39 protein-coding genes and 1 pseudogene (2 of these 40 running past the window's edge) are annotated in these 57671 nt (G+C 70.1%); 25 read left to right on the forward strand and 15 right to left on the reverse strand.

What is annotated here, in order from left to right:
• From NQO67_RS12330 to NQO67_RS12340, 3 genes are all read left to right on the forward strand, one after another.
• Positions 1-462: the final stretch of an alpha-mannosidase gene (locus NQO67_RS12330; protein ID WP_255950030.1), read on the forward strand. The gene continues 2508 nt to the left of window position 1, outside the view; the window shows 462 of its 2970 coding nt (coding positions 2509-2970); its start codon lies off the left edge, out of view; it ends in the stop codon at positions 460-462.
• A gap of 72 nt (positions 463-534) precedes the next feature.
• Complete coding sequence (locus NQO67_RS12335) at positions 535-2496, forward strand: glycoside hydrolase family 2 protein (protein ID WP_255949910.1); 1962 nt, start codon at positions 535-537, stop codon at positions 2494-2496.
• Complete coding sequence (locus tag NQO67_RS12340; protein WP_255949911.1) at positions 2493-4298, forward strand: sulfatase; 1806 nt, start codon at positions 2493-2495, stop codon at positions 4296-4298. Before NQO67_RS12335 ends, NQO67_RS12340 begins: the two co-directional genes overlap by 4 nt.
• Positions 4299-4365: 67 nt before the next feature.
• On the opposite strand, the gene NQO67_RS12345 is transcribed toward NQO67_RS12340, so the two are convergent.
• Together NQO67_RS12345 and NQO67_RS12350 are read right to left on the reverse strand one after the other, a co-directional pair.
• The gene (locus tag NQO67_RS12345) at positions 4366-5853 is read right to left on the reverse strand and encodes a glycoside hydrolase family 28 protein (protein ID WP_255949912.1); all 1488 of its coding nucleotides are present in this window, start codon (positions 5851-5853) and stop codon (positions 4366-4368) included.
• Between the two features lie 69 nt (positions 5854-5922).
• Positions 5923-7497, reverse strand: coding sequence for a glycoside hydrolase family 43 protein (locus tag NQO67_RS12350; RefSeq protein WP_255949913.1), 1575 nt, complete (start codon positions 7495-7497; stop codon positions 5923-5925).
• Between the two features lie 795 nt (positions 7498-8292).
• On the opposite strand from NQO67_RS12350, the gene NQO67_RS12355 reads away from it, so the two are divergent.
• The 14 genes from NQO67_RS12355 to NQO67_RS12420 all read left to right on the forward strand — a co-directional run bounded on the left by NQO67_RS12355 (position 8293) and on the right by NQO67_RS12420 (position 27820).
• Complete coding sequence (locus NQO67_RS12355) at positions 8293-11979, forward strand: glycoside hydrolase family 3 C-terminal domain-containing protein (protein ID WP_255949914.1); 3687 nt, start codon at positions 8293-8295, stop codon at positions 11977-11979.
• 300 nt (positions 11980-12279) lie between these two features.
• Positions 12280-13053: a cyclase family protein gene (locus NQO67_RS12360; RefSeq protein WP_255949915.1), complete on the forward strand. Its 774-nt coding sequence runs from the start codon at positions 12280-12282 to the stop codon at positions 13051-13053.
• Between the two features lie 56 nt (positions 13054-13109).
• Positions 13110-14789, forward strand: coding sequence for a thiamine pyrophosphate-binding protein (locus NQO67_RS12365; RefSeq protein ID WP_255950031.1), 1680 nt, complete (start codon positions 13110-13112; stop codon positions 14787-14789).
• Positions 14790-14987: 198 nt separating this feature from the next.
• Entirely contained in the window at positions 14988-15722 is a 735-nt protein-coding gene (locus tag NQO67_RS12370) for a hypothetical protein (protein WP_255949916.1), read from the forward strand.
• A 34-nt stretch (positions 15723-15756) separates the two neighbouring features.
• Positions 15757-16314 carry a SigE family RNA polymerase sigma factor gene (locus NQO67_RS12375; RefSeq protein ID WP_255949917.1) on the forward strand — a complete coding sequence of 186 codons (558 nt, stop codon included), beginning with the start codon at positions 15757-15759 and terminating at the stop codon, positions 16312-16314.
• A complete protein-coding gene (locus NQO67_RS12380; protein ID WP_255949918.1) occupies positions 16311-17120 on the forward strand; it encodes a hypothetical protein in 810 nt (269 codons plus the stop codon). Before NQO67_RS12375 ends, NQO67_RS12380 begins: the two co-directional genes overlap by 4 nt.
• A gap of 33 nt (positions 17121-17153) precedes the next feature.
• The gene (locus tag NQO67_RS12385) at positions 17154-17504 is read left to right on the forward strand and encodes a hypothetical protein (RefSeq protein ID WP_255949919.1); all 351 of its coding nucleotides are present in this window, start codon (positions 17154-17156) and stop codon (positions 17502-17504) included.
• 265 nt (positions 17505-17769) lie between these two features.
• On the forward strand, positions 17770-19086 hold the full coding sequence (locus NQO67_RS12390; protein WP_255950032.1) for an ROK family transcriptional regulator: 1317 nt from the start codon (positions 17770-17772) through the stop codon (positions 19084-19086).
• 16 nt (positions 19087-19102) lie between these two features.
• Positions 19103-19912 (forward strand): ABC transporter permease, encoded by an 810-nt coding sequence (locus NQO67_RS12395; protein WP_255949920.1) that lies wholly within the window; start codon positions 19103-19105, stop codon positions 19910-19912.
• Positions 19909-20757, forward strand: coding sequence for an ABC transporter ATP-binding protein (locus NQO67_RS12400; protein WP_255949921.1), 849 nt, complete (start codon positions 19909-19911; stop codon positions 20755-20757). The genes NQO67_RS12395 and NQO67_RS12400 overlap by 4 nt, the downstream gene beginning before the upstream one ends.
• An 84-nt stretch (positions 20758-20841) precedes the next feature.
• Complete coding sequence (locus NQO67_RS12405) at positions 20842-21822, forward strand: aliphatic sulfonate ABC transporter substrate-binding protein (protein WP_255949922.1); 981 nt, start codon at positions 20842-20844, stop codon at positions 21820-21822.
• Positions 21819-23288 (forward strand): sulfatase family protein, encoded by a 1470-nt coding sequence (locus NQO67_RS12410; RefSeq protein ID WP_255949923.1) that lies wholly within the window; start codon positions 21819-21821, stop codon positions 23286-23288. Before NQO67_RS12405 ends, NQO67_RS12410 begins: the two co-directional genes overlap by 4 nt.
• 20 nt (positions 23289-23308) lie before the next feature.
• Positions 23309-25723, forward strand: coding sequence for a glycoside hydrolase family 43 protein (locus NQO67_RS12415; RefSeq protein WP_255950033.1), 2415 nt, complete (start codon positions 23309-23311; stop codon positions 25721-25723).
• Positions 25724-25864: 141 nt separating this feature from the next.
• Complete coding sequence (locus NQO67_RS12420; RefSeq protein WP_255949924.1) at positions 25865-27820, forward strand: ABC transporter ATP-binding protein; 1956 nt, start codon at positions 25865-25867, stop codon at positions 27818-27820.
• Positions 27821-27992: 172 nt separating this feature from the next.
• Here NQO67_RS12420 and NQO67_RS12425 read toward each other — a convergent pair whose 3' ends face one another.
• The 3 genes from NQO67_RS12425 to drmA form a co-directional block, all read right to left on the reverse strand.
• Entirely contained in the window at positions 27993-29120 is a 1128-nt protein-coding gene (locus NQO67_RS12425; RefSeq protein WP_255949925.1) for a cellulase family glycosylhydrolase, read from the reverse strand.
• A gap of 339 nt (positions 29121-29459) precedes the next feature.
• Positions 29460-31325, reverse strand: a complete 1866-nt coding sequence (gene drmB / locus NQO67_RS12430) for an MrfA Zn-binding domain-containing protein (protein ID WP_255949926.1) — start codon at positions 31323-31325, stop codon at positions 29460-29462.
• The gene (drmA, locus tag NQO67_RS12435; RefSeq protein WP_255949927.1) at positions 31322-34927 is read right to left on the reverse strand and encodes a DISARM system helicase DrmA; all 3606 of its coding nucleotides are present in this window, start codon (positions 34925-34927) and stop codon (positions 31322-31324) included. Before drmA ends, drmB begins: the two co-directional genes overlap by 4 nt.
• A gap of 226 nt (positions 34928-35153) precedes the next feature.
• Between drmA and NQO67_RS12440 the strand changes: the two genes are divergently transcribed.
• Both NQO67_RS12440 and NQO67_RS12445 read left to right on the forward strand, forming a co-directional pair.
• On the forward strand, positions 35154-35768 hold the full coding sequence (locus tag NQO67_RS12440; protein ID WP_255949928.1) for a DUF4365 domain-containing protein: 615 nt from the start codon (positions 35154-35156) through the stop codon (positions 35766-35768).
• The gene (locus tag NQO67_RS12445; protein WP_255949929.1) at positions 35765-36961 is read left to right on the forward strand and encodes a hypothetical protein; all 1197 of its coding nucleotides are present in this window, start codon (positions 35765-35767) and stop codon (positions 36959-36961) included. The genes NQO67_RS12440 and NQO67_RS12445 overlap by 4 nt, the downstream gene beginning before the upstream one ends.
• A 10-nt stretch (positions 36962-36971) precedes the next feature.
• Here NQO67_RS12445 and NQO67_RS12450 read toward each other — a convergent pair whose 3' ends face one another.
• The 5 genes and pseudogenes from NQO67_RS12450 to NQO67_RS12470 all read right to left on the reverse strand — a co-directional run bounded on the left by NQO67_RS12450 (position 36972) and on the right by NQO67_RS12470 (position 40127).
• Positions 36972-37313 (reverse strand): hypothetical protein, encoded by a 342-nt coding sequence (locus NQO67_RS12450; protein ID WP_255949930.1) that lies wholly within the window; start codon positions 37311-37313, stop codon positions 36972-36974.
• Positions 37314-37360: 47 nt separating this feature from the next.
• A pseudogene (locus NQO67_RS12455) lies at positions 37361-37660 on the reverse strand (hypothetical protein); the annotation flags it as partial.
• A gap of 199 nt (positions 37661-37859) precedes the next feature.
• Positions 37860-39320, reverse strand: coding sequence for an IS607 family element RNA-guided endonuclease TnpB (tnpB, locus tag NQO67_RS12460; RefSeq protein WP_255949932.1), 1461 nt, complete (start codon positions 39318-39320; stop codon positions 37860-37862).
• Positions 39321-39338: 18 nt separating this feature from the next.
• Positions 39339-39470 carry a hypothetical protein gene (locus tag NQO67_RS12465; protein ID WP_255949933.1) on the reverse strand — a complete coding sequence of 44 codons (132 nt, stop codon included), beginning with the start codon at positions 39468-39470 and terminating at the stop codon, positions 39339-39341.
• A 231-nt stretch (positions 39471-39701) separates the two neighbouring features.
• Positions 39702-40127, reverse strand: coding sequence for an ATP-binding protein (locus tag NQO67_RS12470; protein WP_255950034.1), 426 nt, complete (start codon positions 40125-40127; stop codon positions 39702-39704).
• 254 nt (positions 40128-40381) lie between these two features.
• Between NQO67_RS12470 and NQO67_RS12475 the strand changes: the two genes are divergently transcribed.
• Together NQO67_RS12475 and NQO67_RS12480 are read left to right on the forward strand one after the other, a co-directional pair.
• On the forward strand, positions 40382-41257 hold the full coding sequence (locus NQO67_RS12475; protein ID WP_255949934.1) for a helix-turn-helix domain-containing protein: 876 nt from the start codon (positions 40382-40384) through the stop codon (positions 41255-41257).
• Positions 41254-41463 (forward strand): DUF397 domain-containing protein, encoded by a 210-nt coding sequence (locus tag NQO67_RS12480; protein ID WP_255949935.1) that lies wholly within the window; start codon positions 41254-41256, stop codon positions 41461-41463. Before NQO67_RS12475 ends, NQO67_RS12480 begins: the two co-directional genes overlap by 4 nt.
• Positions 41464-41526: 63 nt before the next feature.
• Here NQO67_RS12480 and NQO67_RS12485 read toward each other — a convergent pair whose 3' ends face one another.
• On the reverse strand, positions 41527-45732 hold the full coding sequence (locus tag NQO67_RS12485) for an Eco57I restriction-modification methylase domain-containing protein (RefSeq protein WP_255949936.1): 4206 nt from the start codon (positions 45730-45732) through the stop codon (positions 41527-41529).
• Positions 45732-48953, reverse strand: a complete 3222-nt coding sequence (drmD, locus tag NQO67_RS12490) for a DISARM system SNF2-like helicase DrmD (RefSeq protein ID WP_255949937.1) — start codon at positions 48951-48953, stop codon at positions 45732-45734. Before drmD ends, NQO67_RS12485 begins: the two co-directional genes overlap by 1 nt.
• Positions 48954-49358: 405 nt before the next feature.
• Here drmD and NQO67_RS12495 point away from each other — a divergent pair, with 405 nt between their 5' ends.
• The 3 genes from NQO67_RS12495 to NQO67_RS12505 all read left to right on the forward strand — a co-directional run bounded on the left by NQO67_RS12495 (position 49359) and on the right by NQO67_RS12505 (position 51685).
• On the forward strand, positions 49359-49946 hold the full coding sequence (locus tag NQO67_RS12495; protein WP_374118973.1) for a FluC/FEX family fluoride channel: 588 nt from the start codon (positions 49359-49361) through the stop codon (positions 49944-49946).
• Entirely contained in the window at positions 49943-50317 is a 375-nt protein-coding gene (crcB, locus tag NQO67_RS12500) for a fluoride efflux transporter CrcB (protein ID WP_255949938.1), read from the forward strand. Before NQO67_RS12495 ends, crcB begins: the two co-directional genes overlap by 4 nt.
• A 135-nt stretch (positions 50318-50452) precedes the next feature.
• Positions 50453-51685 (forward strand): acyltransferase family protein, encoded by a 1233-nt coding sequence (locus NQO67_RS12505; protein ID WP_255949939.1) that lies wholly within the window; start codon positions 50453-50455, stop codon positions 51683-51685.
• Positions 51686-51697: 12 nt separating this feature from the next.
• On the opposite strand, the gene phsA is transcribed toward NQO67_RS12505, so the two are convergent.
• Positions 51698-53605 (reverse strand): O-aminophenol oxidase PhsA, encoded by a 1908-nt coding sequence (phsA, locus tag NQO67_RS12510; protein ID WP_305125704.1) that lies wholly within the window; start codon positions 53603-53605, stop codon positions 51698-51700.
• Between the two features lie 491 nt (positions 53606-54096).
• On the opposite strand from phsA, the gene NQO67_RS12515 reads away from it, so the two are divergent.
• On the forward strand, positions 54097-54750 hold the full coding sequence (locus NQO67_RS12515) for a cysteine hydrolase family protein (protein ID WP_255949940.1): 654 nt from the start codon (positions 54097-54099) through the stop codon (positions 54748-54750).
• Positions 54751-54772: 22 nt separating this feature from the next.
• Here NQO67_RS12515 and NQO67_RS12520 read toward each other — a convergent pair whose 3' ends face one another.
• A complete protein-coding gene (locus NQO67_RS12520) occupies positions 54773-56422 on the reverse strand; it encodes a class I adenylate-forming enzyme family protein (protein WP_255949941.1) in 1650 nt (549 codons plus the stop codon).
• Positions 56419-57671, reverse strand: the 3' portion of a protein-coding gene (locus tag NQO67_RS12525) for a CoA transferase (protein WP_255949942.1). The gene runs 493 nt beyond the window's last position; 1253 of the gene's 1746 nt are visible here — the last part of the coding sequence; the start codon falls outside the window, past its right edge — the gene reads right to left on this strand; it ends in the stop codon at positions 56419-56421. Before NQO67_RS12525 ends, NQO67_RS12520 begins: the two co-directional genes overlap by 4 nt.

The raw sequence follows: 57671 nt of genomic DNA on the forward strand, positions 1-57671 counted from the left end.
CGGCCGATGACGACCGCGCGACTGTCCCTGCTGCGCGCGCCGCGCTATCCGGACCCCTCCGCCGACCAGGGACGACACACCTTCTCCGTGAGCCTTCGACCCGGTGGGATCCCGGACGCCGTCGCCGACGGGTACGCCCTGCACCTTCCGCTGCGCACCGTGCCGGGCGCTGCCGCGGAGCCGTTGTTCGAGGTCAGCGATCGCGCGGTCGTCGTGGAGAGCGTCAAACTCGCCGAGGACCGCTCCGGAGACCTCGTCGTGCGGCTGTACGAGGCACACGGCAACCGCTCGCGCGCGAGCGTGCGGACCCGGTTCTCCTGGCGCGAGGCCGTCGCCACCGACCTGCTGGAGCGCGCCGTGGACGGCGCGGCGGTCCGCGGGACGACACCCGGGAGCGCGGTCGAGCTCGAACTGCGCCCGTTCGAGCTGCTCACCCTCCGCTTCCGCGACCCGGTGGCCTGAGCCCTGTCGACCAGCACAGACGAGCACAAGAGCACAGAGCACAGAGCACAGAGCACGACGGAAAGGCTGTCCATGTCGGTTGAACGGTTGCCGGTTGAACGGTCCGATCTGCCGCGGCCGGAGTATCCGCGGCCGCAGTTCCGGCGCGAGCGTTGGCTGAACCTCAACGGCAGATGGGGGTTCGAGATCGACCGGTCCGACACCGGTCGGGAGCGCGGGCTGGTCGAGCGGGAGCTGGCCGGCGAGATCGTGGTGCCCTTCGCGCCCGAGGCCCGTCTTTCGGGGGTCGAGGAGCAGGACTTCATGCGGGCGGTCTGGTACCGCCGGCTGCTCACCGTCCCGGCGCAGTGGGCCGGTGACCGGGTGCTGCTGCACTTCGGTGCGGTCGATCACGACACCACCGTGTGGGTGAACGGGGTCGAGGTCGGGCGGCACCGGGGCGGGTTCTCCGGCTTCAGCTTCGACATCACCGATGCCGCCCCCGCCGGTGTGCCGGTGCCCGTGGTGGTGCGGGCGCGCGACGATCCGCAGGCACCGCAGGCCAGGGGGAAGCAGTCGGTGCCGTACGCGCCGCGCGCGGCGAAGTACCGGCGCACCACCGGCATCTGGCAGACCGTGTGGATGGAACCGGTGCCCCCGGTCGCCGTCCGTCGCCCCCGCATCACCCCGAACGTGGCGGCCGGCGCGCTCGACGTGGTGGTGCCGCTCTCCGCGAACCTGCCCGGCGGTGTGGTGCACATCGCCGTACGCGACGCCGCCGGCGTCGTGGTGCACGGCACCGTACGCGCCGACCTCGACCTGGCGCCCCGGCTGAGCCTGGCGCTGCCGCCGGAGCGGATCCGGCTGTGGTCACCGGCGGACCCGCACCTCTATGACGTCGACGTCGAGTTGCGGGACGCGGACGGAGGGCTCGTCGACACCGTGGAGTCGTACGCCGGCCTGCGCAGCGTCGCCATCACCGGCAGGCAGATCCGGATCAACGGCGACGTCGTCTTCCAGCGCCTGGTGCTGGACCAGGGCTACTACCCCGACGGGCTGATGACCGCGCCCGGCGACGCCGACCTGCTGCGCGACATCCAGCTCGGGCAGGCGGCCGGCTTCAACGGCGCACGGCTGCACCAGAAGGTCTTCGAGGAGCGCTACCTCTACCACGCCGACCGGCTGGGCTACCTGGTGTGGGGCGAGTTCGGCGACTGGGGCTGCAACACCGGCGAGGGCCAGTCCACCAACCAGCGACCGGACGCCTCGTACGTCCAGGAGTGGCTGGAGGTGCTGGAACGGGACCACTCCCACCCGGCGATCGTCGGCTGGTGCCCGATGAACGAGACCTGGCAGGACTACGGCGACCGGATCACCGCGCTGGACGACGTGATGCGCGGGATGTTCCTGGCCACCAAGGCCCACGACACCTCCCGGCCGGTGCTCGACACGTCCGGCTACGCCCACCGCGTCGCCGAGTCCGACGTGTTCGACAGCCATGACTACGAGCAGGACCCGGCCGCGTTCACGGCCAACCACCGCGCGCTCGGCGACGGCGAGCCCTACGTGAACCGCTCCGACAGCACTGGCGCCTCCTGGTCCATCGGCTACCGCGGCCAGCCCTTCTTCGTCAGCGAGTTCGGCGGCATCTGGTGGAACCCGGCCGAGGCGGAACGGCCGCAGTCCGCCAGCACGTCCTGGGGGTACGGCGACCGGGTGCGCACCGTCGAGGAGTTCCACGCCCGGTTCGACGGCCTGGTCAGGGCCCTGCTCGACCACCCGGACATGTTCGGCTACTGCTACACGCAGCTGACCGACGTCTTCCAGGAACAGAACGGCATCTTCGGATTCGACCGGTCGGAGAAGTTCGACGTCGAGCGCATCCGCGCGGCACAGCTGCGGCCAGCGGCGATCGAGGTCGACGCACGCCGGCAGGGCTTCCGGTGCACCCGGAACGAGGCCGCGGACGAAGCGGAAGGCGTGGACGGAGCGGAAGGCACGGACGGAGCGGAAGGCACGGACGGAGCGGAAGGCACGGAAGGAGCCGACGCATGAGGGCCATCATGGTCATGTTCGACAGCCTGAACCGGCACATGCTGCCTCCTTACGGCGCGGACTGGGTGCACGCCCCGAACTTCACCCGCCTCGCGGCCCGCACCACCGCCTACGACAACTGCTACGTGGGGTCGATGCCGTGCATGCCGGCACGCCGCGAGCTCCACACGGGCCGGCACAACTTCCTGCACCGCAGCTGGGGCCCGCTGGAGCCGTTCGACGACTCGATGCCCGAACTCCTCAAGCAGCACGGCGTGTACACCCACCTGGTCAGCGACCACCAGCACTACTGGGAGGACGGCGGCGCCACCTACCACGGGCGCTACACCACCTGGGAGTTCTTCCGGGGCCAGGAGGGCGACGCCTGGAAGGGCCAGGTGGCCGACCCGGTACCGCCCGCTGACCTGCACAGCAACCGCAACGACCTGTGGCGCCAGGACTGGGTCAACCGCGCCCACATGGACACGGAGGAGAAGCACCCGCAGACGCTCACGTTCGACGCGGGCCTTGAGTTCCTGCGCGTCAACCGGGCCGAGGACGGCTGGTTCGTCCAGATCGAGACCTTCGATCCGCATGAGCCCTTCTTCACGCACAAGAACTACAAGGACCTCTATCCGCACGACTACGACGGCCCGCACTTCGACTGGCCGGACTACCACAAGGTCACCGAGACCGACGAGCAGGCCACCCACGCACGCTTCGAGTACGCCGCCCTGCTGTCCATGTGCGACCACTCACTGGGCCGGGTGCTGGACGCCATGGACACCTACGGCCTGTGGGACGACACCATGCTGGTCGTCTGCACCGACCACGGCCTCCTCCTCGGCGAGAAGGGCTGGTGGGGCAAGCTCGTCCAGCCCTGGTACAACGAGCTGGCGCACATCCCCCTGTTCGTGCACGACCCGCGCCGGCCGTCGCACGCCGGCAGCCGGCACGCCGGCCTCGTCCAGACGATCGACCTCGCCCCGACACTCCTGGAGTTCTTCGGCGTCGACCGCACACCCGACATGCAGGGCCGCCCCCTGGCCGAGGCGACGGACGGCACCGGAGGCGAGGTGGCACTCCGGAAATCGGCGATCTTCGGCATGTTCGGCGGCCACGTCAACATCACCGACGGCCGCTGGGTCTACATGCGTTCCTGCCACGACGCGACCAACCGGCCGCTCCACGAGCACACGCTGATGCCCACCCACGGGCGCGGCCGCTTCGCCCCGCACGAACTGGTCGACGTCGAACTCGCCGGGCCGTTCACCTTCACCAAGGGCGTGCCCACCCTGCGGGCCCCCGCCAGAACCGGCCCCGGTTTCGACCCCTTCCGCTTCGGTGCGCTGCTGTACGACCTGGCCGACGATCCCCGGCAGGAGCGGCCGATCCAGGACGACGAGGTGGAGCTCCGCATGATCCGGATGCTGGTGGAGCAACTCCGGGACGCTGACGCACCGCCCGACCAGTACGAGCGCCTGGGCCTGCCCCGCAGCCCCGACCAGGTGACCACCGCCCACCTCCAGATCGCCGCACACCGCGACCGGCCCCGGCAGTCGGCGGCGCTGGCCCCCGCCCCACGGGCCGACGAGTTCCCGGAGAGCAGGCTGAACCTGCGTACCCCGCTGGCCGTGCTGTTGTCCGACCCGGTGGCCGTGGAAGCGGTCCGCCGTTTCGTGCCCGGTGTCACCGACACCGAACTCCTGACGGTGCGCGGCTCCGTGTCCCTGCTCCAGCTGTCCGCCGCCACCGGCCAGCCCGACCGCGAGCAGCTGGCCGGCCTCGCGGACGAGCTGGCGCGCCTCTTCCCCATGAGCTGAGCCGGGAGGGTCGGCGCGGCCCACGGCACGAGGCTCGGGTTCGAGACGGCCACCGGGTCGTCGTTCGTCAGCGCAGCGGTGTCACCGGCGCGCCGTTGACGTAGACGTCGTGGAACGAGACCTCGTCCACGTACTGGATCACGCTGTCGGCGGTGGCCGTGTCGAAGCGGCAGTCGTCCAGGGTGAGCCGTGTGATGTGGTCGTCCGTGTAGCCCTTGGCCAGGATCGGGTAGTGCGTCTGCGCGACCGAGACACGTGCCAGGTGGATGTCCCTGACCAGCGGGTTGAAACCGTGTCCCGGCCCTTCCCCGTAGGAGAAGTCGATCTCGACGGCCGCGTTGTTCAGGTGCTGCACCTCGGTGTCGCGCAGGTACACGTCCTCGATGAAGCCGCCGCGGGCCGAGTTCGTCTTGAGCCGCAGGCAGTCGTTGAGGTCGATGCTTTCCATGCGCAGGTCGCGGGCGTAGAGCCGGCGCACCCCGCCGGTCATCTCGCTGCCGATGGTGACGCCGCCGTGGCCCGTGGTGAAGGTGCAGTCCTGGATGACGATGTCCTGGCACGGCACGTCGACCCGCCGCCCGTCCGCGTTCTTGCCGGCCTTGACGGCGATGCAGTCGTCCCCCGTGGTGAACGTGCAGCCGTCGATCACCACGTGGTCGCACGACTCGGGGTCGCAGCCGTCGTTGTTGGGGCCGAGGCTGTGTGCGGTGACGCCCTGCACGGTCACGTTCGTGCACAGCACCGGGTTCATCTGCCAGTTCGGGGTGTTGGTGAGGGTGACCCCGGAGATGAGGACGTTCTGGCAGCGGTAGGGCTGGAAGAACTGCGGGCGCAGGTAGTGCCCCTGGCCGAACACCCGCTCCTGGACCGGGACCCCGCGTTCCGCCATGTCTGCCAGCAGGGCTCCGTCGGCGTCGCCGGTCGGGTCCCCGGGCTCCCAGCCGAAGGCGGCCTTGCCCGACCAGGGCCACCAGTGGGCGTTGTCCGCCTGGCCGTCGAGGGTGCCGCCGCCGGTGACGGAGATGTCGTGCTGGCCGTAGGCGTAGAGGAACGGGGAGAAGTTCATGCACTCGATGCCGCCGTCGCGGGTGAGCACCGCGGGCAGGTAGGCGGCCGGATCGGTGCTGAACGCGATCGTGGCCCCCTGCTGGACGTGCAGGTCCACTCGGCTGCGCAGCCGGATGGGGCCGGTCGGATAGCGGCCCGGCGGAACGACCACATGCCCGCCGCCGTGTGCGGCGCAGGCGTCGATCGCGTCCCGGAAGGCACGTGTGCAGTCCGTCGTGCCGTCCCCGACGGCGCCGAAGCGGCGCACGTCGACGGTGCGGTGCGGGATACGGGGGCGCCGGGTCTCCCGCACGATGCGGTCGGCCTCCGGCCAGGGCGCACCGCCGGTGGCCGCACCAGCGCGCGCACCGGTGGCCGCACGCGCCGGGGGCACGCCGTAGGCGAGCAGCCCGCCGACCACGGGGCTGGTGGCCAGGAGCGCTCCTGGGCCGGTCTTGAGGATGCTGCGACGACTGGGCCGGCTGGGACGGCCGGGACGACCTTTCACGGCAACTCCTCGCGTTACGGAGGGCTGTTCATGGAGGGGTGTTCACGGGTGCTGTTCACGGGGTGCTGTTCACGGGGTGCTGATCTTCGGTTCCCCCGGCTCCGCTCCGTCGGTGCGAATCCGGAAGCGGGTGAACCGTGCGGTTCCCGCACCGCCGGGGCCGCCGGGCGGTGCGGTGGCGAACAGGCCGAGCAGGGCTCCGACCCAGCGCCACGGTGTGGCGGCGAAGACCTGCCCGGAGCCCTGGAACCCGTCGCCGGTGTCGGCGAGGAAGCGGCAGCGTGCGCCCGTGTCGACCGCGATGCGCAGCCGGGCCCGGCCGTCCGGCGCCGGGCGTGCCGTGCCCGCGTCGCGCTCGGCGTCGGCGACCTGCTCGGCGAACCGGTGCACGAGCTGCACCGTGCCGTCCGCGCCGCGCTCCAGGCCGATCCAGGTGTAGGCGTTGCCCAGCACCGCAAGGCCCGCACGGGCACCGGGCTCCCGGCTGGTCAGGTGCAGGTCGACGGTCACCGTGCAGACCTCCGCGGGCAGCCGCTGGGTCAGCACGTGCGCCTGTCGACGCAGGTCGTGCAGGTGCTCGCTGCGGACGCAGGTCAGGTGCAGGCCCGCGCCCTCATGCGGCCCGGACCAGCCGTCGCCCGGGTTCGCCGCCCACTGCCACTGGAGCCCATGCTGCCCGTTCGGGAAGTCGTCGTCGGTCGCGGGCACCGCCGCCGGCCCGGCGGGCAGCTCGGGCTTGGCGTGGACCAGCACCGGCTCCCCTCGGTCGCCCAGCTCCGGCCAGCCGTCGTCCGTCCAGCGCATCGGTTGCAGATGCACCACGCGCCCGTACGCGCCGCGGTCCTGGAAGTGCAGGAACCAGTCCTCACCGGTGCCGGTGCGCACCCAACCGCCCTGGTGGGGGCCGCTGATCTCGGTGCTGCCCTGTGCGAGGACCACACGGTGTTCGTAGGGTCCGAAGAAGTCCCGGGCCCGGAACGCGCCTTGCCAGCCGGTCGGCACCCCGCCGGCCGGGGCGAAGATCCAGAACCAGCCGTCGTGCCGGTACAGCTTCGGGCCTTCCAGCGTGAACCAGCCGGGGATCGCGTCACCGTCGACGATGACGGTGCCCTCGTCCAGGAGCCCGGTCGCGTCCGGGCGCATGCGGTGGCCGGTGAGCCGGTTCTTGATGCCGGCGCGGGACTTGGCCCAGCCGTGCACCAGGTACGCCTCGCCCGTCTCGGCGTCCCACAGCGGGCAGGCGTCGATGAGCCCCTTGCCCTCCTTCACCAGCACCGGGCGTGACCACGGGCCTTCGACGCGCTCGGCATGGACCTGGAAGACACCCTGGTCGGGGTCGCCCCAGAAGATCCAGAACCGGCCCGCGTGGTGCCGGATGGACGGTGCCCACACCCCGCAGTCCTGGCGGGGCTCGGCGAACTCCTCCGGTGGTTCGAGGCGCTCCAGCGCATGCCCGACGAGCGTCCAGTTGACCAGGTCGGTCGAGTGCAGCAACGGCAGTCCCGGGGCCCGGCCGAAGCTGGAAGCCGTCAGATAGAAGTCCTCACCCACCCGCACCGGGTCCGGATCGGACCAGTCCGCGTGCAGGATCGGGTTCCGGTACCTCCCGTCGCCGAGATCGCCAGTGCGCCGGTCGACGCCCATGCCGTCACTGCCCTCCCGTCCTGAATCCGGCGGCCCGCTCCTCCAGGGCCGGCCCGCACACCGGGAGAATGGTGTCGGTGCGGAGGCCACGGCCCGTCAGGAGTCGCATATCGCATCTCGTATATGACGTACGAAGCGCGACGAGCATGAAAGTAAGAGCAGCCTCCCGCATTCGTCAATGCCTTTAACAAACTCACGCTTCCCAAAGCGGCCGACAGCCGAAACTTTCGAAATGGTGTCGAGAATTCCTTGCACCCACTTCACCGGAAGGATTCGGAGAGGATTTTCTCCGGGCGCGGTCGCACCAGGGGCACTCTTGTGCGTGCACCCTCGCCGATCTCGCCCAGCGAGGCGGGGGAACTTCCGCAACTGTCGCAACTGTTGCGACCGTCGCGGCTGTCGCGACACTTCGACGTCGCCGATGGCGTAGGTCGCCGCACCCCGGAAAGTCGATTCGACATCGAATTCGATGACATGGCGATCCTCTGACGGGCTTGCGGACCTGAAGTCATCGGCACCGTACGGCGGACCGAACGTGCGCCATCCGGCAGGGAAAGGGCCAATTCAGGTCAGGAGTTTCGACGGAACGGGTGTGAATGCGCGCGTCGGACCGCTACCATCCCCGTCGGTGTGGGAGCGCTCCCGTCTCGTGGGACGGCGCGGCCCGGAGAGCCAGCACAGCCCTCAGAAACGTGGGCATACCCGAGGAGCGGCACCGCTCGTCCGCGGCGGCGCCGCGTCCCTGCGGTTCCAGGGCCCACGTCGATCCCCCGTACACGGACAGGAGTTCAGACCGTGCTCCCCCACACCAGACACACCCGACCTCGCCGTGCCTCCCGCAGACCACTCGACCGAGCGCTGGCCGCGGCCCTGTGCACCCTGGGGCTGCTCGGTGCCTCCGTGGCCACCGCGCCCGCCGGCACCGCCGTCGCGCCCGCCGGCACCCACGCCGAGGCGCTGCCGATCTACCTGGACACCCACTACTCGTTCCAGGAACGTGCCGCGGACCTGGTGTCCCGCATGTCGCTGAGCGAGAAGGTGCAGCAGTTGCACACCAACAGCGCTCCCGCGATCCCACGGCTCGGCGTGCAGCAGTACACGTACTGGAGCGAAGGGCAGCACGGTGTCAACCGGCTGGGCGCCGACACCGACCACGGATCGGCGTCCGGCGGGGTGCACGCCACCAGCTTCCCCACCAACTTCGCCGCGTCCATGACCTGGGACCGTGACCTGATGTACCGGGAGACCACGGCGATCTCCGACGAGGCCCGGGGCTTCCTGGACAAGTCGCTGTGGGGCACCGGCCAGAACAACATCGGCCCGTCCCGGGACGACTACGGTTCGCTGACGTACTGGGCGCCCACGGTCAACCTGGACCGCGACCCGCGCTGGGGCCGCACCGACGAGGCGTTCGGCGAGGACCCGTACCTGGTCGCGGAGATGGCGGGCGCGTTCGTCAACGGCTACCAGGGCCAGACGGCCACGGGCCGGCCGACGGGCAAGTACCTCAAGGTCGCGGCGACCGCCAAGCACTACGCGCTCAACGACGTGGAGAACAACCGCAAGGGCGTCAGCTCGGACACCACGGACAACGACCTGTACGACTACTACACCGCACAGTTCAAGAGCCTGATCGAGAAGGCGCACGTCGCCGGCCTGATGACGTCGTACAACGCGATCAACGGCACCCCGTCGGCCGCCGACACCTACACCACCAACCAGATCGCCCAGCGCACCTACGGCTTCGCCGGGTACATCACGTCCGACTGCGGGGCGGTCGGCACCACCTACCAGTCCTTCCCCTCGGGCCACGACTGGGCACCGCCGGGCTGGACCACCGACAAGAAGGGCGCCGGGGCCACCTGGACCAACACGACGACCGGGCGGCAGGTCTCCGGCGCCGCCGGCGGGCAGGCCTACGCGCTGCGGGCGGGCACGCAGGTGAACTGCACCGGCACGGAGGCCACCCCGCACAACCTCCAGGAGGCCATCGAGGCGGGCGTCCTCAGCGAGGGTGTGATCGACAACGCCCTGGTGCACCTGTTCACCGTCCGCATGCAGACGGGCGAGTTCGACCCGGCCGAGCAGGTGCCGTACACGAGCATCGGCAAGGACGTGATCGAGTCCGCCGCCCACCAGAAGCTCGCCCGTGAGGTTGCGGACGACTCGCTGGTCCTGTTGCAGAACGACAAGGTGAAGGGCACGGACAAGCCGCTGCTGCCGGTGCGGCCGGCCGGCCTGCACAAGATCGTGGTGGTCGGCGATCTCGCGGGCAAGGTGACGCTCGGCGGCTACTCGGGCGAACCGTCGCTCCAGGTGGACGCCGTGGAGGGGATCACGGCCCAGGCGAAGGCGGCCAACCCGGACGTGGACATCGTCTACGACGCCGCCGGCACCTCCACCACCGCCACCGGCGACGCCACGCTCGGCGCCGGGACGCGCTCCGCCATCGAGGACGCCGACCTGGTCGTGGTGGCCGTCGGCACCGACGACGCGGTGGCCAAGGAGGGCAAGGACCGCGCCGACCTGCGCCTGCCCGGCAACTACGGCTCGCTGATCGACCAGGTCACCGCCCTGGGCAACCCCCGTACCGTGCTGGACGTCCAGGCCGACGCCCCCGTCGCCATCGAAGGGGTCCGCGGCAGGGTCCCGGCCATCGTCTTCTCCGGCTACAACGGGGAGAGCCAGGGAGACGCACTGGCCGACGTCCTCTTCGGCAGGCAGAACCCCGGCGGCCGCCTGAACTTCACCTGGTACAAGGACGACACCCAGCTCCCGGACGTCTCCGACTACGGGCTCAGCCCGGGCGACACGGGCGGACTGGGACGGACCTACCAGTACTTCACCGGTACCCCCACGTACCCGTTCGGATACGGCCTGAGTTACACCACGTTCTCCTACGCACACGTCAAGGCGGACCGCACGGCGGTCTCCGCCGACGGTTCGGTGCGCGTCAGCTGTGACGTGACCAACACCGGCTCCGTGCCCGGCGCCACCGTGGCGCAGCTCTACGGGGCCACCGGATTCACCGTCGACGGCCGGGAACTGCCCAAGAAGCGGCTGGTGGGATTCCAGAAGACCCGGGTGCTCGCGCCCGGCGCCACCCAGCACATCACGCTGACCGTCAAGGCCTCCGACCTGGCCTTCTGGGACGGCAAGGCCGCCAGGCAGGTCGTCTACAACGGCACGTACCGGTTCCAGGTGGGCCCCGACTCCGCGACGACCGCCGGCTCGGCCGCCGTCGACGTCCAGGGCACCCTGCCCCGGCACGTGCAGTACGTGACCGTGCAGCCGGAGAGCGTCGCCTACCAGGCCGGTGACACCATCGACCTGACCGCACGCAACCGCTGGATCAAGGACGACACCGACCCCACCCGCCAGCCGGGCAGGAACCTGGACGTCACCGCCGACCGGGTCGTCGAGGCGGTCAACGACGACGGGTCCTTCGTCGACCTGACGAAGACGGCGATCCGCTACCGCACCAGCGATCCGGCCGTGGCCACCGTGAGCCCCGAAGGGACCGTCACGGCCGTCGGCAACGGGGTGGCCACCATCGACGTGACGGTGGGCGGCGTCACCGGCTCCGCCGTCATCACGGTGGGGCACCCCTTCACCCTGGACAACGCCCCGATGCTCAAGGCCGGCGGCTCCGGGACGGTGACCGCGACCTACCGCAACAGCGGCCCGACCGCGCTCCAGGACGTCTCCGTCGGCCTCACCGCGCCCACCGGCTGGACGGTCCTGGCCACCTCGCCCACCACCTTCGCCGGCCTCGCGCCGGACGCGAAGGCGACCGTGACCTGGCAGGTGACGGTGGACGAGGACGCCGCACCGGGCGGCTACGGGCTGTCCGCCGACGCCACCTACCGCGGCGCGAACTCCGACGACCACGCCGCGGGCCGGGTCTCGGTGCCCTACGCCTCGCTGCACGACGCGCTCAACAACACCGCCGTCAGCGACGACGCCAAGACCGCCGGGGCGGACCTGGACGGCGCGGGCCGGAGCCTGTCCGCGCAGGCCCTCGCCGCCGCGGGCATCGTCTCCGGTGGCACCGTCGAGCACGACGGGCTCGACTTCACCTGGCCCAGCACCGGTACCGGAGCGCCGGACAACATCATCGCCGCAGGCCAGACCATCCCCCTCACCGGCTCGGGCGACCGGCTCGGCCTCCTCGGCACCGCCGCCAACGGCTCCGCCGCCGACACCGCGACGCTCACCTACACCGACGGCAGCACGCAGGACGTCTCCCTCGCGTTCGCCGACTGGTGGGACAACGCCCCGGCGGCAGGCGGCGACATCCTGGCCACCCTTCCCTACTACAACACCGCGGCCGGCAGGTCGGTCCGCGACGTCAGCGTGTACGGCGCCACGGTGACGTTGCAGAAGGGCAAGACGCCCGCCTACCTGACCCTGCCGGGCACCAGCACGGGAGAGGCGAAGGGGAAGAACGCCATGCACATCTTCTCGGTGGCGTTCGGCTGACGGCTTGGACGCGCGGCCGGGTGGCCGAGCACGCGAGCTCTATCCACCCGGCCGCGTTCACCGTCGCCTTCCCGGCGGACGAGGTCGCTTCCCGGCGGACGAGTGGGTCCGCCGGGGTAGCCACCGGGTGCCGCGGACCACGAGGGTGGAGCCGTGCCCGTCGGACCGGCCGGAGGGAAGGTCCAGGGTCGTGACCGGATAGGTTCGCGGCGTCGGTCCAGAGGCCCGCGTGCTGGTCGGCTCGTCGCTCCGGCGAGGCACCTACGGCTTCACCGAGGCACCTACAAAGGAAGGTACGCCGTGTCGATCCTTCAGGACCTGCGTGACGCGCTCGCGTCCGGACAGGTCGAGGTCGTCGACCTCACCGCGCCACTCACCGCGGACACGCCGACGTTGCAGCTGCCGCCGGAGTTCGGGCAGACCGCGAAGTTCCAGCTGGAGGAGATCAGCCGGTACGACGACCGTGGGCCCGGGTGGTACTGGAACAACTTCCGCACCGGTGAGCACACCGGCACGCACTTCGACACGCCGAACCACTGGGTGACCGGCAAGGACGGCGAGGACGTCGCATCCGTCCCGGCCGGCCGGCTCGTGGCGCCCGCAGCGGTGCTCGACTTCTCCGCCGAGGTCGCGGAGGACCCCGACTTCCTGCTGGAGATCGAGCACGTCGAGGCGTGGCAGGAGCAGCACGGTCCGCTGCCCGAGGGCGGCTGGCTGCTGTTCCGCACCGGCTGGGACGCCCGCTCGCACGCGCAGGAGGAGTTCCTCAACGCCGACGAGGCGGGACCGCACACGCCCGGCCTGTCGGTCGCGTGCGCGCGCTGGCTGGCCCAGGAGTCGCCGGTGATCGGGCTCGGCGTCGAGACGGTCGGCACCGACGCCGGCGCAGCGGCCGGCTTCGAGCCGATGTTCCCGTGCCACACGATGATGCACGGCGCCGGCAAGTACGGGCTGACCCAGCTACAGAACCTCGCCCAGCTGCCACCGACCGGCGCCCTGCTGGTGACCGGCCCGCTGCGGATCGTCGGCGGCTCCGGCAGCCCGGCCCGCATCCTGGCCCTCGTGGAACGCTGAGCGCTGACCACATGAGCCTCAGTGACCCGATGGACCCCATGGACCCCATGAGCCCCATGGACCCCCGCAACACGGTCGCCGGCGCCGTCGGCCGCACCCTGGCCGGGCTCGGCGTCGACCATGTCTTCGGCGTCGTCGGCTCCGGCAACTTCCATCTGACCAATGCGATGACGGCGGCCGGTGCGCGGTTCGTCGCGGCACGGCACGAGTGCGGCGCCGCCGTCATGGCGGACGGGTTCGCGCGGATGAGCGGGCGGGTCGCCGCGGTCTCGCTGCACCAGGGCTGCGGCCTGACCAACGCCATGACGGGCATCGCCGAGGCCGCGAAGAGCCGCACGCCGCTCGTCGTGCTCGCCGCCGACGTGACCGAGCCGCGCTCCAACTTCTACGTCGACCAGGACGCGCTCGCCACCGCGGTGGGCGCGACACCGATGCGGGTGACGGCGGCTCGGTCCGCGGTCGACGTCGCGGCGTCCGCGTACCGCACGGCGCTGGCGGAGCGCCGTACCGTGCTGCTCAACCTGCCGCTCCCGGTGCAGGCGTCGCCGGTGAGCGGACCGGTCACCGGAACCGCCGCCGTGCCGCCGCCGCCCGCCGGGCAGCCGAGCCCGCCGTCCGATGACCTGCTCACCCCGCCCGACGACGAGCTCGCCGCCCTCGTCGACGCGCTGCGGCGCGCGGAACGTCCGGTGTTCGTCGCCGGGCGCGGGGCGCGGCGGCCGGGCAGCCGTGCGGCGCTCGCCGACCTCGCGGAGGCCTGTGGTGCGCTGCTCGCGACGAGTGCCGTGGCGAAGGGCCTGTTCCACGGGGACCCGTGGGCGCTGGACATCTCCGGAGGGTTCGCCACCCCGCTGGCCGCGGAGCTGATCACGGCCGCCGATCTGATCGTCGGCTGGGGCTGTGCGCTGAACATGTGGACGATGCGGCACGGCGCGCTGATCGGCCCGGACGCCACCGTCGCGCAGGTGGACGTCGACCGTGCCGCGCTCGGTGCGCACCGCGCGATCCACCTGGGCGTGCGGGGACCGGTCATCGGCACCGCACGCGCCGCCCTGGACGCGCTCGGCGGCACGCAGGCCACCGGCTACCGCACCGCGGCCGTCCGGGACCGCATCGGTGCCGAAGGACGCTGGCGCGACGTGCCGTACGACGACGACTCGACACCCGACCGCATCGATCCGCGCACGCTGTCGGTGGCGCTCGACGGGCTGTTGCCCACGGAACGCGTCGTGTCCGTCGACTCGGGCAACTTCATGGGCTACCCCAGCGCCTACCTCTCGGTCCCCGACGAGAACGGGTTCTGCTTCACCCAGGCGTTCCAGTCGATCGGTCTCGGCCTCGCCACCGCGATCGGCGCGGCGCTCGCGCAGCCGTCGCGGCTCCCGGTGGCCGCGCTCGGTGACGGCGGTGTGCTGATGGGCGCCGCGGAGCTGGAGACCGTGGTGCGGCTCGGCATCCCGATGCTCGCCGTGGTGTACGACGACGCCGCGTACGGGGCCGAGGTGCACCATTTCGGTCCTGACGGCCACGACCTGGCGACCGTGCGCTTCCCGGACACCGACATCGCGGCGATCGCGCGCGGCAACGGCTGGGACGCGGCGACCGTGCGAACCGCCGCCGACCTGGCCGCCGTGGCGTCCTGGCTGGCCGGTGACCGGAGCCGGCCGATGCTCGTCGACGCCAAGGTGACGAGCGGGCCCTCGTGGTGGCTCCAGGAGGCGTTCCGCGGCCACTGACGGCGGAACGGCACCGTCGCCGACCTTTGTGCGCGAGGCATGCAACCCTGCGCGGTTGTTTGGGAGTACCTACGGACGGAAGTTCCAACGGCGGCGCCTTTGACGGGCGTTGCCGCACGTCGGAATGCGGTCGCAGGGTGCTGGCCGTTCCGGCACCGCCCGGCATGGTGTCGGGCGGCAGTGTGAGGAGAAGCGTTCGTGACTCTCAGTCTTGCCCAGAAGGTCGGCGTGGCGGCCGTCGCGGTCGCAGCGATCGGCGGGGTGTCGTTCGGGGCCACCGCGTTCGCGGCAGGCGGGCAGCAGGACGGCCATCGGTCCGCCACGTCCGTTGCCGCGCAGCCGGCCGCGAAGTCGGTTGCGAAGTCGTCCGCGAAGTCGTCCGCAGCGGCGGCCGAGGACACGGCGCCGCGGATGGTGTCGCAGAAGATCGCCGAAGGTGTGGTGGACGGCCTTGCGTGGTCGGTGACGTTGGAGTTCTACCCGACGCTGCCGGACGGGTACGACCCGCCCGAGTTCGGCGGCAAGGGGCTGCCGGCCGCGGCGAAGAAGGAGTTGCAGGACAAGGATGCGCTGCTGTGCCAGCGCATGGTGATCGACGGGGTTCTCATCGACCACCAGGGCGGCCCGTGGGCGGACTGCCAGGCGGTCGACGGGGCGCACGACCCGATGGGCTCGGGCGGCGCCGGGCTGTGGGGGTTCCAGGACAAGGGCACCAGCGGATCCCGGCTGTTCGTGGCCACTCCGCAGGCGAACGTCGCCTACGGCGTGGTGCGCCTGGCCGACGGCACCGACCTCAAGGGCACCACCGTCGCCGTCCCGCACACCGGCTACCGCGCCTGGGCCGTGGCCATCCCGGACGGGAAGACGATCACCGCGGTCGACACCTACGAAGCCGACGGCACCCTCGTCGACCACGACACCATGTGGCGCTGATCCACCCCGAAGAGAAGACAGGACGTTCCCTGCCGTGCCCCGATCCGACCCGCAGGCCACGACCGACGGACCGGACTGCGAGTTCACCCGGTTCGTCGCCACCCGTTGGCGGGCCCTGACACACACCGCGTTCCTGCTCACCGGCGACTTCCACGAGGCGGAGGACCTGGTGCAGACGACGCTGGCCAGGGTGTATCCGCATTGGCGACGGATACGGTCGGAGACCGCCGAACACTACGTGCGGCGGGCACTGGTCAATGCCAACCGCAGCCGGCATCGGCGCCGCAGGATCGTCCACTTCCTTCTGCCGGTACTGCCCGACACCCGTCCCGCCCGCGAGGACGGAACGGGTGTCGGGGGCGTCGCCGAGCACGACGCGCTCGTCCGGGTGCTCAGCCAGTTGCCCCGGCGTCAGCGCGCGGTCCTGGTCCTGCGTTACTGCGAGGACCTGTCCGCGGAGGAGACCGCGGACATCCTCGGCTGCTCGGTCGGCACGGTGAAGAGCCAGGCCTCCCGTGCCCTGGCCAAACTGCGCTCCCACCCCGACCTCGCCCGTGATTCACTGACCAGCCGGCTTGGAGAAGCGCGATGACCCCTGAGTACGACCAGGACGAGTGGCTGCACGCCGCGTTCGTCCGCTCACGAGACCTGCACGCTCCGTCTCCGGCTCCCGTCGACCGGATCCTGCGGGCCGGCCGCGCCCGTCAGAAGCGCCGGCGGGTGATGGTGGTCGGGGCCGCCGCCGCATCCGTGCTCGCCGTCGCCGTCGCGCTGCCGCTGGCCCTGTCCGGCTCATCGGCCGGCCGCACGGACGAGGTCCCCCCCGCGGTCGGCCACTCCCCGAAACCCACGGCCGGCCACTCCCGGAAGCCGGAGCCGACCACCACGACCGTGGCTCAGGGGATGGTGGACGGTAGTCGGTGGTCGGTGACGTTGGAGTTCCATCCGACGCTGCCCGACGGGTACGACACGTCCGGGGCTCAGCGGCACGGGACGCCGTCCGGGGCGGCGGACGCCCTGCCGGACCAGTCGTCGCTGCTCTGCCAGCGCATGGTGATCGGCGGGGTGCGCATCGACCACCAGGGCGGACCGTGGTCGGACTGCCAGGCGGTCGACGGGGCGCACGACCCCATGGGCTCGGGCGGCGCCGGGCTGTGGGGACTCCACGACAAGGGCACCAGCGGGTCCCGGCTGTTCGTGGTCACCCCGCAGGCCAAGGTCGCCTACGGCGTGGTGCGCCTGGCCGACGGCACCGACCTCAAGGGCACCACCGTCGCCGTCCCGCACACCGGCTACCGCGCCTGGGCCGTGGCCATCCCGGACGGGAAGACGATCACCGCGGTCGACACCTACGAAGCCGACGGCACCCTCGTCGACCACGACACCAACTGGCGCTGACCGGGCGAAGGGACGACCGGTACCGTCGCGGGCATGGCGAGACCACTGCTGCGGGCGATCGACGACGGCGGGCGCGCCGTGGCCGATCCCACCGAGGAAGAGCTGCACGACCTGCTGGCCGACATGAACCTGCGGCACCGGTTCGTGATCCTTGAAAGGCTCGACCTGGAACCGGTGGATCAGCACTACATCCAGGCGTATCTGAACGACGACATGACCTACCGGGTGGAGTACCGCGAAGGCAGCGCGGACCGGCACTTCCAGGCGCACTACGCGCCACGACCGTTCGAGATGTTCGGCCCGGAGCCGCTCGCCAAAGTGATGATGGACTGGGCGCACGAGGGCCCGGTGTGGCGCGAGGCGATGCCGTGGGCTCTGGAGTAGCCCTGCCGGCCGCGGCCATGGGACTGGCGCCGGGTCCCGACGTGCGCCAGATTCCGGATCTCGACGGACGCCAGGTGCCGGGTCCCGGCGGGTGCCAGGGCCCGCGTGTCCGCCGCCGCGCCCCGTTTATTGCGGCTGTATGACGTTTGCCGTCCCGTCTCACCTCTGAAACGACCCCGCTGACCTGCGCGTTCACCCGTTCCCTTGGGGGATTTCGGGCGGAGTTATTTTTTCCGGGTTGTTGACGGAAAGCGGCGCCGTCCCCATGCTGTGCCGCATGCCACCACAAGAGGGCCCGCTAGGCCGGCTACGTCGTGGGCACGAGGAACTCGTCCTCGATCTGCTCCGCAGGCACGGCCGGCTGAGCCGGGGCGAACTCGGCAGGCACAGCGGCCTGTCCCGGACGACGCTCTACGACATCGTCGCCACGCTGGTCCACGACGGCGCCATCGTGGTGTCCGCCCCTGCCCCGGCGCTGCGCCGGCGTGGGCGCCCGGTCGAGACGCTGACGCTCAACCCCCATGCGGGGCAGGCGATCGGCATCGACTTCGCCCGGCGCGCGGTGCATGTGGCGGCGGTCAACGTCGCGCACGAGGTGATCGGTTCGGCGAGCGAGCCGCACGACGCCGGACTGGGCTGGCAGGAGCGGGTCGACATCGCGGACCGCCTGGTCGGCAAGTTGGCCGAGGGGGCCCTGCGGCTGGGGGCGCTGAACGCGATCGGCGTGGGCGTGGTCGGGCCGGTGGCCGACGGGGGCGGCACGGGGAGCGAGCCCCCGTCCCGCACCGGCACCGGCTCGTCGCAGGGCGCCGACGGCGACACGGCCCGGCGGCTGCGGCACAGCGACGAACCGCTCGCACTGCTCAGAGCACGCTTCGACGTGCCCGTCCTGCTGGACAACAACACCCGGCTCGCCGCGCTCGCCGAGGCGACCTGGGGTGCGGCGGCCGGTGACCAGGACGTGCTGTACCTGCGGCTCTCGCACGGCGTCGGGGGCGGTCTCGTCGTCGGCGGCTCGTTGCACCGCGGCGCGTGGGGACTCTCCGGAGAGCTGGGCCACATCCGGGTCGAGCCGGCCGGCCGGCGATGCTCGTGCGGGGCCACCGGCTGCCTGGAGACGGTGGCCTCGGTGGGCGCCGTCCTCGACGCCCACCGGGCCGCGGGCGGCGAAGCGGACCAGCTGCCGGCGTTCCTCGCGCGCGTCGAGGCGGGCGATCCGGCGGCGCTGGGCGTGCTGGAGGCCGTGGGCACCCGGATCGGCTCGGTACTCGCGGCGGTCTGCAACGCCGTGGGCCCCGGGGTGATCGTGCTCAGCGGCGAGCTGACCCAGGCCGGCGCCGCCCTCTTCGAGCCCGTCGAACGGGCACTGGGCGCGGACGTCGTGCCGCTGGCCCGCCACCGGGTGGACCTGCGCAAGGCGGCGCTGAACGAGGCAGGCGGTGCGCTCGGCGCCATCGCGCTCGTCCTGCACGAGTCACCCCTGCTATCCCGCTACCCGGCCCGACCGGACGCCGCGCGCCCCGCACGGTCCGCTTCCACATCCCCAGCAGACGCATCACCGGATTCCGAGGAGACCCCATGAAACGGACAGGGCCGCCATGGCAGTGATCACCGCGCCGAAGAAGACGTCAGCGGCACCGGACGGCGCCCGGAGCACCCGCCGTGGCCCGCATGCCCTGCTGCTCAACCTGGCCGCCCTGGTGCTCGGCATCGCCGTCTGGGCGCTGGTCGCGTCGGCCCAGCTCGCCGACGTTCCCGGGCCGCTGTCCGTGGCGTCCCGCGCCGGTGAGCTGCTGGGGGACGGGACCCTCGGCCAGGACGCGCTGGCCAGTCTGCGCCGGGTGTTCCTGGGGTGGGCACTGGGCACGCTGGTGGCCGTGCCGGTGGGCTTCCTGATGGGCTGGTACACGCTGGCACGCGGCCTGATCGAGCCGTACATCCAGTTCTTCCGCACCATCCCGCCGCTGGCGATGATCCCGCTGGCGATCGTCCTGATGGGCATCGGCGAGACGCCGAAGATCTTCGTCATCTTCCTGGCGTCCTTCATGTCCTGCGTGGTGGCCGCCTTCCAGGGGGTGACCGGGGTGGACTCGACACTGATCAACGCCGCCCGGGTGCTGGGCGCCTCGGACCGGGTCATCTTCCTCAAGGTCGTGGTGCCGGCGGCCACGCCGTTCATCCTCGTCGGCATGCGCATCGGGCTCGGCTCGTCGTGGGCGACCGTGGTGGCGGCCGAGATCATCGGCGCCGACAAGGGCCTCGGCTACGAGATGATGCACGCCCAGACGTACTACGACATTCCCACCATCTTCGTCGGGCTGATCTGCATCGGAGTGATCGGCCTCGTCATGGACCGCCTGCTGCTGCTCGCGGAACGCCGTCTCACCGGTTGGCAGGAGCGCCGATGACCACCAAGATCTCCTTCCGGGACGCCGGCAAGACCTTCCCCATGAAGGACACGTCCTTCACCGCGCTGGACCGGGTCACGCTGGACATCGAGGACCGCGAGTTCGTCACCGTCGTCGGACCGTCCGGGTGTGGCAAGTCGACGTTGCTGAGCATGGCCGCCGGCCTGGTGGAACCGAGCGTGGGCCGGGTCCTGGTGGACGGAAGGCCGGTGACCGGACCCGGACCCGACCGAGGCGTGATCTTCCAGCAGTACGCGCTCTTCCCCTGGCTGACGGTGCGCCACAACGTGGAGTTCGGGCTGCGGCTGATGCCGGTGTCCGCCGCCGAGCGCAAGCGGCGCGCCCAGCACGCCATCGAGCAGGTCGGCCTCGCGGACTTCGCCGACGCGCTGCCCAAGACGCTCTCCGGCGGCATGAAGCAGCGCTGCGCGATCGCCCGTGCCTACGCGGTCGACCCGGAGGTCCTGCTGATGGACGAGCCGTTCGGCGCCCTGGACGCGGTGACCCGGGTCCAGCTCCAGGACCAGCTCCTCGCCACCTGGAGCCGGGAGCGGCGGACCGTCATGTTCGTCACGCACGATGTCGACGAGGCCGTGTACCTCGCCCGCCGGGTCGTCGTGATGGCGGCCAGGCCCGGCCGGATCCATCACGTCGTCGATGTGGACCTGCCCTACCCGCGCACCGAGGAGATCCGGCTGAGCCCGGAGTTCGCCCGGGTGCGCAACGAGGTCTGGCACTCGGTCTACCACCAGGAGAAGACCGCCCCCGACCTGGAGAAGGCCGACGCCCACCGGGAGAAGACCGAACCCGCAGCCCCGCGCCGGGGTGCGGGTGGGACCGGCTGAGGCGTCAGGGCCGCGTACCGCACAGTCCGGCCGGGCCCAGCGCCCCGTCGGAGCCGCTCCGCACAGAACCAGGAACCGCCTGTCATGAGCATGACTCGACGCACCCTCATATCCGCCCTCTCCGTGACCGGCCTGTCGCTCGCCGCCTCCGCCTGCTCCTCGTCCGACTCCGGCGGCGACGGCAAGAAGGTCAGGTTCGGCTACATCGCCGACTACAACGGCGCGAGCCTGCTCGCCATCGCCGACGAGCAGGACCTGTGGAAGAAGCACGGCATCTCCGCCGACTGCAAGCCGTTCGTCAACGGCCCGGTCCAGATCCAGGCGCTGGGCACCGACAACCTCGACTACGGCTACATCGGCCCCGGTGCCCTCTGGCTCCCCGCCTCCGGCAAGGCCAGGATCATCGCGATCGACACGCTCACCTTCGCCGACCGGGTGATCGCCCAGCCCGGCATCACCTCGATCAGGGCCCTGAAGGGCAAGAAGGTCGGCGTTCCCGAGGGGACGTCCGGGGAGATGATCCTCAATCTCGCCCTGGAGAAGGCCGGGATGACCATGAAGGACATCACCAAGGTGGCCATGGACCCGTCCACGGTCGTCTCCGCCTTCTCGTCCGGGCGGATCGACGGCGCCGGGATCTACTACCCGCTCATCGACACCATCAAGGAGAAGGTGCCCGACCTGGTCGAGGTGGCCAGCACCGAGAAGATCGGCGGCAACTTCCCGACCGCCTTCGTCGCGGGCACCAAGGTCGGGCAGGCGCAGAGCGAGAAGGTCGTCAAGGTGCTCCAGGACGCCAACGACTGGCGGGCCGCGCACCAGGCCGAGTCGATCACGCTGGCCGCGAGGCTGCTGAAGGTCCCCGAGGCGAAGGTGAAGGCGGACGCGACGCACGTGAAGACGCTGACCACCGCCGACCTCGCCGCCAAGACCAAGGACGGCACCGTGGGCAAGTGGCTCGACGGCATGTCCGAGTTCTTCGTGCGCACCGGGCAGTTGCAGAAGGCGCCCTCGTCGTCGACGTTCTACGCAGCGGACGCCTACACGAAGGCAGCCGCCCGGTGAACGTCCTGTTCCTGATGACCGACCAGCACCGCGTCGACACGCTCGGGTGTTACGGCAACCCGCACGTGGCCACCCCGCACCTCGACCGGCTCGCGGCGACCGGCACCCGCTTCGAGAACTGCTACACCCCCACCGCCATCTGCACCCCGGCCCGCGCCTCCCTGCTCACCGGCCAGGCCCCCTTCCGGCACCGTCTGCTCGCCAACTACGAGCGCAACGTCGGATACCTGGAGGACCTGCGCGACGACGCGTTCACCTTCCCGAGCGCGCTGGCCGCCCGGGACTACCAGCTCGGCCTGGTCGGCAAGTGGCACGGCGGCACCCACCGCAACGCCGCCAGCTACGGGTTCGAAGGCCCCGACCTGCCCGGCTGGCACAACCCCGTCGACCACCCCGACTACCTCGCCTACCTGGCCGAGCACGACCTGCCGCCGTACCGCATCTCCGAGCCGGTCCGGGGCACCACACCGAACGGCAACCCGGGCAACCTGCTCGCCGCCCGGCTGCACCAGCCGGTGGAGGCGACCTTCGAGTACTACCTCGCCACCCGGGCCATCGAGCAGCTGGAGCGGTACGCCGCCGACGGCCGCCCGTTCTTCCTGGCCACCCACTTCTTCGGCCCGCACCTGCCCTATCTGCTGCCCGACGCGTACTACGACCGCTACGACCCCGACCTCGTCGAGCTGCCCCCGTCGATCGCCGAGACCTTCGAGGGCAAGCCGCCGGTGCAGCGCAACTACAGCGCCCACTGGACCTTCGACACCCTCCCCCTGGAGGTCACCCGCAAGCTCATCGCCGTCTACTGGGGCTACGTCACCCTCATCGACGAGCAGATCGGCCGCATCCTCACCCGGCTCGACGAGCTGGGCCTCGCCGACGACACGTCGGTCTTCTTCACCGCGGACCACGGCGAGTTCACCGGCGCCCACCGGCTGCACGACAAGGGCCCCGCGATGTACGAGGACATCTACCGGATCCCGGGCATCGTCCGGATCCCCGGGGCGGCCCCGCAGACCAGGCGGGAGTTCGTCACCCTCACCGACTGCACGGCGACCATCCTCGACCTGGCGGGCTGCGACACCGCTCCGGCCGTCGACAGCCGCAGCCTGGTACCTCTCGTACGGGGCGAGCACCCCGACTGGCGCACCGAGTTGCTGGCCGAGTTCCACGGCCACCACTTCCCGTATCCGCAGCGGATGCTCCGCGACGAGCGCTACAAGCTCATCGTCAACCCCGAGTCGGTCAACGAGCTGTACGACCTCGTCGCCGACCCCCACGAGCTCAGCAACCGCTTCACCCACCCCGAGTTCGCCCCGGTACGCCGCCGCCTGATGCGCCGCCTCTACGACCTGCTGCGCGAGCGCGGCGACAACTTCTACCACTGGATGACGTCGATGTACGACATCGGCGCCTCGGACTACGACCCCAGCCTGAGCGCGTTCGAGCCGGAGGGCACTTCGTCATGAGACGCACGACGCGACACGCCATGCGCCGCCGCACGCCGAGACGGACGGCGGGCACCGTCCGGACCGTCGTGCTGCTGGTGGGCGCGCTGCTCGCTGGAGCGGTACCGGGCGCCCAGGCGTCCGCTCCCCCGCACGCCGGACCCACCCACGCGCCGGCGCACCCGGCGCACGCGAAGGCGGCGTCCACCTACCAGAACCCGGTCACCTCGGGAGTCGTCGACACCTTCCCCGACCCGTCGCTGATCCGCGGCAAGGACGGCCTCTGGTACGCCTACGGCACCCAGAATCCCGTGTTCCAGAGCAGGGGTGAGGACGGCGAGCGCATGCTGCCCATCCTGCGCTCGGCCGACCTGGTGCACTGGACGTACGCGGGCCAGGTCTTCACCCCCGACACCCAGCCCGCCTGGCACGACGGGTCCCGGCTGTGGGCACCCGACATCCGCTACACGGGCGGCCACTACAACCTCTTCTACTCCGTCCCCGGCAAGAACACCGTCGGCGTCGCGACCGCCCCCACCCCCACCGGGCCGTGGACCGACGAAGGCGCCGTACTGCCGACCCCCAGCGGGTGCTCGACCGGCAACATCGACGAGGCCCAGTTCACCGACGCCGGCGGCCAGCCGTACCTGTACTGGGGCAGCTACGACACGATCTGCGTGGCGAAGCTGAACGGTGCCCGCACCCGCATCGAGGGAGCGGTCACCGAGGTCGCGCAGGGCCGCCGGATGGAAGGCGGCTTCGTGGTCCACCGCGGCGCCTACTACTACCTCTTCTACTCGGACGCGGGCTGCTGCGACGGCGCGTTCAGCGGCTACCAGGTCAAGGTGGGCCGCGCGACCAGCCCGACCGGACCCTTCCTGGACGACCAGGGTGTCGACCTGACGGCTCCGAGCAGCAAGGGCGGCATCGTGCTCGGCGCCCACGGGAACGGCTGGATCGGCCCGGGCCACAACTCCCTGACCACCGACCTGTCCGGCCAGGACTGGCTCGTCTACCACGCCGTCCCGGCCGCCGACCCCTACCTCGATCCGGCTTCCGGCGGCACGCTGAAGCTCACCCGGCGCCCCATGCTGATCGACCGGCTCGACTGGATCGACGGCTGGCCGGTGGTGCGCGCGGGCGCCGGTCCCTCGGCGGACGCCCAGCAGGCGCCGGTCACCTCCCCCGCGGTGGGCAGCACGTTCAACGACGGCTCGCTCACCGGCTTCAGCGCCCAGGGAGCGGACCCCGGCGGCTGGTCGCTCGCCACCGAGCAGGACCCGAAGGCCTTCGCCACCCACCCGACCACCGGCACGAACCCCGCCCACCCCGCCTTCCTGGTCTCCGACGCCACCGCCCCCACCCGACTGCGCGCGGAGGCCGACCTGCGGGTGACCTCGACGACCGGCGCCGCCGGCCTCGTGATCGACTACGCCGACCCGGACGACTACGTCGTCGCCTGGCTGGACCGGGACCGGAACGCGCTGGTCACCGATGTGCGCGTGCACGGCGCCGGCCAGGGCGAGAAGGTGACCGCCCTGCCCTCCGGGTTCCAGTGGAGCGCCTGGCGCAACGTCGCCGCCGAGCTCCGCGGCACCCACCTGACGGTGGAGGTGACCGCGGACCGCCTGCACGACGCGGTGACCACCCAGCAGCGCGACCTGCCGGCCGCCGCGGTGCACGCCGGCAAGGTCGGCGCGGCGGCCCGCGGCACCGGCGCCGCCGCCGACAACATCACCGCCACCGCCCTCTACACCCCGGTCACCACCCGCGTCCCCGACCCCGGGCCGGGCACGCTACTGCCCGCCTACAGCGACGACTTCACCTCCGCCACGGTGCCCGGCACCACCACCGGCTCGCCGTGGACCTGGGTACGCGGCCCGGCCGCCGGCACGACCATGACCGGCAGCGCACTGTCCTGGCCGACCCAGAACGCGGAGCTGTACCTGACCACCAACTCGGCATCGGTCCTCACCCGCGACGCCCCACCCGGCGACTACACCGTCGAAACGAAGATCCACTTCGCCCCCGGCGCCGACAACCAGCAGGCCGGCCTGGTCCTCTACGGGAACGACGACCGCTATTTCAAACTCGTCCACGCGGTGCTGCCGCTGAACCGGGCCAACGGCGCTCTGACCCAGGTCACCGAGTTCGCCAAGGAGGGCGAGCGCCCGACGACCACGCCGCCCACCGCGCTGGCCTACGGCCCGATGTTCGGCGGCCCGCCGGCGGACACCATGTGGCTTCGCCTGTCGTACCACGCCGACCTGACGAACACCGAGTCCGAGGTGCGCGCCGCCACCAGCACCGACGGCACCCACTGGACCCGCACCGGCACCTGGACCCTGCCCACCGAGGCCGCCCTCAGGATCGGCCTGGTAGCGCAGCACACCGCCGGGGCGACGGCCCGGTTCGACTACGTACACACCTACCAGGACGAGAAGCACCTCCGGTGAGAGCCGAGAAGCACCTCCGGTGAGACAGTGCGCCGCACGCACGGGTCGGTGGGCCCGTGCGTGCGGCGTCCGGCCGCCCGCCGCAGGCTTCACCCGGTAGGTCATTGACCTCAACGGCAGTTCAGGTTCTACGGTCTGACCATGAACATGGAGACCACGGCGTGGACACAACTGCACAGTGTCATGACCGCCCAGCGGGAGAGCCGTCCCTTCAACCGAGCGACCCTACGCCGCATCGGCACCTTCGCCCGCCCACACCGCCCCCGCATCACCCTCTTCGTCGTCATCGGCGTGGTGACCGCGCTCCTGGCGGTCGCGACACCCGTCCTGTCCGGACACGTCGTCGACGCCATCGTGTCGGACGGCGATTCGGCCACGGTCGTGCACCTGGCCCTGCTCATCGCGCTCATCGCGGTCGCCGAGGCGGCCCTGGGCATCCTGAGCAGACGGCTGTCCGCGAGCCTGGGCGAAGGACTCATCTTCGACCTGCGGACGACCGTGTTCGACCACGTGCAGCGGATGCCCGTGGCCTTCTTCACCCGCACCCGTACGGGGGCGCTCGTCTCCCGTCTCAACAACGACGTCATCGGTGCCCAGCGCGCCTTCAGCAACACCCTGTCCGGACTGGTGACCAACCTGGTCACCCTGCTCCTGACGCTCGCCGTGATGCTCACCCTGTCCTGGCAGATCACCCTCCTCGCGCTGGCGCTGCTCCCGGTGTTCGTGGTCCCGGCCCGCCGGATGGGACGCCGGATGGCCGACATGCAGCGGGAGGCGGCCCACCTCAACGCCGCCATGAGCACCCGCATGACGGAGCGGTTCTCCGCGCCCGGGGCCACCCTGATCAAGCTGTTCGGGCGCCCGCAGGAGGAGTCCGCCCAGTTCGCGGACCGCGCCGCCCGGGTGCGGGACATCGGGGTGCGCACGGCGACCTTGCAGTCGGTGTTCATCACCTCCCTGACCCTGGTCTCCGCCCTGGCCCTCGCGCTCGTCTACGGCCTCGGCGGCTGGTTCGCGCTGCGCGGCACCCTGGAACCGGGCTCCGTCGTCGCCCTGGCGCTGCTGCTGACCCGCCTCTACGCACCGCTCACCGCGCTCGCCGGGGCGCGCGTGGAGGTGATGAGCGCGCTCGTCAGCTTCGAGCGGGTCTTCGAAGTGCTCGACCTCAAGCCCCTCATCGAGCAGCGCCCCGACGCGCGCGCCGTCCCCGAAGGGCCGGTCTCCGTCGAGTTCGACGACGTCCGCTTCGGCTACCCGTCCGCCGACAAGGTCTCCCTCGCCTCCCTGGAGGAGGTGGCGTCCCTGGACACCCGGGACGGCGCCGAGGTGCTGCACGGCGTCTCCTTCCGCGCCGAACCCGGCCAGACGGTCGCCCTCGTCGGCTCCTCCGGCGCCGGCAAGTCGACCATCGCCGGGCTGCTGCCGCGCCTGTACGACGTCGACGAGGGCACCGTGCGCATCGGCGGCGTCGACGTCCGCGACCTCAGGCCCGACAGCCTGCGCGCCACCCTCGGCATGGTCACGCAGGACGGCCACCTCTTCCACGACACCGTCCGCGCCAACCTGCTCCTCGCCCGGGTCGACGCGACCGAGGACGACCTGTGGGACGCGCTGCGCCGCTCCCGCCTGGACGACCTCGTGCGCTCGCTGCCCGACGGCCTCGACACCGTGGTCGGCGAACGCGGCTACCGCCTCTCCGGAGGCGAGCGCCAGCGCCTGACCATCGCCCGGCTCCTGCTGGCCCGCCAGCGCGTCGTCATCCTCGACGAGGCCACCGCCCACCTCGACAACGCCTCCGAAGCAGCCGTCCAGGAAGCCCTCACCGAGGCACTCCAGGGCCGCACCGCGGTCGTCATCGCCCACCGGCTGTCCACGGTGCGCGCGGCCGACCTGATCCTGGTGGTGGAGGCCGGCCGCATCGTGGAGCGCGGCACCCACGAGGAACTGCTGGCGGCGGAAGGCCGGTACGCGGAGCTTTACCGGACGCAGTTCAAGCCGCGGGACGGGGAGCGGGGCACGGTGGCCGCCGAGCTGGTCGAGGAGATCACGGCGGAGATCGCCGGAGAGGACACCGGCGAGATCACCAAGGTGCTCTGAGCTGCTGCGCTTGCACGTGGACGGGGACGGTGCCGTGCACGCCGCCCACCACGGCCGCCCGTCTGGATCATGCTGAGCTCGCGGGGTCTGGCACGTGCCCCCACTGCCCTGAACGGGTGTGGGGGAGCACCAGACCCCGCTCCCTGGTCCAGCCTGATCCAGACGAATGACCCTAGCCGCCGATACCCCAGGCATGCCGGAGCCGGTCGATCATGGTGGTGTTGCGCACGCTCAGCGACAGGTTCGTGCCGCTGCCCTGGAGGGCGTAGAGGGAGTACCAGTCGTAGTCGGGCCGATGGGTGTGCTTGCCGCCGAGGGCAGGCCAGTAGACGGCACCCATGCCCCGGTCGTGGACGACGTCGGTGGCGGCCTGGATGTACGGGATGAACTCGTCCGAGCCCGCCGAGCCGTCGTAGTTCCTACCGTCGTCCGTCGGGGCGCCGAACTCGTCCAGGACGGTGCGCGAGGCGCAGTTGCCGAGCCGGGAGGTGAAGGTGTTCACCCACTCGTCGTACGTGTGCGTACTGGTGTAGAAGAACGTGTAGAGGTGGATGGAGAGATAGGTGCCGTCGAAGCGGCTGTCGTCGCACAGGGGTCTGACGTCCTGGTTGTAGCCCGTGCCACTGATGATGAGCCGCTCCTTGGGTACGGAGGGGTGGGCGCTGATCCAGCTGGCGGCGACATTGGCCCAGTCTGTGGCGCTGTAGCCGTACGGCTCGTTCATCGCCTCGAAGTAGACGTGCGCGTTGGACTGCCACTTGGAGATGACGGAGCCCCACATCGCGTTGAACGCGTTCATGTCGTCGATCCTGCCGTTTGGCGACCCTCCTTCCCAGTCGGAGAGGATGACGTTGAAGCCGGCGTCCGTCGCGGCGGCCACGGCTCCGGCGTAGCGGTCTCCCCACGTGGTACCCGGAACGGAGTCGGCGTTGATCGGCAGCCGGACGGTGTTGGCACCGGCCGTGCTCTTGAACCCCGCGTAGACGGCGGAGGCCTTGGCGTAGACCGTGTCGTAGCTGTCGGACGTGCTCAGCCCCTCGGGGACGACCGCGTCGTCGGTGAAGTTGTCGCCGGGCATGGCCCAGTTCGCGCCCTTGAAGTCGGTGGCGGCCAGCAGGGCCGCCTGCCCGGCGGCAGGCTCCGCGGTGGTCGCCGAGGCGTACGACACGGTCCCGAGCGGCACGGCGACCAGCGTGGCGAGCGTCGCGGCCAGCACACCGCGGCGTGCGCACCGCGCCCGGGCAGGGGATGGGGCGGACCGGCTGTCGCCAAAGGGGCGAGGGATCCGGAGGTCGAACATGGCTGTTTTCCTTCCGTGAGATCGGCTCGCCACCGCCCGACCCCGCCAGTTCTTGACATATGCATGACAATATTTTCCGGTGGCGGGCGAGCGGGTGACGCTCCGACACCGGGGGATGTGCGGGTGCGGGGCGGTGGCCGTGGCAAGTCCCGCAATGCCACAAGACTGAGGCGCTGATGGCGCGACGCTCAACCAGAGCAACATAAACAATCAGAAACGTTCAGAACCGATCGAACGCTTAAGGCCTTACAAACGGCGAGCCGGCTGCCTGGCCCCAGCCCCCTAGCTAGCTAGGTGAGGCTCGGCGCCACCGGACTGGTGGCGCCGGGAGCTCTTAACCTACGGTCTGAAACCGCACTTATTGTCCGCTAGCGTCTCCACCAGGAGTGCCCGGTCCAGATAGTGGTTGCCTCGCTCGCAAGAGGTCTCGGCGGCGAACAGGCATGCGTGGCAGGCTGCCCCGTGCAGCCGTGCATGGACAGTCGGGTCGTGCTCGGCGCACATGGGGTCGGAACTGCACAATCTTGCTTCCTCCAAGGCCTGGGCCATTGCCGGTCCGAGCCGTTCCCTGCGCCCCAATGAAACCAGTCCGCCCAGTGTTCCCTCGCTGTCCGGGGCAGCGGTATAGAGCAGAATCCCGGCCATGGGATCGGGGCCGGAGCGCGCGTAAATGCGTTCAGCTATGCCGGAGGCCCCATATCCGCATTCCAGTGCGAATTGACGGATGAGCACATGCGCCAGTGTGTGAAGGAGGACGTATCGAACACCGGGCCAGCGAGGCTCCACCCCGCGGGCCAGGCACCAGTCCGCATGGGCGGTTTTCAGCAGGCGCTCGCGGGCGAGGACGGCTTCCTGCTGTTCCCAGTCGGCGATCCGCTGCTCGTTGAGGGTGAGGAAGACGCCCTCCCCGCGAAGCTCCGCGCAGGGGACCCAGGGGGCATTGTCGCGACTCAGCGGAGCGATGGTACGTGCTTGTGTCTCCTCCTCGGGCAGCCACTCGGGAGCCTCGATGCGGGTGAAGCCGGTGAGAGCCGAGACTTCACGTAACCGGTGGACGAGGACCACACTGTCAAGCCAGCCGGCCGTGCCCTCAGGCAGATGGCGCTCCCGCACCGTGGTGAAGTCAGGCAGTGTGTGGTCACGGGGTTGGGTGAAGGCCCGCCACTCGGGCGTGGTGAGATCGAACTCCTCGTCCTCGTCCTGCTGACCGCCGGCGGCTGCCTGGGCCTCCTTGGTGATTGCACTCCATACCGCGTCCGCTCCGTAGTGCTCCAGCTCAGCCCAGCACGCCTGGGTGGGCAGCAGCATCTTCGCCGCGTCGGCCGGGACGGCGGCCAGCGGTGACAGGAGGCCCCAGTGCTCCTTGACCGCCTGGGTGAGCGGCTCTTCAGCGCGGGGGATGCTGAACACCCTCAGCTGGCATGCGAACCAGCTGTTGGTGGCGCCGAGTGCCATGGTGCGCGCGTGTTGCTGGCACCCCCTGGGGTCGAAGGTGCCGAGATGCGGGTGGTGGCCGCGGCAGGCCGGCAGGTTTCGTTCACCGGCCTGGCCGAGGGCGTCCGCCATGGAGCGCCGCTTCCCGCAATCCTTGGTGATGCAGCGTACGAAGACGTTGGCCGCCTCACCGGTGGTTCCGGACTCGGTCAGGGTCAGGGTCGGGTTCGCACACGGCTCCTCGCCCCCATGGACGAAGTAGACCCAGGGGAAGTCGTCCATGTGCCCGTCCTGACAGGCCACGAGGAAGCGCGCCGGCAGTGCGGTGGGCTGGCCCTTGCCTGGACCGCCACAGTGCGCATGGACGTACTTCGTCTTCTCCGGTCGGTACAGGTTGGGCCGAAGCTGAAAGAGCCCGCTGGACGCGGGGGCCAGCTGGTTGCAGCGCTCACGTGAGCACCGCAGCCACCGTGGGAAGAGGCCGACCGGCACGCCGGTCCTGGTCCAGTCCCCGTAGGGATCGGAGGGATTCTCCGGAAGGTGTGGAGGGGTACGCAGGGCCGTCACCTGGCCCCCCAGGCGGCGACGGACGGCGGCCAGGAGCCGGTCCTCGGTCAGCGCGCGGGCACGAACGGGGTCCCAGTCGTCGAGGCCCATGACCATGGTGGAGAGGTTGGGCAGGTCGGTGACGGCGCCAATGCCGTATGTATGGAGGAGCTGGCTGGGGCGCAGCTCGCCGACGCGCAGCCCTTGGGCGGCGGGACTGGTCATGTGGTCTCCCAGGGATCTGCGTCGGCGGCCGGAGCGTCGTCATCGAGCTGCTGACGAGGAACGAAAGGCGGCTCTTCCACCATCTCGGCGGCCGACTCACCGGAGAAGATCAGCCGGATCGGCGGCTCGACCTCGCGCAGCGAGGTAGGACAGGTCATCGGCCGCCATGGACCGCTGTCGGGCTCCAGCAGAAGGGGCGCGACGTCACCCTGGCGCCGGGCTGCACGGTAGCCGAGGACGGCGCCTGGCGCCCTGCGTTTCTGCTCCCAGTAGTCGAGGCGTGTGTCGAGACGGGTGCGTACCTCGTTCCCCACGTGGTGATCATCAGTGACATCCCGAGCTCGCAGTTCCAGCGAACGAACGGCGTGACTGACCACCTCGCCACGTCGGTCCACGTACTGCGCCCCGCGGTTGGCGTTGTAGTCGGGTTTGAGGTTGCGCACCAGGGAGGCCAGGACACCGGTGAGCCCGCGGTCCATGGCTCGATCGGCGAACGGGGTCACGGAGAGCGCCTCGACGTGCTGATACAGGGTGGCGTGGAAGGACTCGAACGTCTCGTAGTGCGAAAGGTCCCTGGGACGAGCCCAGTTGAGAAGGGTGAAGACGAGGCCTGGCGCCCGGCGGCCGACACGGCTGGTGGCCTGGATGTACTCCGCTGTCGATTTCGGCTGGTTGCTGACAACCATCGCCCCGAGTCGTGAGACGTCGACCCCGACCGCGATCATGTTGGTAGCGAGCAGGACGTCGATCGGGCGGGGGGAACCCTTCGGGCGTCGTCCGAAGCCGATGTCCAGCTTCTCCAGAATATCGGGAATGGCGTCCGAGGCCATCCGGCTGGTCAGCTCGGCCGGTTCCCCGATCCGCCGGACGGCGAGCCCTCGCCGGTCCGCCCGCAGCAGTCGCGCCGACACGTCATCCTCCACCAGACGCCGCATGCCCCCCAGGTCACGCAGGCTGTTGAAGTACCCGACCAGCGTCATGTACGGGTCGGTGAGCTCGCTGGCCCCGTACGTCTCGTACAGATGTTGTGCGGCGGCGAGCTGGGCCACGAAGACCCTGATCGCGACGGACTTCGTCCGCACTCCTTGGGCACAGATGCCGACGTACCTGCGGCCAGGTGTTTCAGAGGTGCGACGACGGCGGGCAAAGAACGTGTCGTCCGCGCTGAGCCCCGAAGGGGGAAAGACAGCCGTGCGACGCGCGAAGAGATCGTGGATCTGCCGGTCGGCGCGGCGGACGGTGGCCGTGGAGGCGATCACTTTGGGGCGCACGCTGCGGCCGGGCTCGGGTTCCCAGGTGGAGAGCCGGTCCACAGCCGTTTCGTACAGTCCGGTCAGTGACCCCAGCGGGCCCGAGATGAGGTGTAGCTCGTCCTGAACGATCAGATCAGGTGGGCGCACCCGAGCGGCGTCGACGGTGGACGCGGACTCGTGGTCGGGCGTTGCCGGATGGCTGGAAGATTCCCAGTCCGTGTCCACCGCGGACGGAGTGACATAGCCATGCCGGGTACAGCGGCGGGACACTTGCCCGAACAGGGCCTGGGTGTCGCCCTTCCAGGGCAACTGGGCGAACTTGTCAACGGTGGCGATGACGAGACTGGGAGGGAAGCGGTAGATCTCCTCGTCGACGACGAGGACGGGCAGTCCCTGTTCGTCCGCGGGCAGCCCGAAGGCGCTCATGCCGAAGGGGCACTCGAAGGCGTCCGGGCAGGTGACGAACGTGCGGCGGAGTGTGGTGTCCACACCGATGTCGCGGCCGGCCTCCATCTTTGCGCCACACCATGGGCAACTGGTGAGCTGGTGGGGCGACCCCATGCGGCTGAACCCGCCGAACCCCCGCTCTTTCTTGCGCTCTTTCACCCAGTCAGCGGCCTGGTCGGTGGTGTTGGGAGTGACCCGGCCGCCCACCCACAGCCCGATACGGAACGGGTTACGACCCCAAAAACCAGGCCGTTCACGGCGGACCACCTCGCAGGCACAGATGAGCGCGGTGGCACGCTGGAACTGTTGGATGGTGAGCAACCGCAGGGTGTAACGCATGATCACGGCAACGCCGTGCTCGGCGTCGAGCCCGCCCAGGTGCGGCTTGCGCCGTCGGATGGCGAGGGTGAACGCGGTCAGACCGAGGTATGCCTCGGTCTTGCCACCGCCGGTGGGGAACCAGAGGAGGTCGGCGAGCGCATCGCGGTCGTCAGCGCGTTCCGCATGCCCGGGGTCCGCGAGCGCAGGCAGGTTGAGCAGAAGGAAGGCCAGCTGGAAAGGGCGCCAGCTGCGATTCTTCGGAATGTCTGCCCTCTCCACCGCCTCTTGGAGCAAGGACGCGGGTGAGCGACGTCGGTCGCCTGCGGCGAGAGTGTGGACACGCTGGTGCCACATCGCGCGATTGGCGAACCGGAAAGCCTCCAGTGCCTCCGGATCGTCTCGGAGCAGATCGATGCCGGCCTGGATGCGGTCGGCGGCCTGAGTCGCCAGGCGCATGTTCTCCTGGGCTTCCCGCCGATACTCCTCAAGCCCGGAGGCCGGAGCGTCCACCAACCGCAGCTGCCTCTTGATCCAGGACCGGTAACCCTGTACCAGCGGAAGCAGACCGGTGCGCAGCGAACCAGGTTCGAGCCTGCTCAGCTCCCTCATGTCCACCACGAGTCCGGTGAGCTCCGGCAAGTCCTCATCACGGGCGTCCGTGTGGGGATCCGGGACGTCCGTGTGCGGAACCTCGTAGGACGGCGCCGCCGCGCTGGAGATGCGGACCGCGCGCCTCGGATCGGACGAGGCCGGCTTCGCGTGTACGCCGGTGCCGTGACCTACGGCGAACTCAGGAAGGAAGCGGTACGTCATGGCCAGCGAACGCTGCTCGTCCAGATCGCTGCCGGCCGGCTCCATGTCACGCCGGGGCAGGAAAGGAGCGGTGCCGGGTGCTCCGGTGACCGCCATCGACACCTGGAACATCCAATGCGCGCAACCCGGTCGGTCCTCTTGGCCGTTGACGAGGAACAGGGAGACCAGCCACGAACCCTCATGCCGCCGGGCGCGGCCTTGTACGACGATGCGCGGGAAGTCCTCCCTGTGCACCGGCTGTCCGTCCAGCTTGCCTTCCGTCAGCTTCACGGAAACTGAGTGCGAATAGGGCACCCGGTGATACACGCGCCCGTGGTTACCCTCGATCTTCGACTCGCCGCGTTCGTACCGTGCCCAGTTGCACTCGACGGTCAGTTCCTGGACACCGTCCTCCACGCGCACGGTCATGCCCAGTGCCGAGGGATGGAGACTGGGTACGTTGGGCGCGGAGGGCTCGTGGTCGCCGGCCTCCGGCTCCAGCTCGGGAGTCATGCCGTGCTCGTCCAACGTGTCGGGCTGGACTTCCTTGCCCACCCTGTGCTCGCCGTTCTTGTCCAACCGGCCGCCGGGCGCCAGACGCCCGATGATGTAGTGGTCCAGCGGGTTGCCGGCAAGCTCTTCCGGCTCTTCCCCTTCGGGTCCGAGCAGATCGCGTACGACCAGCTCGGCCAGCCGGTCCCGTAACTGCTGCGGGGTGGGCGCGGAAAGAACGGCGTCGGCGCCGAGGCCCGGATCGGTACCGGACACGGCGAGAGAATCCTGGGTCACGCGCCCAGATTAGGCGCGAGCGCTGACAACAGGCAGGACTTGTGTGGGAATGCCAAGGTCATCTTGCCTGAACCGCTCATGTGACTGATTTCGGCCGTCCGTCGATCAAGAACCTTGGCTACGGACACGACGCTCGTTACGCTGCGTCGCCCAAGGGGTACGACATGCGTACGGCCTCCATTCGGTCACAGCCGCATGGAGGTGCGGAAAGGCGCCCGGGGGACGGATGGCAGACAGCAAGACAGGCGGTATTCCGCAGCAGGCGTCGAACGGTGCGCCGTCCGTGCCGACACCCGCTCCACCGCCGCAGTGGGCCACCGCCTCCGTGGGTTTCGGGGACAACGGCCATCGCGGTGACTTCGGCGAACAGTTCATCCGGATGCTGGCCGCCGCCGCCAATATCGACGCCACCAAGCGGGAGCGCGACCGAGTGGGTGTCGACTGGCAACTGGGCCACCCGGGGCGGTCCGGCACCCGTCGATATCCGGTCATTGAGGCGCAGGTGAAGTGCACCTCGTCTCCGGACATGCACACAGAGCACATTGCCTACCCGCTCAAGATGAAGAACTTCAACATGCTGGCCGGCCGGGACTTCGACATCCCCCGCTTCCTCTTCCTCGTCCTCGCGCCCTTGGACCCCTTCGCCTGGTCGCACGCCGACCCCGACCGCCTCTTACTGCGCCATGCGGCCTACTGGGTGTGCTTACACGACCAGGATCCACTCGAAGACCGGACGAGCGGTACGCGCACGGTCCACGTGCCGCGTGCCCACCTGCTGACGGTGGGATCCCTGCACGACCTCTTTGCCGAGGACTACCGAGACATGCTGGTGGCGTCATGAACGTGATCACGGACGCGGAGTTCGAAGAGGCCGCCCAGGTCCGTCCTGATCTGCTGCAACGCTATCTACGCGCTAAGGGCTGGCACTCCGATCGCGGACTCTCCGGCGCCGAGGTGTGGGAGCGGACTCCTGAGGGGGAGGCAGGGCTGCCCTACGAGGTCCTGGTGCCTCTGCAACAGCGCCGTGACTACGCCGGCAGGGTCGCCGACATCCTTGAGACCCTGGCCGTCGTCGAGTCCCGCCGCCCCGGCGACATCCTTCGGGAGATGCAGCTTCCCCCGGTCGACTGGCAGTTCCTCCGCCTGGTGCCTCCCGGCCCGTCAGGTACGGCTCCGCTGCTGGACCTGGTGTCGGCCCTCACCGGCCTCAAAGACCTGCACACCGCCGCCGCGTCCTCCGCGCTCACCCCGCAGGCCGTGCAGCCCGGCCAGAAGCCGCAGGCGGTGAAGGACCATGTCGCAGCGGTACGGCTGGACCAGACCCGAGTCGGCAGCTACGTCGTCGCCGCGCACATCCCGTTGCCCGACCCGCGCAGCCGGCTGCCAAGCGAGGAGCAGCAACAAGCGGCGCTCTTTCACAACGACGCCGTTCCGAACGGGCCTGGCTCGCGCAGGACCGAGCCGTTCGGACGAATGGTGACTCGGACGCTGTACGCAGGGGTCACCTGCGCGGTCGCCGCGGCGGAGGAGACCCTGTCACGGGACTCGCTTGCTGACTTCGAACGGTATGCAGGGGCGGGCCTGTCGGCGAACCTGTGCGAGTCCCTTGTCAGGATCGCCGGGGAGGAGCGGCGTGGCTTCTCGCTGGGATTCTCCTGGTCGCCCGAGCTCCCGGTCGCACAGCCGTCACCACCTGTGCGCATCGCCTCCCGGCATCTGGTGGCACTGGAGGAGGGCGCCAAGGATCTACGTGCACGGTTGGGGCGTGAGGTCGGTGCGGTCCTGCGAGGCATGGTCAGCCGTCTCAGCTCGGAGGAGCAGGGCTACCGTGAGGCCACGATCTACGGTTCGTTCGAACACGAGGATGCCGAGCGCTTTCGGCGTGTGCGCGTGCGGTTACGCCCGGAGGACGTCGACCGGGCGACCGACGCGTGGCGGAACCGGTACGAGGTGGCGGTGCGGGGAGATCTGGAGCCCCGCGGCACGGGCGTGCGGATGAGGGCGGTGACCGCGTTCGCGGTACTCACGGAGTGATCCCCTGGCTTCACGTACCCATGGCCTCGTCCAGGACCGCGGTCAGCTCCCGCAGAGCCTCCTGGGCGACAGCCGGGTCCTTGTGTTCCAGGTTGCTCTTGGCCCAGGCATAACGTGCGGACAGGTCGGGGCGGCGGGCGATCTCGATGTCCCTGGCCCAGGCCAGGACCCAGCTCCGCACAGGGTTGAGCGACTGCCATTCGACGGCCTTCGCGAACGCCTCGTCTTTCGTCTGCTGCATCTCCGCCAGGCGGTCGGGGGCGACGACGGCGAGGGCGGCACGCAGGGCGTCGGGCGTCTGCTGAGGGCGGGGAACCGCCTCGCGTGGTGGTTCGGAATTCGCGGAGGACATGGGTGGCTCCCCGTTCACTCAGCAGGCGTCGTACATGTTCGTTCCTGTCACTCCTCTTCGAAGATCTCTTCGACGGACGGCGCGGTGACGGCGCGGGCGAGCCAGCGGCGGAGGATCTTGGAGTCGTCACGGCCGGTGATCTGGGTGCGGATGTCATCCGACACTTCGAGGCCCCGCTGCTCCAGGACGAGCAGGATGTCCTGCGCATGGCCTTCCGCCCAGCCTTCCTCGCGGATTTCCTTCCGAGAGCCACGACTTGTAGAAGGAGAGGTCCACGGCCACCAGTTTCCTCCAGGTGTGCTTGGCGGGGCGGTTGCCAGCACTTGAGCGGTGAGTTCGACGATCGGGTAGCGGCACACACGGGGGCGTGTGTTCGCCCGGGAGTGGGGTTCTCCGCCGGCTACGACTGACTGGGCGTGCGGGGGCACGCTAAGGATTCGGGTATCCATCGAGAAGGGTCGTCTTCCTTGGTGGTCAGGCCGTCGCTGAAAGCCTCAGCAGCTATCGGCATTCCCAGCATTTCGGCCGGGAAGGTTCGTAACGGTGTCACCAAAGCGTGAGGGCTTCGGTGTCCTGATGACGATCTCTCGTTTCTGTCCGCCGCTGGTGCGGCAGGGTTGCGCCACCTGCCCGCCCCGTCCCCGTCGTGCGACGGGGACGGATGGCGCGGGTCTTACGGTTGGCTCCACGAGGCTTCGACACCACCGGGGCGGTGTCCTGGTCTCCGGCCACTCCGGTACCAGTGGTGCAGGCTGCTGCGAGTGCGGCAAGGTTGTGTGCGGCGTTGACGTCCCGATGGATGACCAGGCCGCAGAGGTCGCATCGGTAGATCCGGACATGCAGCGGCAGCTTGGCTCTCACCGCGCCACACCCGGAACAGATCTTGGACGAGGGAAACCAGCGGTCAGCGACCACGAGACAAGTGGCGTGGCGCTGGCGGGTCTTGTAGGCAAGCTGGCGGCGAATCTCGCCGAATCCGGCGTCGGCGACCTGGCGGGCCAGGCGTCGGTTCTTCAGCATGCCGGCAGCGTTGAGGTCTTCGACGACGATCGTGCCGTATTCGGTCGCCACGGCGGTGGTGAGCTTGTGCAGGGCATCTTCGCGGAGGTTCGCCACCCGGTGATGCACCTTGTTTCGGGCGGTGTTGGCCTTCTCCCACCGCCTGGACGGCTTCTGCCCCGTGCGCCGGTCGGGGCCCTGGCGGCGGGAGACGGTCCGAGAAGCGTGGCGCAGTTGCCTGAGCACCACGTCCAAGTGCCGCGGGTTTGGCACAGCGCGGATCTCGCCCGTCGAGTCGGCCATCACCGCCAGGGTAATGACCCCGAGATCGATCCCGACCGCCACCCCAGGCCGGGCAACCTTGGTGATCTCCCGCGCGGTCTCGACCTGGAAGGAGACGAACCACCGCCCACGCTCGTGGCGGACCGTCGCGGACAGGACGCGGGCCGTCCCAGCCTGGACGCGGCCCAGGAGCTTGACCGCGGGTTCATGCGTGCGAAGTGTGCCGAGCCGGGGCAGCGTCACGTGCCGCCCGTCGCCCTCGACGCGGATCGCACCCGTGGTGAACCGGCAGGCAAGGCGCGCCTTCCGCTTCGACTTGAACCGCGGCGCACCCATCCGCTTGCCGCGCCGCTTGCCCTGCTGTGACTTCGCGTAGTTGTCGAACGCGGCCGACGCGTTCGCCAGGCCGGTGTTGTATGCCTCCTTAGAGTTGTCCTCCCACCAGGCAGCAAACCGTGGGTCGGTGCGCTTGGCCTCGTTGAACGCCTTTCGTAACGCTGGTAACGACCACGGCCGCCAAGCCGTCAGCTGGGCCTGGGGGATGCCGTATGTCTCCTCCGCGGCCCGCTGCCACCAGGAACCGGTCACCCAGCCGACAGCCCAGTTGTATGCGGCACGCGCGGCCCCGCAATGCGACCGCAACGCGGCCTCCTGGCCGGCATTCGGATCCAGGGCGAACCGGAAAGCCTGCACCACGAAACCCGGCTGCGGCTTGAACCTCTTCATCGTCCTGGACCCCCTTCCTCAACTCGGAATCGGCGTGACGAGCGCGGTATAGACCCTCGCCTGGCGGTTGCGGTCCTTGCCGCTCTTGACCTGGTAAGCAACGGTCACCTTCGAGGGGCCGGCCTTAACTGAGATCTGCTGATGAATCACCGCAACAATTGTTAGCTCTCGCACTGGGATTGCTCCCGGCGAGGGCCGATTCGGTCTGCGGTTTTGTGTGGTGCGTCGCCACTGAGCGTAAGGGAGTTGGGGGCCGGAAAATCCAGCCACGCCGGAAATGTTCACCCACCCGAGTGAGCGGACGCCCTGGGCGAAAGCACACGACGCGGACGAAGGGACGGTGCGGGTGGGGTGGGGTGGGGCCTGGCGGAGTCCTTTCCCTCACGTTTGTTGGGGAGAGTCGCCGGTGCCACCGGAGCGTGAGGGGACGGGTTCCGGTCGCCCGATGCGCAGTTCAGCCCAGACGATCTTTCGCGGGAAGCGGTCCTCGGTCACTCCCCAGCGGTCGGCGAGTGCGTCCACGAGAAGAAGCCCACGACCCGACTCCGAGTCCGGGTCGGCGGACTGCCGCAGTTCGGGGAGACGTTCACCGCGGGTGTCCGTGACCTCGATGCGGAGGACGTCTCCGATCACGCGGAGCGCGAGGCGGAAATCCCGGCCCGGGACACGGCCATGTGTCGCCGCGTTGGACGCCAGCTCGGCCACGAGCTGACAAGCCGTCACCGTCGGCAGTCCCCAGCGGCGCAAGTGCACTTCGGCAAGCAGCCGCGCGAGGCGGGCACCGCGGGGTGTGGACGACAGCTGCATGGCGAAGTCGGGCACGTCGGCGGAGGCGGCGGCGCTGGCGGTGGGGTCGGTTTCGGCCGTGGCCGTAGCGATTTCGAGGTTCACATCACTCAGCGTGGCCGCATCCGCTTACCGTGATGCGTAACGGAGCCGTTGCGTACGGTGACTGTCGGCATCTTGTCCGGTGCTGTCCGGGCTGTCGTGACGGTTGGTACGGGTACAGGGGCGTCGCGCGGTACGACGCCGCACAGCGCGCAACGAGGGAGGGTCCACGGATGTCGGTGGATGGCGAGGCGGAACAGCCCCAGAGCGAAACGGACGAGGCGGGTTGGGAGGTGGATCCGGACGACGACTGGGGTATCGCCGTGATCGCCACCGTGGGGCGGCAGCTGAAGCTGCGCCGGGAGGCGGCGGGGATGCGCGCCGCGGAGTTCGGGACGGCGGTCGGGTACGGCGAGGACATGGTGTACAAGATCGAGGGTGGAAAGCGGATTCCGCGACCTGAGTACCTGGACAAGGCGGACGAGGTGCTGAAGGCCGGCGGTCTGATCTCGGCGATGAAGGAGGATGTGCAGCGGGTTCGGTATCCGAAGAAGGTTCGGGAACTGGAGAAGCTGGAGCGCAAGGCGGTCGAGATCGGGGTGTACGTGCGCAACAGCCTCAGCGGGTTGTTGCAGACACCGGAGCACGCGCAGGCCTTGATCGAGGCTGCCCAGCCGCCCTATTCGCCAGACGATGTGGAGCGCATGGTTGCCGCTCGCATGGCTCGGCAGGCGGTCTTTGCGCGAGACCCAGCGCCGTCCCTCAACTTCGTGCTGGAGGAGGCACCGCTGCTGCGGGAAGTCGGAGGCACAATGGTGTGGCGACAACAGCTCGAACGTTTGCTTGAAGTGGGGCAGTTGTGGAACGTCACGCTTCAGGTGATGCCGACGAAGAGCGATCCCCACCCAGGGGTGGATGGCAGGATCGAGCTGCTGAAGTTCCCGGACGGTACTGCCATCGGACGCGCCGACGGCGCATTCAACGGCCGTCCCGTCTCAGAGCCGAGACAGCTGCGAGTCCTGGAGCTGCAATACGGCGCCATCAGGGCTCAGGCTCTCCGGCCGCGGGAGTCACTGGCCTTCATCGAGAAACTGCTGGGAGAATTATGATCCGCAAGGCTTCCACCAGGGATGCCTCCGAACTGGCCTGGTTCAAGAGCAGCTACAGTGACGGCACCAACGGCGAGTCCTGCGTCGAGATCGCCACCAACCCCGGCATCGTCCACGTCCGCGACTCCAAGGATGTCGATGGACCCCGGCTTGCACTCACAGCCGGCGCTTGGGCGCACTTTGTACTCTTCGTCTCGGAGAGCTGACGCCTCAACGGCACGTGCCCCGCACATGGTCGTTACCGGGAGCGGGGCACGTTGGCGTATGGTTCAGAATAACGTGTCTGGCTTGGGGAATAGCCCGCCGTCGTCGAATCTCTCTTGGGTGCGCTGAGAGTTGTGCGCAGCGGCCCGAGCTCTCGCCTTCCGGGCAGCAGCACGCCGGCGCTTGGCCTCCTCTGTATACAGCCCCTGCTCCACCTCTTCCTTGTGCCGCACGTGATTCAGCTCCAGGAGTCGGTCCAGAATCTCTGTCTGGGCATTGGGAGCGATCGTGAAGCGTGAACCTTGGCGCGTTTTTCGAAAACTATGTTGCAGGTCGATGTCAGCCCAGCCGTAGGCTTCCATCACGGTACGGTCGATCTCCACGTGGGCATCACGAATGGCCTGGATGTCGACGGCGGTTTTCGATTTATCGTGGACAAGGTTGTAGAGCTTGGTTAGCCCGATGCCGTAGGTGCACATGGCAGTGCGCTGATTTCCCTCGAGAACCTCCCCAGCTGCCGCGAGGGAGCTTGTTTCTTCAGGTCTCGGGAAGTTCTCGTAGACGTCTGCTGGTGTGTAACGGATGCGGGCTTCATGGGTCGACCCCCATTTGAGGACCCAAGCCAGGTGAATATTGCTGGAGAGGAGCCCAAGCTCGGCAGTTGAATCGTTTGGAAAAACCACCACCTGCTCGCTTATGACCTGTGATGTAGAAATCCTTACTGGCATAACCGCCTTGCTTACGCGGGCGATCGCGATGACCTCTTCAAGGTCGGCCATTTGGCGTGTCAGCATTGGTCGCTTATCTGCGTACTGCCACCAGCGCTCAGGAAGGGGCTTCCGTAAGACGTATGATCCGTCAGCGTTTCGCCGTTGCCGCACAGGCCTAACTTCGCGTTCCAGTATTTCGTATACGACTGAGTACTGGCGTGCTTGCTCCTCAGACCAGTCATGAAAGTTGATTACCCACCGGCTGGCAGAACAGTCGGGTCTGGAATTTAAATCTTCGCCATTCATGTAAGGGAAGAGCACCTCACGGTTTCGCGCATCCTGCGTGATGAGAGCGTGAGCGCTTTCTGGGGACAGAACGAATCCTTTGCCGAGAACGATCGCACCCTGGAACGACTTGTCCTCGTTCTCAAGCAGTGGATAGGGTTTGCCGCTCACCCGTGAGGCCGGATCCAAGCCAGAAGTGATTCCCGGAACCGGATTACCGTCAAGAATTAACGTCTCGTCTGCTACGTATGGGCCCAGCCATATCAGGGAGACTTCAATCGCCGCCGTGCCCGGCCATGGCCGAGACTTGATGGCTCGGTAGATTGACCATCCCGAAACAGTTGCTTGATCGAGACCCACCTCACGCGTCTGATTTTGGGCGATGGAGTTCGTCGCGATGATTCCTGACCGTTTGCCTGGGACGAGGGTTAGATTACGAAGAAGAAAATATGCACACAGGTCGGCCCCTCCGCGGACGCCATTGCCGATACGGTTCACGAGATATTCTCGGTAGTCGGTTCCTACCGCTCCAGTTAGCATCCGTCCACCCACAAACGGCGGATTCCCCACCACCGCATCAAACCCGCCACGGGCCCCGGAACCGACTCCACCCTCGCCCCCCACCCCCATAATCTCCGGAAACTCCAACGGCCAATGCAACGGCCGAATCGCCGCCGCCCGCGGCCCCTTCAGCCACCCGTCCACGATCTCCCGGGCCCGAACCTCCGCCCCCTCAGCACCGGCCCCCTCCCCCATCGCCGTGGCGACAAGACCCGCCACCGACTCCAACCGCTCGCGATACGCCGCCGACTTCGCGTCCTCCTTGGCCTCCGCATGAGCCGCCCGGCCCCGCGCACCCCCGACGTTCTCCACGCCGGTGATCTCCGTTGCCTCCTCGTCGGATATGCCCTCCGCCGCCAGCGCGGCCCCCACCACCGCGTCCGCCGCTAGCCGCAGCTTGCCGCTCAACTTCTCGGCATCCCCCAGCAGCCGCGCCTTCTCCCGGACGACCCGGATGTCCGTGACCGCCGTCGCCTCGATCTTCCGGCGCAACTCCGCCGCCTCGCTCAGCAGTGACTCCGTCACCTCCAACGCCCGCGAGACGTCCTGACTCAACTGACGTGCCCCGGAGTCCAGGTGGAACGCCTTGACCTGCTCCATGTCCAGGACCCCGACCAGCGAGTCCCCGCACCGCAGCGCATGGTCCAGGAACGAGAACGGCCGGCCCTTGGACAGCGTCACCAGCCACAGCGACAGCTTGGCCAGCTCCACCGCCATGGGGTCGCGGTCGACCCCGTACAGGCACTGGTCGGCCACCAGCCGGCGTGCGACCTGACGCAGTTGCTCGTGGTCGTCCCGGTCGACGTCCCGCGCGATCTCCGGCGGCAGCCCGTGCCGCAGCCAGGCCTCGACGACCCGCTCGGACAAGTACCGACACGCCGACACCAGGAACGCCCCCGACCCCATCGCCGGGTCGAGCACCCGCAGCTTCAGCAGCTCGTCGGCCGACTTCGCCCGCCACACGCCCCGCTCCGCGCCCTCCGCCGGACCGGGTGCATAGCACAGCGGGGCGAGGGTGTGCTCGACTATCTCCTCGGCCAGTGGTTTCGGGGTGTAGTGGGTGCCCGTGTCACGGCGGTTGCTTGAGCGGACCACCACGACCGAGCCCTCGGGCCACACCTTGGGTTCGCCGCGCAGGTCGATGCCGTACAGGCCGGAGAAGGCGACCGCCCGCTCGATCAGGGCCGCGTCACTGCCGCACGCCGTCTCCAGCTCAGCCGTGACGGTGCCCGACTTGGCGAGCGCGGCCGTGACCGTGGCGGGCTTGGTGCCGGACGCCGCCGCGACCCCCTCCGCCAGCGTGCCCGCCGCTGCCCACTCCTCCAAACGGGCCAGCGGCAACACCGCCTCGTACTTCTTGTCCCGGCCGAACGAGAGGCCCACGTATGCCTCGTCGCCGGTCCAACGGCAGCCGTACTCCAGCAGACCCTCGTAGACATGGCCCATCTGCTCGACGTCCAGGCCCTTGTAGGACAGTCGCTCCTCGCCCTTGAAGCCCTTGCGGGAGCGCAGGGTCAGCAGGGCGTCGAGAATCTCGTAGACCACCCGGTCGGTGACCTTGGCGGGCACCAGCCAGGGGAAGCGGGACGGGTCGAAGAGTGAGCCGCCGTACGGGGGGATCCACAGGCGGTCGTGGGTGCAGCCGCCGTGGATCGCGGCGAAGACAGCGAGGAGCCGGGGCCAGGTTGCGGACGTGCGGTCGCCCAGTTCGCCGCCGTGTAAGCGGCGGGCCGTGGCCAGTTCCTCGTGCAGGGGGCCTACCGCGTATGAGGCGTCGTACAGTTCGTCGCCCGCCGGCAGCAGCCGCTGTTCCTCGGCGTAGAGGAGAAAGACCAGGCGCATCATTACGGCGAGTGCACCCTCGTACACCTCCTTCGCGGCCACGCCGCGCAGCAGCGCCCCGTGTGTCTCACGGTCGAGCCGTGACACCTCGGCGACCAGCAGGGTCACCGCCTCGCGGACCTGGCGGCCGAGGGTGTCGGTGACCTCGGTCTGGGCTTCGGCGGTGCGGGCGAACAGGCCCGCGGTCGAGTCGGTCGGCTTGCCCGCGGCGTCCAGCGGCGGGCGGGCGGCCCGTCGGGCGGTGAGCAGGCTCGCGAAGGCGCGGGCGAGGAGCGGTTCCTCGAACCACAGGTCGGCGTCGAAGACGGCGACCGTCGTCGCCTCCTTGGGGCGGGCGTGCACGAGCGCCCACTCGCGACCGTTGGTGAGCAGGGCGAGCGGGACTTCGCGGGCCCGGCAGAGGTCGGCGGCGCGGTCGACAAGTCCGGGGTGGTCGCCGCTGGGGCGGGTGAGGGAGGCGTCCCACTCCTGGGTGCGGAAGAGCAGCACGCGGGGAGCCGGGCCCGACTCGCCGGGGCCGAGCAGCACCGCGTCGGGAGTGTTCGCACCGGCACGCAACGACTCGGGCAGCTGAGCGCCACCGCGCAGTCCGGGAGAGCGCCATTCAAGCAGTTCGTCCAGGACGAGTTTGTCCCACGCGGGGCGCAGCAGGGCGGGATCCTGCTGGACCTCCGACCATGCCTGGCGCAGCCGGGTCCAAATGTCCTTCGGGATGGTGTCCAGGCCTTGGGGGAACGCACGGACCAGCTCCGGGAGGGAGACGAACGGGCCGTCGGGGCGCAGCAGACGCAGCCAGTCCTCGTGCTGCTGTGCAGGGGTGGGGACCGAACCCCTCGGTGGCAGCACCTTCTTCCTGGGGGCGGCGGGCGGCATCAGGGGTTCTCCTGGCGGGTGGTTGTCGAGAGGGAACGGGGAACGAGGAAGGTGACGGAGACCGGGAACCAGCGGGGCACGGGATCAGCCCAGCGGCGGCGCAGTGCGGCCGTCTCCGCGTCGATCACCTTCGGCAGCCGCCGCCACCGCTCCTGGAGCGCTTCGCGGTCGGCGCGGAGCTGGCGGCGTTCGTCGTCGATGTCGAACAGCGACTCCTGTTGCCAGTGCCCGGTGTCGTCCAGTCGGGCCCGGATCGAGCGGCCCAGTTCCTCCAGGACCGCGCGCATGCCGGCCACCTCCTCCTCGCAGCGGTGGGCGAGCAGGGTGTTGAGCGTGCGGAAACGCCGGTTGGCCTGGGTGTTCAGGGCGCGGGCAAGGCGACCGTCCAGGTCCGGCCACAGGGTGGACAACGCCGCGAGGACGTTGTCTTCCGGTAAGTCGTCCGTCGCGGCGGCGAGCCAGCCCTCGACATCCTCCTTCTTGGCCACGGCGAGTTTCCCCGCCTCGACAAGGCCGCCCGCAGTGATCACCTCCTCGTGGAGCCGGGCTCCGCCGCTGCCCGTGATGACTACGCGGCCGTGCGCGACCACCGCCGGCTGTCGCAGGGCCCCGTCGGGCACCAGGCGGGCGGTCACCCGGGACAACTTCGACTGGTCACCGCCGACCGACCACAGCTCGGCCCGCAGCAGTCGTAAGCACATCTGCACCAGACGGTGGCCCAGGTGCAGATGCATCACGTCCGTGCGGCCCCGGGCCTCGGCCTCGTCGAAGACGACCGGGCGGTCCCGGCCGGTGAGCGGATGGCGCAGTCCGTCGTTGCGGGCCCGTGCCCAGGCGCCCGGCAGCTCGGGCAGCCGGAAGCATCGGGCGTCCCTGCCCGGTTGGGGATCGGCGGCCTCGGTGAGGTCCTTGCGGTGCGCCAACTGGAGCCCGGTGCGTACCACCCGTTCGATCGTTGCGGGGCTCAGATGCAGCTCCTGGCGGCTGACCGTCAGGGCGTTGACCAGGCGCTCCAGTTCCTTGGCCAGGTCGCGCTCAACTTTCAGCACGGCCCTGCCGGACCGCTTGGTTATCTCGGCGTCGGCCGTGGTCCAGCTGGAGCGACGGCCCAGCATCTTCTGTTCGACCTGAGCGGCGATGACCTCGCCCGCGCTGCCCAGGTCCTCCCGGATGCGCTCGGTCTTGCGGGCCGCCACCGCCAGGAAGTGCAGCTCGTCTTCCAGTGCCCCGTCCTCGTAACCGGACTCGGTCTGGTGGTCGTGCGTGGCGTCGAAGCCCTGCCAGCCCGCGGGGACGAAATGGTAGACATCGACCTGGTCGGCCCGCTGGCCGTGCCGGTCGACGCGGCCGTTGCGCTGCTCCAGGCGGTTGGGGTTCCAGGGGATCTCCCAGTGGAGGACGCGATGGCAGTGGGCCTGAAGGTTGATGCCCTCGCTGGCCGCGTCCGTGCCGAGCAGGATGCGCACGGGAGACAGCTCAGGGCTCTCCTGGAACACAGTCTTGACGTGCTCGCGCTCCTTGGGGTCCTGGCCGCCGTACAGCAAGGCGATGCGGTCCTTCGGGTACCCGGCGGCGAGCAGCTGCTCGTACAGCCAGCGCTGCGTGTCGCGGTACTCCGTGAAGACGATGACGCGCTGGTCCTGCCAGTCACCGAGCGGGCCGTCCGGGCACGTGATGTGGTCCAACCAGTCTTGGAAGCGCCCGAACTTGGCGTCGGGCCGCCTCCCGGCCTCCACCGCCCAGCGGTCCAGCTCCGTCAGGAGGGTTCGCTCGCGCTCCGACAACGGGTGCATCGCCTGACGGGCGGCGGTGAACGCACGGCCGGCCGCCTGGGCCTGTTCCTGCTCGTCGTCCTCTTCTGCCTCCTCGACCCCGTCGATCAGTGGTTGGAGTACACGGACGGTGGGTGCCGGCTCGTCATCGTCTGTGACCTGCCGCGACGTCATCGTGTCGAGATGCGTGTTGATGGTCTCCGCGAATGCCTTGGGCGACGACAGGAACCGCTTCTTCAGCAGTGTCGTGACGAAGTCGGCCGCCGTACGACCGGCCTTACCGCCGCCGAGGCCCTCCCGGCGGGATCGCGCATACTCCGCGAGCTTCGCGTACGCCTCTCGCGCCTCCTCGCTGTACCGCACTTCCAAGGCGTGCGGAACGCGGCGCGGGAAGCGTGGTTTGCCGTTCCACAGGGGCGGCAGTTCCGACTTCAGGCGGCGCACCATCACTCGGCGTAGCTGCTCCTCGGACGGCTTGACGCCGCGTGCGAAGCGGTGGTCGTCGAGCAATTCCAGGAGGGCGGTAAAGGACTCCAGATAGCCGTTGTGCGGAGTCGCGGAGAGGAACAGCCGGTGCTCGCAGTGCGGGGCGAGCACCTTCACGGCGCGGGTGCGCTGAGAATCCACCGCGTATTTCCCGGTTCCCGATGGCGCGCAGGTGTGGACCTCGTCCACCACCAACAGATCGAAGGCACGTGGATACTCCGGAACTTGAGGGAGGATCTCGCGCAGCATCCGTAAGGGACGCTCCCGCTTCAGCCAGTCGATCGAGACGATCAGGCGCGGATGGTGCGTCCACGGATTCGCGTAGAGGCCGGCCGAGCGGCGTAACTCGCGCAGCAGCCTGGTGTCGACGATACGAAAGTCCAGGCCGAACTTGTCCCGCATCTCGTCCCGCCACTGAAGGGTCAGCCCGGCGGGGCACACGATCAGCGTGGAGCGAGCGCGGTGCCGCAGCATCAGTTCCTGCATGACCAGGCCCGCCTCGACGGTCTTCCCCAGCCCCACATCGTCGCTGATCAACAGGTTGGTACGCGGCATCGACAGAGCGCGCACCACCGGGTCAAGCTGATAGTCCTGGATCTCCACACCGGAGCGGAACGGGGCTTGAAGTGCGGTCTTGTCCGCCGAGGCAACGGCCCCCCAGCGCACCGCGTCCAGAAAGGCATCAAGTCGGTCAGGATCGTCGAAGCCGTTCTCAGGTGAGGGCAAGGCGTGGCCGTCGTATACCTCCGTGCCTGGCTCCAGCTCCCACACGACCCGTAACTCCTCGTCGAGCCCGTCATCCTCCAGCGAGACGAGTCGTAGCAGGTGGGTGGGGCGTGCGTCGGCAGAGCGGGCGGGATCATCGGAGGTGATTGCCGAGCGGGTCACCTCGGTGACCACCCAGGGGCGGTTCCGCACGGTGACCTGCTGGCCGGGGGCGGGGACGGCGCACGTCGTACTCAAATCGGTATCTGTTACTGCGTTCACTTACGTCCCGCCCCGTGTCCGGCTCATGTTGTTGCACAGCTACTACCCCGGAACCTTAGAACCTGCCCGCCCTGCACGTACGTGCGCAGCACTGACAAATCCACTGCAGTGAAGGCCCTTGGTTTCTCTAGACCGGATAGTCGTGGGTCTCAGAGGACGCCGGACGCCACATGTCGGCCGCACCGCAGCGTGGACCACCTCCCTCGCCAAACTCGCGACCCCACCCGCTACCCTGGCCGTACAGCCACCCCCACCCGGGCGGCTGTACGGCGGTGGGGCCCGCCGTACCCAACCGTGGCCGTACCGGTCGCCAACGGTCCCTACCTGACACTCCCGCGTGCCCGCACGCGGGTCCGAGACGATCAGGTAGGAGCCCGGCACGTGCACCCCGACCACCCCGGCCACCCCGCGCGCCACACGCACCCCTCACACCCCGAAGCCGCCGCACCGGCCGGCGCCAGCGCCACCGGCTGGCAGGCCGAGCCCCTCGATCCGGACATCGCGGTCGACCCGTGGCCGCCCCGGACGTCATCCAGCGCGAACCGTCGTCAGGGCGAGATCCTCGCCGTGGTCGCGGCCGGCGGTGCGATCGGCGCCTGTGCCCGCTACGGCGCCACCCTGCTGTGGCCGACCGTGCCGGGCGCCTTCCCCTGGACCACGTTCTGGATCAACGTCACCGGTAGCGCCGCCATGGGCCTGCTGATGGTCCTGATCACCGAGCGGAGGACCGCCCACCCGTTGGTGCGGCCCTTCCTCGGAACCGGCGTGCTCGGCGGCTACACCACGTTCTCCACGTACGCCGTCGACGCCCGTGACCTCATCGACGGCCGTCACGCCGGCACCGCCCTGCTCTACCTGACCGGCACGCTGGCCGCCGCGCTGCTCGCGCTGTGGGCCGCGGCCACGCTGACCCGACTGCTCGCCCTGCCCCGCACCGCCGAGACGGGAGAGACGGGAGAGACGGCGTGAACTGGCTCATGGTCATCGTCGGCGCGATCGTCGGCGCCCCGTTGCGTTACCTCACCGACCGCGCCGTCCAGGCCCGGCACGACACCGCCCTGCCCTGGGGCACGTTCACGGTGAACGTCGCCGCCTGCACCGGCCTCGGCCTGCTCACCGGCACCGCGACCGCCACGACCGTGCCGTCGGCCGCCCAGCACCTGATCGGCGCCGGACTGTGCGCCGCGCTCAGCACGTACTCGACCTTCTCCTTCGAGACGGTCCGCCTGGCGGAGACGGGCGCGCGACTCTTCGCCGCCGCCAACGCGCTCGTCAGTGTCGTCGCCGGGCTGGCCGCCGCGTACCTGGGCGGCGCGCTCGCCGACGTCTGGCTGGGTTGACGGGGACCAAGACAGGGACTGCGACGGGGACCAAGTCGCCGCGCATAGTCCGCCTCGACCAGGACACCTGTACACAAGGCCCGTCCGAGGCCGTGCGCGAGACGAACCCGCCAACCGGCGGGACCACACGGAGGGATGGTGAGTCACACGTCGCCGCCGCACCCCAGTCAACACACCCTCGCCCCGTCCCGAGAGACGGGCGCTGACCGTCCAGAAGGCACCACGAGGCCAGCGGCCGATGACCACGCGAGACCGTCAGCCGGCGATCACGCGCGAACGTCGACCGACGACCGCGCGAGACCCCCGAAGCAACGCGACCCGTTCTTCGACAACGCCAAGTACCTGGCCATCGTGCTGGTCGCGATGGGCCACGCCTGGGAGCCGTTGCGCGACGGCAACCGGGTGGTCACCGCGCTGTACATGACGGTGTACGCCTTCCACATGCCGGCCTTCACCATCGTCTCCGGCTATATGTCCCGCACCTTCACGGGGCGCCCCGCACAGCTCAGGAGGCTGGTCACCGGCGTCGCCGTGCCGTACGTGGTCTTCGAGGTGGCCTACTCCCTCTTCGACCGGTGGACGGGGCATGACCCGGATCATCCGCTCAGCCTGCTGGATCCCTGGTTCCTCACGTGGTTCCTGTCGGCGCTGTTCGTCTGGCGGCTGACCACCCCGTTGTGGAAGACGTTGCGCCATCCGCTGGTCGTCGCGCTGCTCATCGCGATGCTCGCCACCACGTCGCCGTCCATCGGCAACGCACTGGACCTTCAGCGCGTCCTTCAGTTCCTGCCGTACTTCGTCCTCGGGCTGTGCCTGAGGCCGGAGCACTTCCGCCTGGTGCGCCGCCGCAGCGCGCGCATCCTCGCCGTGCCGGTCTTCGCGTGCGCGCTGGCCATGGCGTACTGGGCGGTGCCGCGGATGAACGACGCCTGGTTCTTCCACCGTGACAGCGCCCCGGAGCTGGCCGCGCCGGCGTGGAGCGGGCCCATCATGACGCTGGCGCTGTTCGGTTCCTCGATGGTGCTGGTGGGTTGCTTCCTCGCCTGGGTCCCCGGCCGCCTGACGTGGTTCACCGCCCTGGGTTCGGGCACGCTCTACGGCTATCTGCTGCACGGCTTCGTCCTGAAGAGCGCGGAGTTCTGGAACTGGTACGACCGTCCCTGGATCCACCGCCCGCTCGGCGAGGTCGCGATCACGTTCGCCGCCGTCGCGCTCGTCACCGTGCTGTGTACGCGCCCGGTGCGCCGCGTCTTCCGTTGCGTGATGGAGCCGGAGGCGCGCTGGGCGTTCGGTCGGGACCCGGCCGAGCCGGCCCGCGCCCGCACCCAGGAGTCCGGGCGCCGGCGCGAGCCGTCGTGGAGCAGGTAGCGCGGTGCCGGGTCAGCCGGTGTGACCCTCGTGGCCGCCGTGTGCCGCGCCGTGGTCGAACTTCATCGCCTCCTCGGGCATGACGACGAAGGGGCGCATCATGCCCATGTCTTCGTGTTCGAGGAGGTGGCAGTGGTACATGAACCGGCCATACGCGCCGTCGAACCGCCCCAGGACGCGCAGGATCTGTCCGCCCGGCACCCGGAAGACGTCCTTGTAGCCCAACTCGTTGGGCGCCAGCGGGATCTGGGTCGACGGGTCGAACGCGATCGGCGCACGCGTGCCGCCCACCGCGGGGTCGAAGCCCGAGACGTTGTAGGGGTCGCGGCCCAGCAGCTGGAAGTCGGCCAGGTGGATGTGCATCGGGTGGATGATCTGCGCGAGGTTGAGGAAGCTCCACTGCTCGTAGCTGCCCTCGGCGATCGTGAAGCCCAGGCCGTCGTTGAAGGTCCGGGAGATGCGCTGGTAGGTCTTGGTCGTGCCGTCCGCTCCGGTGAGCTGGATGATGCCGTCGGCCGGGAGCTGTAGACCACTGGGGTCCTCGACCTCGGTCATCTCCCAGATCTCCGGGTGCCCGCCGGCCCCCTTGGTGGGGGGCGGGGTGAGCACGACGAGGCGGTGGCCGTGCGGGATGTCGTGCGTGTAGCGGCGGAAGGAGCCGGAGAGCATCTCGGGCAGTTCGAAGGTGTCCTTCTCCCCGCTCGACTGCACCCGGAACTCCATGACCGCCGGGTAGCGCACGTCCCCCGCCGGATCGGGCACGCCCGGGGCCTGGTTGCGGCCCTTGTTGACCAGACGGACCTTCTTGCCGGCCAGGTGCCGGAAGTCGACGAGCAGGTCGAAGCGCTCGGCCGGCGCCACGGTCAGCGTCGGCAGGGCGTCGTCGAAGTCGACCGGGACGGGTCGGGGCAGCAGCCCGCCGTCGCTGCCGATCTGGTGGATGACGCCGGGGACGGGTTTGTTGTGCTCGTCGACGAGGACGAGGTCGTAGATGCGTGCGTTGGAGGCGTTGAGGAGACGGAAGCGGTACCAGGCGTCGGCCACGTCGGCGTGGGGCCAGATGCGGCCGTTGACGGTGGTGTACGGGCCTGAGAACGGGATGGTGACCGGCTTGCCGGTCTCCGCGTTCTTCGGGTCGACGATCACCGTCTTGTGCAGCAGCCGGCCGTTGAGCCGCCCGTCCTCGTCGGTGTCCAGGTTGCGGTCGGCGAGGAGCAGCGGGATCTCCCGCTCCCCGGTCGGGAGGTTGAGGGCGTCCTCCTCGTCGTCGCGGACGAGGTAGGTGCCGTACAGGCCGGTGTGCACGTTCCACCGGGTGATGTTCATGGCGTGGTCGTGGTACCACCACTGCACTGCCTGGTGGTCGTTCGGGTACTCGGAGAGCTGGGCGTCGCCGTAGCCGACGGCGTTGTCGGCCCAGCCGTCGTTGCCTCCGCCCGTCTGTGCTCCGTGCAGGTGGGTCACCGTCCAGGCGGGCAGGGCGGCGACGTCCTTGCTGGGCTCGACGCCTTCGCGCCCTGGCTCGGTGGTGGCGGGCGGGGTGCCCGTTGCCCGGACGGGGACCTCCACCGACGTGACCGGGTACTCGCTGCCCTTGGGGATCCGGTTGGTCCAGGCGATGCGGACGCGCTGGCCGCGGCGCACCTCGATGGTCGGACCCGGCACGTGCCCGTCGTAGCCCCACATCAGGGTGGGCGGAAGCTGCGGGTGCAGGCGGACCCAGGTCGGGCGTACGGCGATCTCCGTCTCGTGGAGGACGTCGTCGGAGCCGGGCCGCAGGACGGGCGGGACGGGGAGCTGCGCCACGTACGGGACGAGTTTCTCCGGAGTCGGCGCCGCTTCTGCGGTGGCGTTCGCCGGGTCGTTCGCCGTGGCGTTCGCCGTGTCGTTCTCGATCGTTCTCTCGATGATCTCGGTCAAGGTAGAACCCCCCCTGAGTTCTTTGGTTTTTCCCCCTGTCCCAACACGACTCATGACACGGCGGCGAAGTTCCCGGAATGCCCTGTTCCGAGCGGAGAGATGGAGACTTCAGGACATTTTTTGTTCGGTGGGCGACGATGGGCGGTTTACGGGGTGTCACGTGCAGGAATCGGCCTGCGGCGGGCCGCGGTGGCGCGGGCGGCGCGCACTGCGGCCGGGCTGCGGAGCGACGCCCGCCGTGCCTTTCTTGTCCGGATCACCCCGGTAGACGGATGTCGCGCCGATATGCCGCCTCCTGGGGCGGCGCGCCGCGTTGCGGTAACCCGTCCGCTGGTACCTGCGGCTCCGGCAGCCGCCCGGCAGCGGACGCACCACCCTGCGTCCTGGCGGTTTCGGACATGTATGTCCGCGTGGCCGGAAGGCAGCCGCGTGCCGCGCTGGGCGCCCCTACCCTGCCCGTGATGCCGCGTCGCTTCCCCAGGAGGGTGCCGATGACCCGCGTACTGATGGTGATCGACATGCAGAACGGCTTCTGCCACCCGCAGGGCTCACTGCCGTCGATCGGTGTACACCTCGCCGAGCTGGACCGCGCGGTCAAGGGCACCGGACGTGCCGTGGCCCGGGCCCGCGCCGCCGGTGAGCCGGTCGTCTTCACCCGGCAGCTGTACCGCCCCGGCCGCCCCGACGTGGGCCGCAACGTGAACGCCGCCTACCCCGCCCTCGCCGCGGTGGACGGCCTGGCCGCCGGCACCTGGGACGCCGACGTCATCGACGAACTCGACTGCGGGCCCGACGACCTGGTCGTCGACAAGACCCGCTTCGACGCCTTCCTGTGGAGCTCCCTCGACCCGCTGCTGCACGGCCTCGGCGCCACCCACCTGGTCTTCACCGGCATCGTCACCAACGTCTGCGTGGAGTCCACGGTCCGCTCGGCCTTCATGCGGGACTACACGGCAACGGTACTCGGTGACTGCTGTGCGGCGCTCACCCCGCGGCTGCACGACATCGCGCTGGAGGCACTGGAGGCGTACGGGTTCTGCACGGTCAGCGGGGTGGACCAGGAGTTCCCGCCGACCCCGCCGCCGGCCGACGACGGCGTCCTCCCCGCGCCGGGCACCGGGCCCTCGCGGACCGGGGCAGGGTAGAGCACATCGGCACGGCCTGCCGTCACCGCTCGCCGGTCGGCCTGACCGCCTGCCGTTCGGCGAGGGTCGACAGGGTTCGGCGGCAGATCTTCCCGCTCGGCGCGAGGGGCATCTCCGGTACCCGCAGGAGGAGTTCGGGCAGCTTGCGGCGCTCGAGGCCACGTTCTCCCTCCAGGAACGCCGTCAGGACGTGGAGGGTCAGGGGCCGAGTGCCCGGTGCCTCGCGGACGCAGGCGCACAACCGCTCCCCCAGGTCGGCGTCGGGCACGCCGACGCAGGCGGCCTCGGCGATGGCGGGATGCGTGCCGATCTCCCGTTCCACCTCCGCGGGGCTGATGGTGAGGCCGCCGCGCTTGACCACCTCCCGCAGCCGGCCGAGGACATGGAGACGGCCGTGCTGGTCCAGCATGCCGCGGTCACCGGTGCGCACCCACCCCGTCGCCGTCCGGTAGCGGGCGTCGAGGTCCGCCCCCGCGACGTAGCACAGGGGTGTCATGGGGCCACGGGCGACGATCTCACCGGGCTGTCCTGGCGCCAGCCGGGTGCCGTCGGGGTCGACGATGCGGATCTCCGCGACCGCGGGATCGGGCAGCCCGGTGCCGGCCTCCGGCGACAGACCGGTGGCGGCGGTGTGGCAGTTGACGCCGTCCGACGAGCCGTACACGGTGATGACGGGCCGGCCGAAGCGGGCCCGGCACGCCTCGCCGGTGGCCACCGGCAGGTCCGCCGCGCTGGAGACCACGGCGCGCAGGCTGCCGAGGTCCTCGTCGGGCCCGGCGGGGTGGTCGGCCATCCGGCGCAGCAGGGTCGGCACCCCGAACACATGGGTGGGGCGATGCTCGGTGATCATGCGGAACGCCGCGGCGGGGTGCACGGACGGAGGGATCAGCAGCGTGCCGCCGAGCGCCGCGAGCGTGACGTAGGTGCCCAGCGATCCGTAGGACGAGGACAGCGGCATCAGCATGAGGCCCCGCATCGGACCCTCCCCGATGTGCAGCGCACGCACGTACGACGCCCGGCCGCCGGCGAACGCGTCATGCGAGTAGGCGACCATCTTCGGCTCGGCCTCGGAGCCCGAGGACACCAGGATCCGGGCGGGAGCACCCGCGTCCACCGGCCGGGGTTCCCACGGCGGTGCCAGGTCGGCGGGGGCCTCGTCCAGCGACCGTGCGCCGGGCCGGCTCTCGCCGAACGTCCACACCTCCCGCAGGTCGGGCAGCTGCGCACGCAGGTCCACGTCGGCCGAGTCGGCGAAGACGGCCGCCCGGGCACGGGAACGGCCCAGCAGGCTCAGCGTGTCCCGGTTGCCGCGGCCGGCCGGGTAGGGCAGGGCCACCGCCCCGAGCGCGGCCACCGCGAGTTCGACCGCCACCGCCCGCCGGCCGTTCGGCACGCGGATCGCCACGATGTCCCGTTCGGTGAGCCCCGCCCCGGCGAACAGGGCCGCGATGCGCCGCACCTCGGCGTCGAGGGCCGCGTAGTCGAGCGTCCCGGACGGGTCGATGACGGCCGCACGGGCGGGATGGCTCCGTACCGTTTCACGGAAGAGGGTGTAGAGGTCACGGCCCGGGCAGAGCCCCTGCTCGACCCAGGCGCGCCGTTCGTGGGCGGGCACCAGGTCACGGATCTCGACACCGTTGGTGGAGGTCCAGACAGCACCGTCATCGTTCAAGAGAACTCCCAGGGGGATCGGGGAACGGCGTACTCGGCCAGGGCGAGGGCATCCGCGAAGGCCGGATCGCCGGGCAGCCGGCGCAGGTCCGTGCAGACCGGGGTGGCGGTCAGGCCCGCGCCGGCCAGCCGGGAGAGCCAGTCCTGCGCCGTCGAGGTGGGGAAAAGCGCGGCGATCTCGGCGAGGTCCGCGTCCGGGTGCAGGCCCACGGCCTTCGCCAGCCGGTCCGGACGTGCCCGGGCCGCACGGCCCAACCACAGGTGGCCGTCCGCGGTCGGCACGGGGCGGTCCAGCGGGGTCCAGTGCGGTCTGCGGGACGGGCGCGGGATGAGGGTGGCCGCGGAGTAGAGGGAGGAGTCCACCCGCCCGCCGCGGCCCGTGCGCACCCGGCCGAGCAGCGCGGCCAGCACGCCCGTCGCGCACACCAGGCCGCCCAGCACGTCCGAGAGCGTCATGAGCGACACGGCCGCCGGCTCGTCGGCGGGACGCACCGCGGCGGCGAGGCCGCCGCCCGCCTGCACCAGGAAGTCCGTCCCGAGCGGCGGCGCGGCGCCGAACCCGTCGCCCCACCCGGAGCACCAGGCGTACACCAGGTCGGGTCGGGTACCGCCGACGTCGTCGGCGTCCAGCCGCCAGCGCCGCGCCCGGCCCGGCGCCCAGTTGTGCAGGAAGACATCGGCGTCGGCGACGAGTTCGCGGGCGGCCTTGCGCCCCGGCTCCGAGGCGAGGTCGATCTCGACGACGTCCTTGCCGGCGTTGAGCGCGCTGAACCGGGCCGAGCAGCCGCCCGCCATCGGGGGGATGCCGCGCATGGGGTCACCGCCCGGCGGCTCGATGCGGGTCACCTGCGCGCCGAGCAGCCGCAGGACATGCCCGGCCATGGGCCCCTGCACCCGCCGCGTCGACTCGACGACCCGCAGTCCGGCCAGCGGCCTGTCCGGTGCGGCGCCGGCCGGCGCGGCTGCCGGGAGCCGGGCGCGTCGCGGCCAGCCGGGGAAGGGCGCGCACGTCCACGGTGGGGTGGCCACCGGCGGCTCCGGTTCGTGCCGGACGGGCAGCACGCCGACGCCCGCCGCGGCGGCGGCTTCCTGCACGGCGGCGAACGGCAGCTGCCGCAGGGTGTCGTGGAGCGCTTCGGGCAGGGGGCAGGTGGCGGTCGCGTAGCGGGTCTGGAAGGGGCGCCAGCCGCGCCCTGCGGTGCCGCGGTCCACGCCCAGGTGCGTCCAGAAGTCGAGCCAGGGCTGCGGGT

This window comes from Streptomyces odontomachi, assembly GCF_024435355.1.
Classification (GTDB): domain Bacteria; phylum Actinomycetota; class Actinomycetes; order Streptomycetales; family Streptomycetaceae; genus Streptomyces; species Streptomyces odontomachi.

What these genes read in the sequence shown, in the direction of transcription:
- NQO67_RS12335 (WP_255949910.1), top strand. Translation starts at nt 535, where the DNA reads ATGTCGGTTGAACGGTTGCCGGTTGAACGGTCCGATCTGCCGCGGCCG.
- NQO67_RS12340 (WP_255949911.1), top strand. Translation starts at nt 2,493, where the DNA reads ATGAGGGCCATCATGGTCATGTTCGACAGCCTGAACCGGCACATGCTG.
- NQO67_RS12350 (WP_255949913.1), bottom strand. Translation starts at nt 7,497, where the DNA reads ATGGGCGTCGACCGGCGCACTGGCGATCTCGGCGACGGGAGGTACCGG.
- NQO67_RS12365 (WP_255950031.1), top strand. Translation starts at nt 13,110, where the DNA reads ATGGACCCCCGCAACACGGTCGCCGGCGCCGTCGGCCGCACCCTGGCC.
- NQO67_RS12380 (WP_255949918.1), top strand. Translation starts at nt 16,311, where the DNA reads ATGACCCCTGAGTACGACCAGGACGAGTGGCTGCACGCCGCGTTCGTC.
- NQO67_RS12385 (WP_255949919.1), top strand. Translation starts at nt 17,154, where the DNA reads ATGGCGAGACCACTGCTGCGGGCGATCGACGACGGCGGGCGCGCCGTG.
- NQO67_RS12390 (WP_255950032.1), top strand. Translation starts at nt 17,770, where the DNA reads ATGCTGTGCCGCATGCCACCACAAGAGGGCCCGCTAGGCCGGCTACGT.
- NQO67_RS12395 (WP_255949920.1), top strand. Translation starts at nt 19,103, where the DNA reads ATGGCAGTGATCACCGCGCCGAAGAAGACGTCAGCGGCACCGGACGGC.
- NQO67_RS12400 (WP_255949921.1), top strand. Translation starts at nt 19,909, where the DNA reads ATGACCACCAAGATCTCCTTCCGGGACGCCGGCAAGACCTTCCCCATG.
- NQO67_RS12405 (WP_255949922.1), top strand. Translation starts at nt 20,842, where the DNA reads ATGAGCATGACTCGACGCACCCTCATATCCGCCCTCTCCGTGACCGGC.
- NQO67_RS12415 (WP_255950033.1), top strand. Translation starts at nt 23,309, where the DNA reads ATGCGCCGCCGCACGCCGAGACGGACGGCGGGCACCGTCCGGACCGTC.
- NQO67_RS12420 (WP_255949924.1), top strand. Translation starts at nt 25,865, where the DNA reads ATGAACATGGAGACCACGGCGTGGACACAACTGCACAGTGTCATGACC.
- NQO67_RS12425 (WP_255949925.1), bottom strand. Translation starts at nt 29,120, where the DNA reads ATGTTCGACCTCCGGATCCCTCGCCCCTTTGGCGACAGCCGGTCCGCC.
- drmB (WP_255949926.1), bottom strand. Translation starts at nt 31,325, where the DNA reads ATGACCAGTCCCGCCGCCCAAGGGCTGCGCGTCGGCGAGCTGCGCCCC.
- NQO67_RS12440 (WP_255949928.1), top strand. Translation starts at nt 35,154, where the DNA reads ATGGCAGACAGCAAGACAGGCGGTATTCCGCAGCAGGCGTCGAACGGT.
- NQO67_RS12445 (WP_255949929.1), top strand. Translation starts at nt 35,765, where the DNA reads ATGAACGTGATCACGGACGCGGAGTTCGAAGAGGCCGCCCAGGTCCGT.
- NQO67_RS12450 (WP_255949930.1), bottom strand. Translation starts at nt 37,313, where the DNA reads ATGTCCTCCGCGAATTCCGAACCACCACGCGAGGCGGTTCCCCGCCCT.
- tnpB (WP_255949932.1), bottom strand. Translation starts at nt 39,320, where the DNA reads ATGAAGAGGTTCAAGCCGCAGCCGGGTTTCGTGGTGCAGGCTTTCCGG.
- NQO67_RS12470 (WP_255950034.1), bottom strand. Translation starts at nt 40,127, where the DNA reads ATGCAGCTGTCGTCCACACCCCGCGGTGCCCGCCTCGCGCGGCTGCTT.
- NQO67_RS12475 (WP_255949934.1), top strand. Translation starts at nt 40,382, where the DNA reads ATGTCGGTGGATGGCGAGGCGGAACAGCCCCAGAGCGAAACGGACGAG.
- NQO67_RS12480 (WP_255949935.1), top strand. Translation starts at nt 41,254, where the DNA reads ATGATCCGCAAGGCTTCCACCAGGGATGCCTCCGAACTGGCCTGGTTC.
- NQO67_RS12485 (WP_255949936.1), bottom strand. Translation starts at nt 45,732, where the DNA reads ATGCCGCCCGCCGCCCCCAGGAAGAAGGTGCTGCCACCGAGGGGTTCG.
- NQO67_RS12505 (WP_255949939.1), top strand. Translation starts at nt 50,453, where the DNA reads ATGGTGAGTCACACGTCGCCGCCGCACCCCAGTCAACACACCCTCGCC.
- NQO67_RS12515 (WP_255949940.1), top strand. Translation starts at nt 54,097, where the DNA reads ATGACCCGCGTACTGATGGTGATCGACATGCAGAACGGCTTCTGCCAC.